58 protein-coding genes (1 of these 58 running past the window's edge) are annotated in these 55,922 nt (G+C 70.9%); 20 read left to right on the top strand and 38 right to left on the bottom strand.

What is annotated here, in order from left to right:
- From VMR86_07385 to VMR86_07320, 14 genes are all read right to left on the bottom strand, one after another.
- Positions 1-613 carry the 5' portion of a class I SAM-dependent methyltransferase gene (locus VMR86_07385; GenBank protein ID HTO06867.1) on the bottom strand. Its footprint begins 437 nt before the window's first position, so only the first 613 of its 1,050 coding nucleotides appear in the window; the start codon lies at positions 611-613; its stop codon lies off the left edge, out of view.
- A 57-nt stretch (positions 614-670) separates the two neighbouring features.
- The gene (locus VMR86_07380) at positions 671-2,059 is read right to left on the bottom strand and encodes an efflux transporter outer membrane subunit (GenBank protein ID HTO06866.1); all 1,389 of its coding nucleotides are present in this window, start codon (positions 2,057-2,059) and stop codon (positions 671-673) included.
- Positions 2,056-3,246: an efflux RND transporter periplasmic adaptor subunit gene (locus VMR86_07375; GenBank protein HTO06865.1), complete on the bottom strand. Its 1,191-nt coding sequence runs from the start codon at positions 3,244-3,246 to the stop codon at positions 2,056-2,058. The genes VMR86_07380 and VMR86_07375 overlap by 4 nt, the downstream gene beginning before the upstream one ends.
- Entirely contained in the window at positions 3,243-6,410 is a 3,168-nt protein-coding gene (locus VMR86_07370; GenBank protein HTO06864.1) for an efflux RND transporter permease subunit, read from the bottom strand. The genes VMR86_07375 and VMR86_07370 overlap by 4 nt, the downstream gene beginning before the upstream one ends.
- A gap of 131 nt (positions 6,411-6,541) precedes the next feature.
- Positions 6,542-7,576 (bottom strand): phosphotransferase, encoded by a 1,035-nt coding sequence (locus tag VMR86_07365; protein ID HTO06863.1) that lies wholly within the window; start codon positions 7,574-7,576, stop codon positions 6,542-6,544.
- Positions 7,576-8,196, bottom strand: a complete 621-nt coding sequence (locus tag VMR86_07360; protein ID HTO06862.1) for an N-methyl-D-aspartate receptor NMDAR2C subunit — start codon at positions 8,194-8,196, stop codon at positions 7,576-7,578. Before VMR86_07360 ends, VMR86_07365 begins: the two co-directional genes overlap by 1 nt.
- On the bottom strand, positions 8,193-8,573 hold the full coding sequence (locus tag VMR86_07355; protein ID HTO06861.1) for a hypothetical protein: 381 nt from the start codon (positions 8,571-8,573) through the stop codon (positions 8,193-8,195). The genes VMR86_07360 and VMR86_07355 overlap by 4 nt, the downstream gene beginning before the upstream one ends.
- Before the next feature lie 28 nt (positions 8,574-8,601).
- Positions 8,602-9,429, bottom strand: coding sequence for an enoyl-CoA hydratase (locus VMR86_07350; protein ID HTO06860.1), 828 nt, complete (start codon positions 9,427-9,429; stop codon positions 8,602-8,604).
- A complete protein-coding gene (locus VMR86_07345; GenBank protein HTO06859.1) occupies positions 9,426-10,355 on the bottom strand; it encodes an aldo/keto reductase in 930 nt (309 codons plus the stop codon). Before VMR86_07345 ends, VMR86_07350 begins: the two co-directional genes overlap by 4 nt.
- 32 nt (positions 10,356-10,387) lie before the next feature.
- The gene (locus tag VMR86_07340; protein ID HTO06858.1) at positions 10,388-11,713 is read right to left on the bottom strand and encodes a cytochrome P450; all 1,326 of its coding nucleotides are present in this window, start codon (positions 11,711-11,713) and stop codon (positions 10,388-10,390) included.
- Between the two features lie 5 nt (positions 11,714-11,718).
- Positions 11,719-13,542 carry a response regulator gene (locus tag VMR86_07335; protein HTO06857.1) on the bottom strand — a complete coding sequence of 608 codons (1,824 nt, stop codon included), beginning with the start codon at positions 13,540-13,542 and terminating at the stop codon, positions 11,719-11,721.
- Positions 13,535-14,971 carry an ATP-binding protein gene (locus VMR86_07330; GenBank protein HTO06856.1) on the bottom strand — a complete coding sequence of 479 codons (1,437 nt, stop codon included), beginning with the start codon at positions 14,969-14,971 and terminating at the stop codon, positions 13,535-13,537. Before VMR86_07330 ends, VMR86_07335 begins: the two co-directional genes overlap by 8 nt.
- The gene (locus VMR86_07325) at positions 14,968-15,585 is read right to left on the bottom strand and encodes a hypothetical protein (protein ID HTO06855.1); all 618 of its coding nucleotides are present in this window, start codon (positions 15,583-15,585) and stop codon (positions 14,968-14,970) included. The genes VMR86_07330 and VMR86_07325 overlap by 4 nt, the downstream gene beginning before the upstream one ends.
- A 125-nt stretch (positions 15,586-15,710) precedes the next feature.
- On the bottom strand, positions 15,711-17,177 hold the full coding sequence (locus VMR86_07320; protein ID HTO06854.1) for a lipase maturation factor family protein: 1,467 nt from the start codon (positions 17,175-17,177) through the stop codon (positions 15,711-15,713).
- A 72-nt stretch (positions 17,178-17,249) separates the two neighbouring features.
- Here VMR86_07320 and VMR86_07315 point away from each other — a divergent pair, with 72 nt between their 5' ends.
- Positions 17,250-18,551 carry a thiolase family protein gene (locus tag VMR86_07315; GenBank protein ID HTO06853.1) on the top strand — a complete coding sequence of 434 codons (1,302 nt, stop codon included), beginning with the start codon at positions 17,250-17,252 and terminating at the stop codon, positions 18,549-18,551.
- 6 nt (positions 18,552-18,557) lie between these two features.
- Here VMR86_07315 and VMR86_07310 read toward each other — a convergent pair whose 3' ends face one another.
- Positions 18,558-19,427, bottom strand: a complete 870-nt coding sequence (locus tag VMR86_07310) for a hypothetical protein (GenBank protein HTO06852.1) — start codon at positions 19,425-19,427, stop codon at positions 18,558-18,560.
- Between the two features lie 207 nt (positions 19,428-19,634).
- Between VMR86_07310 and VMR86_07305 the strand changes: the two genes are divergently transcribed.
- A complete protein-coding gene (locus tag VMR86_07305) occupies positions 19,635-20,090 on the top strand; it encodes a peroxiredoxin (protein ID HTO06851.1) in 456 nt (151 codons plus the stop codon).
- On the opposite strand, the gene VMR86_07300 is transcribed toward VMR86_07305, so the two are convergent.
- Entirely contained in the window at positions 20,039-20,857 is an 819-nt protein-coding gene (locus VMR86_07300) for a GNAT family N-acyltransferase (GenBank protein ID HTO06850.1), read from the bottom strand. The genes VMR86_07305 and VMR86_07300 overlap by 52 nt on opposite strands.
- 249 nt (positions 20,858-21,106) lie before the next feature.
- Between VMR86_07300 and VMR86_07295 the strand changes: the two genes are divergently transcribed.
- Positions 21,107-21,853: a lysophospholipid acyltransferase family protein gene (locus tag VMR86_07295; protein HTO06849.1), complete on the top strand. Its 747-nt coding sequence runs from the start codon at positions 21,107-21,109 to the stop codon at positions 21,851-21,853.
- 17 nt (positions 21,854-21,870) lie between these two features.
- Positions 21,871-23,235 carry an amidase gene (locus tag VMR86_07290; GenBank protein ID HTO06848.1) on the top strand — a complete coding sequence of 455 codons (1,365 nt, stop codon included), beginning with the start codon at positions 21,871-21,873 and terminating at the stop codon, positions 23,233-23,235.
- Here VMR86_07290 and VMR86_07285 read toward each other — a convergent pair.
- Genes VMR86_07285 through VMR86_07275 form a run of 3 tightly spaced genes read right to left on the bottom strand, consistent with a single transcriptional unit; the run spans position 23,232 to position 25,567 of the window.
- Positions 23,232-23,468 carry a hypothetical protein gene (locus VMR86_07285; GenBank protein ID HTO06847.1) on the bottom strand — a complete coding sequence of 79 codons (237 nt, stop codon included), beginning with the start codon at positions 23,466-23,468 and terminating at the stop codon, positions 23,232-23,234. The genes VMR86_07290 and VMR86_07285 overlap by 4 nt on opposite strands.
- Positions 23,469-23,510: 42 nt before the next feature.
- The gene (locus tag VMR86_07280) at positions 23,511-24,338 is read right to left on the bottom strand and encodes an enoyl-CoA hydratase/isomerase family protein (protein HTO06846.1); all 828 of its coding nucleotides are present in this window, start codon (positions 24,336-24,338) and stop codon (positions 23,511-23,513) included.
- Positions 24,335-25,567 (bottom strand): MFS transporter, encoded by a 1,233-nt coding sequence (locus VMR86_07275; GenBank protein HTO06845.1) that lies wholly within the window; start codon positions 25,565-25,567, stop codon positions 24,335-24,337. The genes VMR86_07280 and VMR86_07275 overlap by 4 nt, the downstream gene beginning before the upstream one ends.
- Before the next feature lie 26 nt (positions 25,568-25,593).
- On the opposite strand from VMR86_07275, the gene VMR86_07270 reads away from it, so the two are divergent.
- The 3 genes from VMR86_07270 (at position 25,594) to VMR86_07260 (ending at position 27,158) form a co-directional block, all read left to right on the top strand.
- Positions 25,594-26,094, top strand: coding sequence for a GreA/GreB family elongation factor (locus VMR86_07270; protein HTO06844.1), 501 nt, complete (start codon positions 25,594-25,596; stop codon positions 26,092-26,094).
- A gap of 85 nt (positions 26,095-26,179) precedes the next feature.
- Positions 26,180-26,602 (top strand): YciI family protein, encoded by a 423-nt coding sequence (locus VMR86_07265; GenBank protein HTO06843.1) that lies wholly within the window; start codon positions 26,180-26,182, stop codon positions 26,600-26,602.
- A 10-nt stretch (positions 26,603-26,612) separates the two neighbouring features.
- Positions 26,613-27,158 (top strand): SRPBCC family protein, encoded by a 546-nt coding sequence (locus VMR86_07260; GenBank protein HTO06842.1) that lies wholly within the window; start codon positions 26,613-26,615, stop codon positions 27,156-27,158.
- 10 nt (positions 27,159-27,168) lie between these two features.
- On the opposite strand, the gene VMR86_07255 is transcribed toward VMR86_07260, so the two are convergent.
- Positions 27,169-28,359, bottom strand: coding sequence for a serine hydrolase domain-containing protein (locus VMR86_07255; GenBank protein ID HTO06841.1), 1,191 nt, complete (start codon positions 28,357-28,359; stop codon positions 27,169-27,171).
- 69 nt (positions 28,360-28,428) lie between these two features.
- Here VMR86_07255 and VMR86_07250 point away from each other — a divergent pair, with 69 nt between their 5' ends.
- Positions 28,429-28,932 (top strand): gamma-glutamylcyclotransferase, encoded by a 504-nt coding sequence (locus tag VMR86_07250; protein ID HTO06840.1) that lies wholly within the window; start codon positions 28,429-28,431, stop codon positions 28,930-28,932.
- On the opposite strand, the gene VMR86_07245 is transcribed toward VMR86_07250, so the two are convergent.
- Entirely contained in the window at positions 28,933-29,814 is an 882-nt protein-coding gene (locus tag VMR86_07245; GenBank protein HTO06839.1) for a family 43 glycosylhydrolase, read from the bottom strand.
- A gap of 7 nt (positions 29,815-29,821) precedes the next feature.
- Positions 29,822-30,256, bottom strand: coding sequence for a nitroreductase family deazaflavin-dependent oxidoreductase (locus VMR86_07240; GenBank protein HTO06838.1), 435 nt, complete (start codon positions 30,254-30,256; stop codon positions 29,822-29,824).
- Between the two features lie 90 nt (positions 30,257-30,346).
- On the opposite strand from VMR86_07240, the gene VMR86_07235 reads away from it, so the two are divergent.
- Both VMR86_07235 and VMR86_07230 read left to right on the top strand, forming a co-directional pair.
- Positions 30,347-31,552 (top strand): CoA transferase, encoded by a 1,206-nt coding sequence (locus tag VMR86_07235; protein HTO06837.1) that lies wholly within the window; start codon positions 30,347-30,349, stop codon positions 31,550-31,552.
- Between the two features lie 55 nt (positions 31,553-31,607).
- Complete coding sequence (locus tag VMR86_07230; protein HTO06836.1) at positions 31,608-32,414, top strand: alpha/beta hydrolase; 807 nt, start codon at positions 31,608-31,610, stop codon at positions 32,412-32,414.
- Between the two features lie 139 nt (positions 32,415-32,553).
- Here VMR86_07230 and VMR86_07225 read toward each other — a convergent pair whose 3' ends face one another.
- Positions 32,554-34,572, bottom strand: coding sequence for a hypothetical protein (locus tag VMR86_07225; protein ID HTO06835.1), 2,019 nt, complete (start codon positions 34,570-34,572; stop codon positions 32,554-32,556).
- 127 nt (positions 34,573-34,699) lie between these two features.
- On the opposite strand from VMR86_07225, the gene VMR86_07220 reads away from it, so the two are divergent.
- The gene (locus VMR86_07220) at positions 34,700-35,359 is read left to right on the top strand and encodes a TetR/AcrR family transcriptional regulator (GenBank protein HTO06834.1); all 660 of its coding nucleotides are present in this window, start codon (positions 34,700-34,702) and stop codon (positions 35,357-35,359) included.
- Positions 35,360-35,411: 52 nt separating this feature from the next.
- Complete coding sequence (locus tag VMR86_07215) at positions 35,412-36,032, top strand: hypothetical protein (protein HTO06833.1); 621 nt, start codon at positions 35,412-35,414, stop codon at positions 36,030-36,032.
- Here the strand turns inward: VMR86_07215 and VMR86_07210 are convergent.
- Positions 36,029-36,640 (bottom strand): hypothetical protein, encoded by a 612-nt coding sequence (locus VMR86_07210; GenBank protein ID HTO06832.1) that lies wholly within the window; start codon positions 36,638-36,640, stop codon positions 36,029-36,031. The two genes, VMR86_07215 and VMR86_07210, sit on opposite strands and share 4 nt — an antisense overlap.
- Positions 36,641-36,735: 95 nt before the next feature.
- Between VMR86_07210 and VMR86_07205 the strand changes: the two genes are divergently transcribed.
- Positions 36,736-37,158: a hypothetical protein gene (locus tag VMR86_07205; protein ID HTO06831.1), complete on the top strand. Its 423-nt coding sequence runs from the start codon at positions 36,736-36,738 to the stop codon at positions 37,156-37,158.
- A gap of 1 nt (position 37,159) precedes the next feature.
- Here the strand turns inward: VMR86_07205 and VMR86_07200 are convergent, their stop codons facing one another.
- Together VMR86_07200 and VMR86_07195 are read right to left on the bottom strand one after the other, a co-directional pair.
- Positions 37,160-38,764: a hypothetical protein gene (locus tag VMR86_07200; protein HTO06830.1), complete on the bottom strand. Its 1,605-nt coding sequence runs from the start codon at positions 38,762-38,764 to the stop codon at positions 37,160-37,162.
- 128 nt (positions 38,765-38,892) lie between these two features.
- On the bottom strand, positions 38,893-39,462 hold the full coding sequence (locus tag VMR86_07195; GenBank protein HTO06829.1) for a methyltransferase: 570 nt from the start codon (positions 39,460-39,462) through the stop codon (positions 38,893-38,895).
- Positions 39,463-39,509: 47 nt separating this feature from the next.
- On the opposite strand from VMR86_07195, the gene VMR86_07190 reads away from it, so the two are divergent.
- Entirely contained in the window at positions 39,510-40,145 is a 636-nt protein-coding gene (locus VMR86_07190) for a TetR/AcrR family transcriptional regulator (GenBank protein HTO06828.1), read from the top strand.
- Here the strand turns inward: VMR86_07190 and VMR86_07185 are convergent.
- From VMR86_07185 to VMR86_07175, 3 genes are all read right to left on the bottom strand, one after another.
- A complete protein-coding gene (locus tag VMR86_07185; GenBank protein HTO06827.1) occupies positions 40,029-41,375 on the bottom strand; it encodes an RNA polymerase sigma factor in 1,347 nt (448 codons plus the stop codon). The genes VMR86_07190 and VMR86_07185 overlap by 117 nt on opposite strands.
- Positions 41,372-41,737: a YciI family protein gene (locus VMR86_07180; protein ID HTO06826.1), complete on the bottom strand. Its 366-nt coding sequence runs from the start codon at positions 41,735-41,737 to the stop codon at positions 41,372-41,374. The genes VMR86_07185 and VMR86_07180 overlap by 4 nt, the downstream gene beginning before the upstream one ends.
- Before the next feature lie 66 nt (positions 41,738-41,803).
- Positions 41,804-42,142, bottom strand: coding sequence for a hypothetical protein (locus VMR86_07175; protein ID HTO06825.1), 339 nt, complete (start codon positions 42,140-42,142; stop codon positions 41,804-41,806).
- Between the two features lie 89 nt (positions 42,143-42,231).
- Here VMR86_07175 and VMR86_07170 point away from each other — a divergent pair, with 89 nt between their 5' ends.
- Positions 42,232-43,791 (top strand): glycosyltransferase family 39 protein, encoded by a 1,560-nt coding sequence (locus tag VMR86_07170; protein ID HTO06824.1) that lies wholly within the window; start codon positions 42,232-42,234, stop codon positions 43,789-43,791.
- Between the two features lies 1 nt (position 43,792).
- Here VMR86_07170 and VMR86_07165 read toward each other — a convergent pair whose 3' ends face one another.
- A complete protein-coding gene (locus VMR86_07165) occupies positions 43,793-44,473 on the bottom strand; it encodes a DUF4336 domain-containing protein (GenBank protein HTO06823.1) in 681 nt (226 codons plus the stop codon).
- A 17-nt stretch (positions 44,474-44,490) separates the two neighbouring features.
- On the bottom strand, positions 44,491-45,039 hold the full coding sequence (locus VMR86_07160) for a cupin domain-containing protein (protein HTO06822.1): 549 nt from the start codon (positions 45,037-45,039) through the stop codon (positions 44,491-44,493).
- 54 nt (positions 45,040-45,093) lie between these two features.
- On the opposite strand from VMR86_07160, the gene VMR86_07155 reads away from it, so the two are divergent.
- The gene (locus VMR86_07155) at positions 45,094-45,609 is read left to right on the top strand and encodes a DUF1993 domain-containing protein (protein ID HTO06821.1); all 516 of its coding nucleotides are present in this window, start codon (positions 45,094-45,096) and stop codon (positions 45,607-45,609) included.
- On the opposite strand, the gene VMR86_07150 is transcribed toward VMR86_07155, so the two are convergent.
- Positions 45,585-46,016, bottom strand: a complete 432-nt coding sequence (locus VMR86_07150; GenBank protein HTO06820.1) for a nitroreductase/quinone reductase family protein — start codon at positions 46,014-46,016, stop codon at positions 45,585-45,587. The genes VMR86_07155 and VMR86_07150 overlap by 25 nt on opposite strands.
- A 63-nt stretch (positions 46,017-46,079) precedes the next feature.
- Here VMR86_07150 and VMR86_07145 point away from each other — a divergent pair, with 63 nt between their 5' ends.
- Complete coding sequence (locus VMR86_07145; protein ID HTO06819.1) at positions 46,080-46,733, top strand: DUF4197 domain-containing protein; 654 nt, start codon at positions 46,080-46,082, stop codon at positions 46,731-46,733.
- Here the strand turns inward: VMR86_07145 and VMR86_07140 are convergent.
- Together VMR86_07140 and VMR86_07135 are read right to left on the bottom strand one after the other, a co-directional pair.
- Entirely contained in the window at positions 46,711-47,112 is a 402-nt protein-coding gene (locus VMR86_07140; GenBank protein ID HTO06818.1) for a cupin domain-containing protein, read from the bottom strand. The genes VMR86_07145 and VMR86_07140 overlap by 23 nt on opposite strands.
- A gap of 8 nt (positions 47,113-47,120) precedes the next feature.
- Entirely contained in the window at positions 47,121-47,690 is a 570-nt protein-coding gene (locus tag VMR86_07135) for a DUF308 domain-containing protein (protein HTO06817.1), read from the bottom strand.
- 220 nt (positions 47,691-47,910) lie between these two features.
- On the opposite strand from VMR86_07135, the gene VMR86_07130 reads away from it, so the two are divergent.
- Positions 47,911-51,603, top strand: coding sequence for a hypothetical protein (locus tag VMR86_07130; GenBank protein HTO06816.1), 3,693 nt, complete (start codon positions 47,911-47,913; stop codon positions 51,601-51,603).
- Between the two features lie 4 nt (positions 51,604-51,607).
- Here the strand turns inward: VMR86_07130 and VMR86_07125 are convergent, their stop codons facing one another.
- A complete protein-coding gene (locus VMR86_07125; GenBank protein ID HTO06815.1) occupies positions 51,608-52,510 on the bottom strand; it encodes an oxygenase MpaB family protein in 903 nt (300 codons plus the stop codon).
- 63 nt (positions 52,511-52,573) lie between these two features.
- On the opposite strand from VMR86_07125, the gene VMR86_07120 reads away from it, so the two are divergent.
- Positions 52,574-53,230: a TetR/AcrR family transcriptional regulator gene (locus VMR86_07120; protein ID HTO06814.1), complete on the top strand. Its 657-nt coding sequence runs from the start codon at positions 52,574-52,576 to the stop codon at positions 53,228-53,230.
- Here VMR86_07120 and VMR86_07115 read toward each other — a convergent pair.
- A complete protein-coding gene (locus VMR86_07115; GenBank protein HTO06813.1) occupies positions 53,206-54,060 on the bottom strand; it encodes a pirin family protein in 855 nt (284 codons plus the stop codon). The genes VMR86_07120 and VMR86_07115 overlap by 25 nt on opposite strands.
- Before the next feature lie 43 nt (positions 54,061-54,103).
- On the bottom strand, positions 54,104-54,892 hold the full coding sequence (locus VMR86_07110) for a crotonase/enoyl-CoA hydratase family protein (protein HTO06812.1): 789 nt from the start codon (positions 54,890-54,892) through the stop codon (positions 54,104-54,106).
- A 114-nt stretch (positions 54,893-55,006) separates the two neighbouring features.
- On the opposite strand from VMR86_07110, the gene VMR86_07105 reads away from it, so the two are divergent.
- Positions 55,007-55,366 (top strand): nuclear transport factor 2 family protein, encoded by a 360-nt coding sequence (locus VMR86_07105; GenBank protein ID HTO06811.1) that lies wholly within the window; start codon positions 55,007-55,009, stop codon positions 55,364-55,366.
- Here VMR86_07105 and VMR86_07100 read toward each other — a convergent pair.
- Positions 55,329-55,922, bottom strand: a 594-nt coding sequence (locus tag VMR86_07100; protein HTO06810.1) for a PEP-CTERM sorting domain-containing protein, incomplete at its 5' end; no start/stop codon positions are given. The two genes, VMR86_07105 and VMR86_07100, sit on opposite strands and share 38 nt — an antisense overlap.

The raw sequence follows: 55,922 nt of genomic DNA, 5'->3' as shown, positions 1-55,922 counted from the left end.
GCGTGTGATAGTCGAAGCCCACGAACGTCGAGCGCGGGAATGCGCGCGCGAGCAGGATGGTCGAGGTGCCCCAGCCGCAGCCCACGTCGGCGACGCGCCCGCCTCGTTCCAGCTTCTGCTTCACGCCGTCCAAGGCGGGAATCCAGGACGAGACCAGGTTCACGTTGTAGCCCGGCCGGAAGAAGCGCTCGGTACCGGCGAAGAGATCGGGGTCGTGCTCGTGCCAGCCGACGCCCTTCCCGGTGCGGAATGCCTCGAGCACCTTGGGCGCCGCCCGGGTCGCCGCAGTGAGTCCCTGGAATCCGCCCAGCACGCACGCCGGGCTGTCTTCCTGCGTCAGCGCCACCGCGTGCTCGTCGGAGAGCGAGTAACGGCCGGTCTTCGCGTCGTAGTCGACATAGCCGGCGGCAGCCTGCGCGGCGAGCCACTCGCGCACCGAGCGCTCGTTCGTGTTCGTGCGCCGCGCCAGCTCGTCCGAGCTGATCGGACCTGCTCCAGCCATCGCGCGGTAGAGGCCGAGCTTGTCGCCGATCACCACCAACGACGCGGTCAAGGCCGCGCCGAGATCCCCGAGTGCCTTGTTGACGAATGCCTCGAGCTTGTTCGTGTCCACGGCGGCCTCCTTGGGACTTCCCGAGCGGACATCGTACGCCCCGCCGGGAACGCGCGGCTAGCGCCAGCTGCCGCCGATCGCCTTCACGAGCTGGAGCGACGCGTCGAGTCTCTGCTCGCTGATCTGCGCGGACTGCAGCTCGAGGTTCAGGTGCGTGGCCTCGGCGACCGCGACCTGGAGATAGTCGGCGATGCCCCGGTCGTACTGCGCGCGCGCGACGGCAGCCGCGCGGCCCGAAGCCTCCACCGCGTCGCGCACGGCGGCGTCCTGGTCGGCGCGCAGGCGCACGCCCGCCAGGGCGTCTTCCACGTCGCGGAAGGCGCCGAGCACGGTGCCGCGGTAGAGCTGCACCGACTCGGCCCAGCGCGCCTCGGCGGCGGACAGGTTGGCGCGCAGCCTGCCGCCTTCGAAGATCGGCACGTGGATGCTCGGGCCGATCTCCCAGAGCCGGCTCTCCCAGTTCACCACGTCGCTGAAGCTCGCGCTCTCCCATCCGGCCGCACCGGTGAGTCGCACCTGGGGGAAGAGGAGCGCCTTGGCGACACCGATCTCGGCGTTGGCCGCGGCCAGCCGGTACTCGGCCTCGACCACGTCGGGACGGTGCTGGAGCAGATCCGAAGGCACGCCCGCGGGCACTTCGGGGGCGACCGTGTCGAGCGGGCGCACGGGGACCGCGAAGCTGGGTGCAGGCCGGCCGACCAGCACGGCGAGCGCGTGCTCGGTCTCGGCCCGCAGGCGAGTCACGTCGGCCTGTTGGCCGACGGTCGAGGCGAGCTGAGTTTCCGCCTGTGCCACGTCGAGGTCGCTCACCAGCCCCGCCTTGCGCCGCGCGGAGACCACGCGCACCTGCTCCTCGAATACGTCGCGGCTGCGCTCGAGCACGGCGGCCTGCGCGTCGAGTGACCGGATGGCGAAGTATTCCGCCGCGACCTGGGCCGCGAGCGCGAGCCACACGGCTTCGTAGTCGCGCTCGCTCGCGTAGGCGCTGGCGGTCGCGGATTCGAAGTTGCGACGCACCCGGCCGAACACGTCGATCTCGTAGGAGAGGTCGAAGGGGACGTCGACGTCTTCGAAGTGACCCAGCCGCGGCGCCGGCTGACGGTTCAGCGACACTCGCCCCACCGTGTACGACGGGTCGAGCGTGAGCGTGGGGAAGAAATCCGCACGGGCGATGCGCGCCGTGGCACGCGCCTCGTCGATGCGGGCGATCGCGGCCTGGACCTCGGTGTTCGAGACTCGCGCCTGCTCCTCGAGCGCGACGAGCTCGGGATCACTGAACAGCTTCCACCACTCGGCTTCGAGCGCCGGCGCGCCCGCGGCAGCGGGCTCGTGGTACGCGTCGGGCACGTCGAGCGCGGGGCGCTGGTAGTCGGGGCCGACCGCGCAGCCGCACAGCCAGGCGCCGACCGCGGCAGCAGCCCATATGACTCGCGGAGCTCGTCTCATGACTTGGGCGGCGCCTGTACTGCTTCGACCTTCTGACCTTCGAAGTACGCCGCCGAGGGCGTGGTGACCACCCGCTCGTCGCCCGCGATGCCCGACCCGATCTCGATCTCGTCGCCGAAATCGCGGCCCAGGATCACCGGCCGGAACCGCAGCGTGTTCTCGCCGTCGACCAGCGCCAGGCGCGTGCCGGAGCCATCGAACAGCACGGCGCTCGCGGGCACGCGCCAGCGCGGCCCGACGCGCTCGCCGACCAGCTCGACCTGGAGATACATGCCGGCCTTGAGCGCGTTGTCGTCGTTGGCGATGTCGATCTCGGTCTGCATGGTGCGCGTGACCGGATCGAGCGCGCCCGCGGTGCGCGCCACCGTGCCCGTGAACTCGCGCCCGGCGAGCGTGCGCGAGCGGATCTTCACCGGCTGCCCGACCTTGAGCTCGTCGACGAACGCCTGCGGCACGGCGATGTACACGCGCAGCGTCGAGCTCTGTGCGAGCGTGAACAGCGGCGTGGTGGAAGACGCGCTGCCCGCCGTGATCAACGCCCCCACGTCGACGTTGCGCTCGGTGACCACGCCGTCGAACGGTGCAGTGACTCGCTCGAAGCGCTGCTGCTCGGCCAGCCCGGCCACGGTGGCGCTCTGCGCCTTCACGGTCGCCTCGGCGGTGCTCACCGCGGTGCGGCGCTGGTCGAGGTCCTCTTTGGCGATCGCGCCGTCCTTGTCCGCCTCCTCGAAGCGGCGGTAGGTGCTGCGCGCCAGCTCCAGGTCGGCGCGCGCGCGCACCAGCGCGGCCTCGGCCTGCGCGAGCTGCTGGTCGAGCTCGGGCGCGCTGATCACCGCCAGGAGCTGACCCGCCTTCACCGTGTCGCCGATGTCGACCAGGCGCTGGTCGAGATAGCCGTTCAAGCGCGCGTAGAGGGTGGCCTGCTGGAAGGGCTGCGCGGAGCCGGGCAGCGAGAGCTGTGAGACCGGCGCCTGGCGCGGCGCGGTCACCGCCACGCGCGGCAGCGCGTCTGCGGCCGCCGCCAGGTCGTTGGCGCGCTCCATGCGCGCGCGCACGCGCGGCACGATCCCGGCCACCAACAGGAGCGCGAGCAAGAGCACGCCCGCGGTCAGCGCGGGGTTCGCTCGGGCGCGCGTCGCCGTGCGCCGGAACAGAGAGTCACTCGACGGGGTCAGGGAGTCGCTCACGCATCCTCCAGGGGCTTGGGCGGCTTCTGGCGCAGCAGACTGTAGGCAATGGGCACGAAGAACAGCGTGTAGAGCGTGGCGAGCGTGAGCCCGCCGATCACGGCGCGGCCGAGCGGCGCGTTCTGCTCACCGCCCTCGCCCAGACCGAGCGACATGGGCAGCATGCCGATCACCATGGCCAGCGCGGTCATCAGCACCGGCCGCAGACGCGTGCGTCCCGCGGACAGCGCCGCCGCGCGCGCGTCGAGACCGCGGTGGCGCTCCTGGTTCGCGAAGGTGATGAGCAGGATGCTGTTCGAGGTGGCGACGCCGATCGCCATGATCGCCCCCATGAGAGACGGAACGCTGAGCGTCGTGCCGGTCGCGAACAGCAGCCACAGGATGCCCGCGACCACGCCCGGCAGCGCCATCAAGATGATCGCCGGATCGATCCACGACTGGAAGTTCACGACCATCAGGAAGTAGACCAGCACGATCGCGAACAGGATCCCGAAGCCGAGCCCGGCGAAAGCCTCGTTCATGCTCTGCACCTGGCCGCGCATGGTGATGATGCTGGCCTTGGGGATCTTGCTGCGGAACTCGTCGACCACGCGAGTCACCGCGTCGGCCACCGAGCCCAGGTCCGAGCCCTGCACGTTGGCGAACACGTCGTACACGGGCTGCACGTTGTAGTGATTGAGCGCGACCGGCGTGGTGGTGCGAGACAGCGTGGCCACGCCCGAGAGGATCTGCGGCGTCGACTCACCGCTCGAAGTGACCGGCGTGGCCTGCAGCGCACCGATGCTCGCCATGCGGTGCTGCGGGCTCTGGATCACCACCGGATAGCTCACGCCGTTCTTGGGGTTGAGCCAGAAGTTGGTGCTGGTGCTGCCCGTGCCGGTCAGCGAGATCAACAGGCTGTTGGCCACGTCGCGCACGCTGAGCCCGCTCTCGGCCGCGAGCGAGCGGTCGACGTCGAAGGCCAGGCGCGGGCCGTCGACCACCTGGTGCACGTGCACGTCGACCGCGCCCGGGATCTTGCGCACCTGCTCGGCGATCTCCTGGGCGAACTGGTAGTTGTGCGCCTGCTCCGCGTTGGGGCCGCTGACCTGCACGTCGATCGGCGCGGGCAGGCCGAAGTTCAGGATCTGCCCGACCATGTCCGCGGGCTGCGCGAAGAAGGTGATCTCCGGAAACTCGGAGGGCAGCACCGCGCGCAGCTTCTTCAAGTAGCTCGCGGTCGGCGCGTGGCCCGGCTTGAGTGACACGAGGATCTCGCCCTCGGCGGCGGACACGGTCGCGCTGTCGGTGGTCGCGAGGTTGATGCCGTTGGGCACGCCGATGTTGTCGAGCACCACGCCGAGCTCGTCGGGCGGGATGAGCTGGCGGATCCGGTCCTCGACGCGCTGGAAGTAGCGCTCGGTCTCTTCGAGGCGCGTGCCGGTCGGCCCGCGCAGGTGCAGGCGCAGCGAGCCGGCGTCGACCGTCGGGAAGAAGTCGCGCCCCACGAACGGCACGAGCACGAGCGAGGCGAGCGCGAACGCGCCGAAGCTCAGCGCCACGGTGCGTCGCTCGGTGAGCGCGTGGGTCAGCGCGCGCTCGTAGGTGTGACCGAGCGTCTGGAAGGCGTGGTTCACGCGCTCGTGGGCGCGAGCGGTGAGCTGGTGCACCCGTCCCCCCGGGTCGTGCGCCGCCTCGCGCGCGAGCTCGCCGGGCAGGAGATACAGGACCATGGTGGGGATCAGCGTGCGCGACAGCAGGTACGAGGCCATCATGGCTGCCACCACCGCCAGCGCCAGTGGCGAGAACAGTGACCCGACCACGCCGCCCAGCAGGAACACCGGCACGAACACGATGCAGATCGAGAGCGTCGAGACGAAGGCCGCGGTGGCGATCTGCTGCGCGCCGTCGAGGATCGCCTGCCGCATGGGTTTGTGCTCGGCGAGGTTGCGGTGGATGTTCTCGATCTCGACCGTGGCGTCGTCGACCAGGATGCCCACCGCGAGCGCCATGCCGCCCAGGGTCATGACGTTCAAGGTCTGGTTGAAGGCCTTGAGCACCACGATCGAAGTCAGCACCGACAGCGGGATCGAGGTCGCCACGATCACCGTGCTGCGCGGGCTGCCCAGGAACAGGAGGATCATGAGCGCCGTGAGTCCGGCGGCGATCGCGCCCTCGCGCAGCACATCGCCGATCGCCGCGCGCACGAAGAGTGACTGGTCGAACAACAAGTCGACCTTCAGCGCCGGCGGCATGCCGGCCATGACCCGCGGCATCATGTCCTTCACGCCCTGCACCACCGCCAGCGTCGACGCGCGGCCGCTCTTCTGCACGGACAGCATCACGGCGTGCTTGCCGTCGCGGCGGATCATGTTGGTCTGCGGCGAGAAGCCGTCGTGCACGTGCGCCACGTCGCGCATCTTCACGACCGCGCCGTTCACGGCCTTCACCGGCAGCTCGTCCAGGTCGGCCAGGACCTGGGGGCTGCCGTTCAGCGCCACGTCGTACTCGCGCACCCCCATCTTGGCCGTGCCAGCGGGCAGGATCACGTTCTGCTGGCCGAGCGCGTTCGAGACGTCCTGCGGCGAGAGACCGCGCGCGTACAGCGCGTCCGTGTCCAGGTCGGCCATGATCTGCCGCGACTTGCCGCCGTAGCTGGGCGGGATCGACGCCCCGTTCACCGTGACGAGCTGGGTGCGGATGAAGTTCGAGCCGAGGTCGTTGATCTCCTGGTCCGAGAGCGTGTCACTCGACAGGCTGAGCAACAGCACCGGCACGCTGGCGGCGTTGTACTGCAGGATCAACGGCGGAGTGATTCCCGGCGGGAGCGGCCGGATCAGCGTGTTCGAGATGGCGTTGATCTGCGCCACGCCCGCCTCGGGGCTCGCGCCGGGCTGCAGGAAGACCTTGATCACCGTCACGCCGCGCAGGGTCACTGACTCGATGTGCTGGATGTCGTTGACCGTGGTGGTCGTGGCGCGCTCGACGATCGTGGTGATGCGGTTCTGCATCTCGTCGGGCGCCAGCCCGCCGTAGAACCAGACGGACGACACCACCGGCACGTTGATGCTCGGGAAGATGTCCGTCGGCATGGTGGCGATCGACAGCGTGCCGAGCACCCCGATCAGCATCGCCATGACCACGAACGTGTAGGGCCTGCGGAGCGCGAGACGGACGATCCACATGGTTCAGGAGTCCGACGCTTTCGCTGCGCGCATGTTTCTGGCCCGTTCCGTGCCTCGGAACATGAGAAGGCCCCCATTCTAGAGGCAGACCGGTCCCTGCTGTCATCGGACCCCGGCCCGCCCGAAGCGGTTTACGCGTCCTTCGGGGTCCGGACGCGAACGGACGTCAGTGACTCGAAGCGCTCGCAGATTCCACGCCGGACATCGCCGTCGGCCCAGGGGCTCGGCTTGGACGACCGGCCGCGGCCGGCGAGCTCGGCCGCCTGTTCGCTGCCCTCCTCCATCAGGAAGCGCAGCAGCCGCAGCGCCTCGAACCAACGCATGCGGTCCGGGTCGAGCGGGCGGCGCCGACGGTAGGCCGCGAGGTAGGCGCGGCGCAAGAGCGCCCGCGCGGCGTGCGCCGGAGGGGCGAGCCAGGCCGGCACGCGCAGCGGCCCGTGAGTCAGGAGCGCCCGGGTGGTGGCCACGTCGTACTCCGGCCAGCTGAGGTGCGCACGCGTCCAGTCGATCAGCCCCGTGACCCGGCCGCGCTCGGCCAGCACGTTCAGCGGGTGGAAGTCGCCGTGGCAGATCGCGGGCAGCGCGGGCGGGCCGGGCCGCGCAGCGGCGAGCCACTCGGCGCCGGCGCGCAGGCCCGAGAGAGCGTGTGACTCGATCCGGCCCGTGGTCTCGGCCAGCTCGCCGTCCGCGCTGCGCGCCGCCGGATCGAAGCCGGCGGCGACGAGCGCGCGCTCGAGCGCGCGGGCGTCCAGCGCGTGGAGCCGCGCCTGTGTGTCGGCCAGCCAGCCGGGCACGCGCAGCGCGTCCCGGCTCGCGAGCGCGGAGAGCAGGTTGCCGCCGGCGGCGCGCTCCATGATCAGAAAGGCGCCGCCCAGCGGCTCGGGCTCCTCGACCCAGTGCAGCACGCGCGGCGCGCACGCGCCCAGCGCGGCCACCGTGTTCTGCACCGTGGCCTCGAAGCGCGCGGTGCGGCCCGGTGTCTCGACGCGGAACAGCCGCAGCACGAGCGGGCCGCTCCACTCGTGCGCCGCGCCCGCGAGCCGGAAGGCGTAGATCTGGGTGTCGTAGCCGCCGGAGATCTGGCTCGGTGACTCGACGTAGTCGAGCGCCGGGCTCGCGAGCGCGCGCTGCAGGTGCGACAGGAGCGCGGCGTCGAGCTTCTCCATCAGGCGCCCAGGGCGCGCAGCGAGCGGCGCAGGTTGGCGCGCGCGCGTTGCTCGAGCCGGCCGGCGAACCAGGGCGTGGCGTAGATGGCCGGACGCGCGAGAAAGCTCTCGAGCACCCGTGCCCGCCCGGCGCGGAAGGCGTCTTCGGCGACCCAGTCGTACTCGCGGCGCACCTGGCGTTCGTATTCGTCGAAGCGCGGCTCGTCGGCACCCAGGATCGACAGGTCCACGTCGACCAGGAGCTGCGCGTCCGGACCGGCGGGCAGCGCAGCGTGCCGGGTGGCGAGCACGAGCTCGGCCACGCGCGCGGCGGCCTCGGCCGGCGCACGCGCCGCCTCGAGTGACTCGCGCGCCCAGCGCGCGCTCGCCTCTTCGTTGTCCGAGGCGCGCGTCTCGTACACCGCGTCGTGGAACCACAGGGCGATCCGCACCTCGGCCAGGTGCGGGGCCAGCGACTGGGCTTCGGCCAGGCGCGCGAAGCACTCGTCCAGGTGTTGGAGCGTATGATACGCGCGGTGCGGCTCGCGGTAGCACGCCTCGAGCCGTGCCAAGAGACCCGGCGCGGGAGTCACGCGCAGCGCACGCCACGCGCCGTGCCACGCCTCCAGGGCGCGACTCACGCCACCCTCCGGAGCGCCGACAGACGCACGAACGCGGGGTACGTGAGCGCCGAGCTCACCGCGCACAGCTCGAAGAGCTGCAGGTCCTCGCGCACCACCCGCCCGTGCCGCGCGAACGTCCAGAACACCATCACCACGAGCCCGGCGCACACGAAGACGGCGAGCTCCTGCCAGGCCGGAAGCCGCAGCACCAAGAGCGGCAGTCCGCCCACCAGCACCAGCACGAAGCCGACCGGGTATCCGACCAGGAGCGCGCTCAGCCCCGAGTAGAGATACCCGCCCGCACCGCTCCAGAACGAGATCAGGAACAGCCAGTACACGGCGGCGAAGACCAGCGGCGCGACCACGAACGCGAGCGCGAGCCGGACCGTGCGCATGCCCGGAAGATAGCCGTCGGCCCGGAACCTACCGCCCCTTGAAGGTGGGCGTCCGTTTCTCGACGAACGCCTGTGCGGCCTCGCGGTGGTCTTCGGTGAGTCCCGTGTGCACGTGGTGGGTGGCTTCGAGGTCGAGACACTCCTCGGCGCTCGCGCCTTCCGCCGCGCGGTTCAAGTTCTCCTTCATGTAGCGGAAGGCCACGGTGGCGCCCGAGGCCAGGCGCTGGGCGAGCGCGCGCGTCTCGTCGGCGAGCGCGGCGTCGGGCACGACGCGATTCACCAGGCCCAGTCTCTCGGCGTGCTTGGCGTCGATGCGATCGGAGAGGTAGTAGAGCTCGCGCGCCCGGGCCGAGCCGACCAGGTGGGTCAGGAAGAAGCTGCCGCCGTAGTCGCCGCTGAAGCCGACCTTGGCGAACGCAGTCGTGAGCAGCGCGCTCTCGGCGGCGATCCGGAGGTCGCAGGCCAGCGCCAGCGAGAGACCCGCGCCCGCGGCCGGCCCCGGCAGCGAGGCGATCACCGGCTTGGGCATGCGGTAGAGCCGCCCCGCGGTCTCGCGCTGCGAGAGCCGCTGGCGATGGATGCGCTCGTCGAGCGTGACTCCCGGCCCGCGATTCGCACCTGCGGCCATGCCCTTCACGTCGCCGCCCGAGCAGAACGCGCCGCCTGCACCGGTCAGCACGAGACAGCGCACGTCGCTCGCGGTCTCGGCCTCGCGCAGCGCCGCTGCCATGCCGCGGAACATCTCGTCCGAGAGCGCGTTGCGGCGCTCGGGCCGGTTCATCACGAGGTAGGCCACGCCGTCCTCGACCCGCGCCTGGAGCGTCTCGGTCCCGGTGTCGATCGCGCGCCCGCTCATGCCGCCAGCTCGCTCGCCTTGGCCAGCTCCGCCGGCCCGAGCTTCCACTCGGCGGCGCGCACGTTCTGCTCGATCTGGTCGGGCTTGGTCGCGCCGGCGATCACGCTCGACACGTGCGACTGACTGGCGAGCCAGCCGATCGCGAGCTCGAGCAGCGAGTGACCCGCGTCGGCCGCGAAGGCCGCGAGCTTCTCGACCTTGTCGAAGTTCTTGTCGGACAGCGCCGCCTTGAAGCGCGGCACCGCCAGGCGCGTGCCTTCGGGCGGTGTCTCGTTGCGGCGATACTTGCCCGTCAGCAGCCCGCTGGCCAGCGGGAAGTACGGCAGGATGCCCAGGCCGTAAGCGTTGCAGGCGGGCACGAGCTCGCGCTCCACGTTGCGCTCGATCAGGCTGTACTGGTTCTGCGCGGACACGAACGGTGAGAGACTCGCGTTGCGCGCGATGAACGCCGCTTCCACCACCTGCCAGCCCGCGAAGTTCGAACAGCCCAGATACCGGACCTTGCCCGCGCGCACCAGGTCGTCGAGCGCGCGCAGGGTCTCTTCGATCGGCGTCGCCGCGTCGGGGAAGTGGATCTGGTACAGGTCGATCCAATCCGTGCCCAGCCGCCGCAAGCTGTTCTCGCAGGCCTGCACGATCCAGCGCCGCGAGCCGCCGCGCTTCAGGCCCTCGCCCATCGGCATGCCGAACTTGGTCGCGACGATCACCTCGCCGCGCCGCGCCTCGAGCGCCTTGCCGAGATACTCCTCCGAGACGCCCTGCCCGCCGTACACGTCGGCCGTGTCGAACAGCGTGACTCCCAGATCGAGCGCCTTCGACACCACCGCGCGCGTCTGCGCCAGGTCGCAGCGCATGCCGAAGTTGTTGCAGCCCAGACCGACGACGGACACGCGCAGGCCGGACCGCCCGAGTGTTTTGTGCTCCATGCGCCCATGCTCCGGCCGGGCGCGCCGGGCTGTCAAGCGAGCGGCGTGAAGCGGACCGGCAGACCGTCGCGCGGCTTCGAGATCGGCGCCTGCTGAACCGGCATGCGGTAGCCGTCGGGCACGCTGAAGCGGAAGCGGGTGACCAGGTGGTGCATGACCAGCCGCACCTGTGCCTCGGCGAAGCGCATGCCCAGACACATGTGCGGCCCGCCCCCGAACGGGACCCAGGAGTGAGTATGGCGCTCCTGCTCGGCGCGGCCGGGCGTGAAGCGCGCGGGGTCCCAGGAGAACGGCTCGTTCCACCACTCCACCATGTGGTGGGTATGGATCGGAGACACGACCACCATGCAGCCGGCCGGAATCTCGAAGCCGGCGAACTCGAAGCTCTGGGTGCTGACGCGCGGAATCACGGGCAGCGGCGGGTAGCGGCGCAGCGTCTCGTCCATGGCCCAGCCCAGCGCCTCGAGCCTGCCCAGGTCTTCGAGGCCCGGCTCACCCGTGCCCAGGGCGCGTGACTCCTCGCGCACGCGCTCCTGCCACTCGGGGTGCGTCGCCAGCTCGTACGTGAGCGACGACAGCGTGCTCGTGGTCGTGTCGTGCGCGGCCATCATGAGGAAGATCATGTGGTCGAGCACCTCGGAGTCCTCGAGCGCCTCGCCCTCGGGCGTGCGCGCGCGGCATAGACGGCTGAACATGTCGGGGCCGCCGTCGCCGTGCTTCTTCTCGAGCATGCCGCCCAGGAGCTCGAGCAGATACTTGCGGCCCGCCAGACCGCGCGCGAACTCGCGCCCCAGCCAGGGCAGGCGCACGCGCGACATCGAGGCCGCGACCATGTCCTCGAAGGCGCGGTTCATCGGGCGCGTGGTGGGGCCCAGGTCCATGCCGACGAAGATCGCGGCCGCGATCTCGAGCGTCAGCTGCTTGTAGGCGCGGAACGCGAGCAGCGGCTCGCGCGTGTCGAGTGACTCGAGCCCGCGCTGCACGATCGGGTGCATGCGTTCCACGTACTCGCGCAGCGCGGGACGAGTGAACGCCTCGTGCATGACCTTGCGGTGGTGCTTGTGGTCGGCGCCGTCGCGCAGGAGCAGCCCGTTGGTGAAGATCCGGCCCATGATCTGGTCCCACGGCCGCTTGGCGCTGAAGATCTGGTCGCGGTCCATCAGCACCAGGCGGTTGGCGTCGGGGCCGAACAGGTTCACGAGCTTGAACGGCCCGGAGAGCTGCACCACGACCGGCCCGAATGACTCGTACTGCTCGCGCAGCCCGGACAGCATGTCGACCCGGCCACCGCCGCTCGCCAGCGCGACGCGCAGGCCCTTGAAGAAGCCGAGCTTCGGGATTTCCTGGAACGGTCTCAAAGCACTCACCCCTCGGGCCGCAGTATATCCGGGCACAGCCGCCGAATCCGCTCGATCAGCTCGCGCCGGTCGACGGGCTTGGTCGCGAAGTCGTCGCAGCCTGCCGCCAGGCAGCTCTCGCGCGTGCCCGGCACGGCGTGGGCGGTCAGCGCCACGATCGGCCGCGCGAAGCCGCGCCGCCGCAGCTCGGCGGTGGCGGCGTAGCCGTCCAGCTCGGGCATCTGCATGTCCATCAGCACCACGTCGAAGGGCCGGCCCGTGCGCTCCGCTTCGGCCACGCACGCCAGCGCCGCCCTGCCCTCGGAGGCAGTCACCACGTCGGCGCCGGCGCGCCCCAGGACGTGCGAGATCAGGCGCAGGTTGTCCGGTCCGTCGTCGACCACCAGCACGTGCGCGCGCAGCGAGGCGCGCGAGAACGCCGGTGTCTCGGGCCCGCGCTTGCGCGGGGACCAGGCCGGCGTGTCGGCGGCCGCGATCGGCACGAGCACGCGGAAGGTGCTGCCGTGACCCAGCTCGCTCTCGACCTCGATCCGGCCGCCCAAGAGCTCGGTGAGTCGCTTGCACATCGCGAGCCCCAGGCCCATGCGCTCGCCGGCGTCCGCCTGCGGGCGCCGGCGCAGCCCGGGCTGGAACAGCGAGGCGAGCTTCTCGGGCGGGATGCCGAAGCCCGTGTCGCGCACGCGCAGGTCGAGATACTCACGGCGCTCCTCGCTCGAGACGCCGAGCGAAACGTGGATCCCCCCGCGCGCCGTGAAGGCGAGCGCGTTCTCGAGCAGGTGCAGCGCGATCTGGCGCAGTCGCGCCGGGTCACTCTGCACCGCGCCGGGCACGTGCGGGCGCAGCTCGAGCTCGAGCTCGAGCCCCAGCGCCTGCGCGCGCGGGCGCAGCGGCTCCAGCACGTCGGCGATCAGCTCCGCGGGCGAGAACGCGATGCGCTCGAGCTCGAGCTTGCCCGCCTCGATCTTCGACAGGTCGAGCAGGTCGTTGATCGTCTCCAGGAGCTCGCGCCCGCTGCGCTGGATCGTGGCCAGCGCCTCCACGTGACGCCCAGCGAAGCCGCGCTCGCTCCACTCGTCGCGCAGCACGTCGGCGAAGCCCAGGATCGCGGTCATCGGCGTGCGGATCTCGTGAGTCAGGATGGCCAGGAAGTCACTCTTCGCGCTGCTGGCGCTCTCGGCCTCGTCGCGCGCGCGCTCGAGCTCGGCATTGGCCGACTCGAGCGTGTGCAGCGCCACGTCCTTGGTGCGCTCGTAGACCAGTCCCGCGAACATGATCAGCGTGGAGAGCGTGCCGATGCTGGCGAACCAGTACAGGGCGCGCCACTCCGGCAGCACCCGGTTCTCGAAGTGCAGCCCATGTCTCTCGAGCCACACGATGGTCACCGCCTCGACGAGCACGAGCACCGCCCAGAACGCGGCCCAGCGCCGGCCTGCGAGCGCGATCGCAGACATGGGGATCAACACGTTCCAGAAACTCGGGGGCGAGATCGCGCCGCCCGCGTAGTAGGTCACGATCGCGAACAGCCCGAAGGCGTAGGCCAGCATGGCGTTGCCCGCGATCACCGTCCTGCCGCTCCAGCGCCGCACCAGCGGCACGAGCGCGCACACCGGCCCCGCCGCCAGCACGAGCGGCACGACGTGCAGCGCCACGTCGCGCGGAAACGCGACCCACTCCATGAGCGCGAGAAACGGTACGAACGCCGCGGGCACGAGTGAGAAGCCTGCGACCAGGCCGGCCGAGCGCAGCGCAGCGGGATCGCCGCGCAGGTGCGCCGGCACGAGCGCAAGCTCGAGCCGGTGCAGCCAGGCGTTCAGCCGCGAGTCAAGCACCGCGAGTCACCTCGACGGGCTCGGCCGGGAGCTCGACCCAGAACGTGCTGCCCTCGCCCGGCCGGCTCTGGGCGCCGATCTCGCCCTCGAGCAGCTCTACCAGGTGCTTGCAAATCGAGAGACCCAGCCCGGTGCCTCCGTAGCGCCGCGCGGTCGAGGCGTCGGCCTGCGCGAAGGGCTGGAACAGCCGGGCCATCTGCTCTTCGGAGATGCCGATGCCCGTGTCCGAGATCTCGAAGCGCACGCGCGGGCCCCGGGTCCCCGTGTGACCCGTGACTCGCAGCAGCACGCGCCCGCGGTCGGTGAACTTGAGCGCGTTTCCGATCAGGTTCACGAGCACCTGGCGCAGGCGGCGGGGATCGGTCTCGAACTTCTCGGGCAGCGGCGGCTCGCACTCGACCGCGAGCGACAGGTGTTTGGCCTCGGCGCGGATGCTCATCAGCGCGACCACGTCGGAGACCAGCGCCACCGGGCCGACCGGCACGCGCTCCACGTCGAAGGTGCCGGCGGCGATCTTCGAGAAGTCGAGGATGTCGTTGATGATCTCGAGCAGGTGCTCGCCGTTGCGGCGGATGGTGAGCAGCGTGCCCGCGTAGCCCGCTGGTATGGCGCCCGAGTCACTCTCGCGCAGCAAGAGCTCGGCGTAGCCCAGAATGGCCGTCAGCGGGGTGCGGATCTCGTGGCTCACGTTCGCGAGAAAGTCGCTCTTGCTGCGGTTGGCGGCCTCGGCCGAGTCGCGCGCGCGCTCGAGCGCGGAGTGCGCGCCCAGAAGCGTGCGCAGCGTCTCGTTCTTGGCGCGCTCGTAGATCAGCACGAACACGAGACACAAGAGGCTGATGCTCGAGATGCTGCTCACCCACAGCGGCATGCGCCGGGCGACCGGCAGACGGTTCGGGAACTCGATGCCGTGGAGCTGCAGGCCGAACACCGCCGCGTACTCGAGCAGACACAGCATGAGCCAGGGACCGGCCAGCTTCGGCCCGCCGGTCAGCATGGCCACCAGCGGCAGGATGATCGACCAGTAGATCGAAGACGAGAACGGTCCGCCGAACAACATGGCCAGCGCCGCGAACTCGAGGAACGCGTAGCCGAGCAGGAAGTTCGCGGCCAGCGCCACGTTGCCGGTGCGGCGCAGGGTCAAGAGCGCCGCGCCGGCCGCTGCGTTCGTGCCCAGCACGATCGCCGCCGCCAGGGCGCCGGTCGTGCCCGACAGCGTGCACCAATAGCTCCAGGCGAACGCGAGAGTCATCGGGAACGGGACGAGACACGAGTAGACCGCGGTGCGCGCGCGCCGGTAGATGTCGGGGTCGAGGCGCTGGGCGCGCGGGATGAAGGCGTTCGCCACGCGCAGCCACAGCCGCGCGAGCCGCGGCCCCAGCCGAGACTCACTCGGTATGCGCTCCGCCGCGCTCGCGGGCTCGGGGGTCAAATGTCGCGCGTCATGCGCCACACGATCCGGTCCGGCTCGGGTCGGGTCCAGGTCCACAGGTCGGGAGTCGCGTGCTGGCGGGCCATCTCGTTGATCAGGCCCTCGGTCGACCAGCACAGGACTTCGGGATACTCCTTGGCCTGCAGGGTCTCCATCATCCAGCGCAGCGGGTGCTCCGGGTCCGGCTTCACCTCGATGCGCGAGAAATTCAGGATGCTCGAAGTCAGGGTGATGAGCCGCCGCAGGTCACGGCCGAAGGCCTCGGCGCGGGCCTTCTTGTCGCTCTCACGGCCGAACGAGGTCGACCTGGTGTACTCGAGCTGACTGTACAGCCCGGCTTCGAGCAAGCGCCGCGCGTTCTTCGCGCCGCGCCGCTTGAGATACTCGTTGCTGCCGCCGCCCTCCACGTCGCGCAGCAGCTCGCCCATGCGCGCGTAGCTGCGGATGTCGTACCACTCGAAGGGCTGGATGGGGGACTCGAGGTAGGTCAAATCCTTGGGCTTCAGCCAGCGCGACAGCTCGGACCGCTCGAGCTTGTGCGCCGCGAGGAGCTTGTGGATGTCCTCCACGGCTGCGCAGAACACGGAGCCCTTGATCGAAGGGAGGGTCGGCATGCCGGCGGTTTCCTTCGGTATTTCGATCGGTCACGAGCCGGACAGCCTTGAAGTCTCTCGCCCCCGGAGCTCACCCGGAGTTGCCGGTCCGTGAGCCGGCAACTCTCCCGGCCCGGCCACGGCACTCACTGCGGGAGATCGTCGGGCAGAGCCAGCTTCCCGGCGCTCAGAGTGACTACCGGGCAGTACGGGCCCACGCGCTCGCGTGACCACCAGGCGCCAGAACGGCGCTCTTCGCCCTGTGCCGGCCGGTACTGCCACAGGCTGGTACGGAGATAGCGCGGGGGCCCCTCGGGGAACGGGTCACGTGCGAAGACCGCAGTCACCGGCTGGGAGCCCTCGAGCACGCGCTCGAGGAAGCGGTGGAACCAGGTCTCGTCGGGGCAGCGGCCCAGCGCGGCGAACCACATCTGCCAGTCGACGCGCGGCATGTGCGGGCCGGTGAAGCTCGCTCTGCGCTCCGGGTCGCCGGGCTTCCAGCGGAACTCGTAGTCATGCCAGGTGACGCCGTCGGCGCTGCCCTCGAGCAAAATCTCCGGCCGCTCCGTGGTCATGACCGCGAACAGGCCGTAGGAGTTCACGCTGCGGAACGGCGCCAGCGCCCCCAGCACGGCGCGCAGCGGACCGGGCAGCGACCCGCGCGGCGTGAGTCGCTGCGCGGCCGCGGCGACGGACAGCAGCGCGAGCGCGGCCGCCGCGGCCCGGCGCGCGACGGCGAGCGCGCGGGGTGACTGCCGTGCGGCGCGCGGCGTCCCGAAGCGCCGCAGCGCCCGGTCGTCCAGGAGACATCCGCACAGCGCCAGGGTCAACAGGTTGAAGAAGCCGTAGTTCCCGGTCGCCGCGATCCCGAGCTGCAGCGCGGCGAGCAGCGCCGCGGCGCCGAGCCGCACGCGCCGCGGGCCGAGCATGCCCCAGGGCGCCCCGAGCTCGATCGCGAGCGTGAGTGCGGTCGAGAGCTTCTGGAAGCCCACGGGCAGCGACGCGGCCAGCATGCTGGTGGGCGCGGGCAGAGGCTGGGTCCAGTAGTGATAGGTGAGCGCCGTGAGGTCTCGCCAGGTCGGGTCGCCCGACAGGAGCTTCACCGCGCCCGACAGGAACATCAGCTTGAACAGCAAGAGTCGCGCGAGCCACACGCCCAGCCGCGGCTCGGCCGAAGCCGCGAACAGCGCGACGAAGCCGGCCTCGAGCAGGAGCGCGTCCCACTGGAAGCTCAGGAACGGATCGCCGACCGCCGCGAGCGAGAGATACGCGAGCCAGGCGACGCCGGCAGCCGCGAGCGAGAAACGTCCGGCGACGAGCAAGGCCGCCGCCGCCGCGCCGATCCCACACAGCGCGTGCAGCGCCCAGTCACTCGCGCCGGTCAGCCACAGGAGCGTCGGCAGCTCGAGCGCGGCATGCAGCCCTCCGCCCAGCTCTTCGCGCGCGTAGCCCAGGAGCTCCGACGCGGGCACGATGCCCTGTGAGCCGATCAGCGCGTCGAGCTGAGCGCGCAGCGACAGGAATGCGCTGGCGTAGACGAGCCCCAGCGCGCGCAGGAACAGCGCGGCGACGCGTGCCTCGGCCGCATGACCCGGCGGCTCGGGATCGGGCATCACAACGCCACCAATCTACGCTGCCGTGGTACAAAGGCGCGCGCAGACACCCGAGAAACCGAGGAGACGTTCATGGAGCTTCGCAAGGTGGTCCTGGTCGACGGAGCACGCTCACCCTTCGCGCGCGGAGGCCGCGGAAAGCTGGTCGCGACGCGGCTCGACGAGGCCGGGGCTCAGGTGGTGCGCGCGCTCCTGGCGCGCAACCCCAAGGTGAAGCCGCGCATGATCGAGGACATCGGCCTGGGCAACGTGGCCGGCTCCGGTGAGTTCGTGGGCCTGGGCAGCGTGGCGCGGCTCGCCGGGCTGCCGATGGAAGCTTGCAACTTCGTCACCAACCGGCAGTGCGGCTCGAGCATGGAGACACTCCACCGGGTCGCCACCTCGATCATGGTGGGTGCGACCGACTGCGGGCTGGCGCTGGGCATCGAGCGCATGGGCCGGCAGCTCATGGGCGGCGGACCGCGCGCTACGCCGACCCGGGTCACCAAGCTCAACCCGCGCCTGTTCCAGCTCACTCCCGAGCAGCGCAACATGGCGCCGGACCACGACCAGACCTTCTCGGTGAAGTTCCCCGACTTCATCCTCGATTCGCCGCCGCTGCAGTCCATGACCCAGACCGCGCAGAACGTGGCCGAGTGCTACGGCCTGTCGCGCGCCGAGCTCGACGCCTTCTCGGCCGAGAGTCACCGCAAGTGCGCACGCGCCTACGAGGCCGGTTTCTACAAGGATGAGCTCGTGCCGCTCGAGGTCGAGGAGCCCGTGTTCGACGCCGAGGGCAACTGGGTCGAGGCCGAGACCGGCAAGACCGTGCTGTTCGACAAGGACGAGTGTCTCCGGCCCGACACCACGGCCGAGAAGCTCGCCGGCCTGAACCCGGTGAAGGGCATCGTGAGCTACGGCAAGCAGGAGATCGTGATCACGGCGGGCAACTCCTGCCCCACCAACGACGGCATCTCCGTGGCCCTGCTGATGAGCGAGGACAAGGCGCGCGAGCTGCGGCTCGAGCCACTGGCGCGCATCGTCGGCGTGGGCGTCGCGGGCGTGAAGCCGCAGGTCATGGGCCTCGGGCCGATCCCGTCCACGAAGAGGGCGCTGCGCCACGCGGGCATCGGCGCCGACCAGATCGACCGGGTCGAGTTCAACGAGGCCTTCGCCGCACAAGTGATTCCGTCGCTGCGCGACCTGGGCATCCCCGCCGAGCGCGCGAACGTGAACGGCGGCTCGATCGCCATCGGTCACCCGCTGGGAGCCACCGGCGCACGCCTGGTCACCACGGTCGCGCGCGAGCTGCGCCGCAGCGGCGGCCGCTACGGCCTGGCGACGCAGTGCATCGGCGCGGGCATGGGCATCTCGACCATCATCGAGAGACTCTAGTCCGGCCTAGTTCGTCGACTCACGCACCACGAAGCCGAACAGCGACAGCTGCCGTTTCGCGGGCGTGGTGTCGTCCGCGAACGCGAGGAAGCGGCGGTGGCGGAAGGTCATGTCTCCCGCCGCGTCGGTCGTCTCCTTGCGCTTGTAGACCGGCCACAGGATCGAGAGCCGGCGCGTCACGTCACCGTTGCGGGCAGTCTCGCGCCGGGTCGCGAAGAACGGGTACATGGCCCAGGCGTCCCGGGTCGGTGAGTGCGCGCGCAGGTAGCCCGCGAGCCACAAGCTGGACGAGTCGGCGGTGTGCTGACTCCACAAGAGCGGCGGCACGACCAGCCCGCGCTCGGGCGAGCCACCCCAGGCGAACAGCATGGGGAAGAGCGAGCCCTGCCAGGCGCCGTTGGGGCGCGTGGTCCAGTCACCGATCAAGCCCGCGAAGTAGTGGTTCTGCCGCGCCGTGTCGTGCCAGCCGAACAGCCGCGGGCCGACCACCAGCCAGTCGTCGCTGGCCGACTTCGAGTGCACGAACAGCGGCAGCATGAGCTGCAGCTCGTCGCCCCGGAAGTAGGACGGCGGCACCAGCAAGGCCGTCGACCTCGCGTCGTGGTACGCGAGCGGGAAGATCCAGAACGTATCGGCGTCGGTCGAGAACCAGAACGGCGCCACGCGAGTGATTCGCCCGTCGCGCTCCTTGAAGATCGGCCACAGCACGTGGTGCTCGTGCCCGTCGTCGGTGCGGTAGTACACGGGGAAGACCATCATGAAGTCACCCTCGTGCACGTAGAACGGGTACATGACCGTGGTCGTGCGGTCGGACAGCTCGAGCAGCGGCCACCAATCGACGTCGGCACGGGCGGGCGAGGCGAAAGACAGGGTCACGAGCGCGAAAGCGAAGGCGCACACACTGCGGCGAACGTGGGTCAGGAGTGACACCCCCTCGAACAGTGGATCGTGAGTCGGCGATGAGACGCCGGACGGACCCTGGTCATTCGATCCCGGCCATGTGTCACGTCGTGACTCAACGCGTCGAGCCGCCCCGCGGGCGCGCTTGGCCTCCCGCCCGCCGGGCGTGATAGGGTGCCGGGCATGACTACACCCGAAGTCGGCGATCGCGCACCGGATTTCGAGCTGGCCTCGAATCGCGGGCCCGTGCAGCTCTCGGCCCTCCTGTCCAAGGGCCCCGTGCTGCTGGTCTTCTATCCCGGTGACGACACACCCGTGTGCACGAAACAGCTGTGCGACTACCGCGACAACCTGGGCGTGTTCCAGAAGCTCGGGATCCAGGTCGTGGCGCTGAACCCGCAGAGCGAAGCGTCGCACGGCAAGTTCGCCGAGAAGCACCGCCTGCCCTTCCCCGTGGCCGCGGACGCGGGTGGCGCGGTGACCCGCGCCTACGGCGCGCGCGGTCTGTTCGGCATGACCAAGCGCGCGCTCGTGCTGGTCGGGCGCGACGGGAAGATCGCCTGGCGGAAGACCGACTTCCCGATCTTCTACGAGACCACCGAGGACGTGCGCGCGGCGCTGGAGCGTCTCTCGCTGTAGAGCGCCACGCGGGCCGCGTTCGCGCGCTCGAGGTCGAGCACCATCAGGCCATCGAGTGAGTCGCCGAAGGCGCGGTCGACGTGCCAGGCAGCGAACTTCCCGCCCAGCTCGAGATAGCGCCGCACCAGGACCGGAACGCCCGCACCGTCGGGCTCGAGCTCGGCGACGCGCGCGGAGAGCGCGCGCGGATCCGAGAGACCCGCAGCCGCCGACCAGTCCGCGGCCTCGAGCGCAAACGGCTCGCGCGCGCGCACCAGACCGGCGGTCTCCGCGTGGCGGTGGTGCGCCAGCAGCGCGGCGGCGATCAGGCCGCGCGAGCGGCGCGTGTAGCGCGCGGACACGCTGACGGCGCCGAACAGGCGCCGCGCGCCGTAGAGGTGCAGCGCCCGCGCGATCCCCTGCCAGAGCAGGGCGAGCACACGCGAGCACCGCTGGTATTCGGGAGTCACGAACGCGCGCCCCAGCTCCAGGCTCGGGCCCAGCCGGTCCAGGAACTCGCGCTCGTAGTCGAACAGCGTGTGGGTGTAGAGACCGCGCGGCAGCTCGTGGCCGGCGAAGCCGTCCGGGGCCGCGACGCGGTAGGCGCCCGCCAGAGCCTGGCGCCCGTGGTCCCACACGAACAGGTGCGCGTAGTGACCGTCGAAGCGGTCGAGGTCGAGCTCCGCACCCGTGCCCTCGCCCACGGCCCGAAACGAACGCTCGCGCTGGCGGCCGATCTCGTCCAGGAGCAGCGGGACCTCGCGCGCGGAGGCCAGCGCCACGGCCATGCGCTGTGTCTCTACCAGGAGCGCGCTCGGCGCGAGCTGCGCGACCTCCGCGGCGAGTGCCCTGCTGCGACACGGATCTGCGTCACACCGAAATGCGTCGCTTCTCATCGAGTGGAAACTTCGGCGACCTCCGTGACGAACTCCGGACGGCCATGCGAAGAAACAGCGAGCATCCGGTTCGTGGCTGGTTCGTCACGGACACGTCACACGGAAGGCCGAGTGTCTGGGGCGATGGGAGACACTCGAGAAATGAAGAGAAACTCGGACGTCCGTGCCTATCTGCGCCTGGCGCGCATGGCCGCGATCACCACCCGCGCGCTCGGCGAGCTCAAGCTCGCCCACACCCGCACGGGCGGCTGCCCGCACGAGGCCGCGCGCCACGGCCACGCCTGGGCGCGCCGGCTGATCGGCGCGCTGGGCATCGAGATCAGCGTGCGCGGCGCGCCGCCCCCGGGCCCGCACCTCTTGCTCGGAAACCACCGCTCGTACATCGACATACTCGCCGTGCTGGGCGTGCGGCCCTGCGGCTTCCTGGCCAAGCTCGAGATCGCCAGCTGGCCGATCTTCGGCAGCGCGGCCTCGCTACACCCCACGGTGTTCGTGGCGCGCGACGACCGCGACAGCCGCAAGAAGGCGCGCGAGGGGGCGCTGGCGCTGCTGCAGAAAGGGCTGGCCTTCGCGGCCTTTCCGGAGGGCACCACCTGCCGCGGGCCGGGCGTCCTGCCCTTCTACCCCGGCCTGTTCCAGCTCGCCGAGCAGTACGACTTTCCGGTCGTGCCGTTCGCGATCGAGTACGAAGACCGGCGCGACGCGTGGATCGACGACGACCCGTTCGTGGGTCACTTCCTGCAGACCTTCCGCCGGCCGAAGATCCGGCTCGAGCTCGCCTTCGGACCGACCCTGCGCCGCCGCTCCGCCGAAGAGCTGCGCCGGGGCGCCTCGGAGTGGATCCGCAACGAGGTGCGCGCCGCGGCGCGCTCGATGGCGACCCGCTAGGAGCTAGACTCCACCCGATGGGGTGGAGTCCCGTACTCGAGCTCACCGCGCTGGAGCAGGCGGCGCGCATCCGTGCGGGCGAGCTCTCGTCCGTCGAGCTGGTGCGGCTGTATCTCGAGCGCATCGCGGCGCTGAACCCGAGTCTCTCGGCGTTCGTGCGCGTGCACCGGCGGCGCGCGCTGGCCCAGGCGCGGCGCAAGGACGCCGAGCTGCGACGCGGCCGAGACTCGCTGCCGCCCTTCCACGGCGTGCCCACGGCCATGAAGGACCTGAACTTCGTGCGCGGCTCGGTGTCTCGCTTCGGCTCGCGTGCAGTGTGGATCCCCTCGCCGGTCGACTGTCACTCCACGGCCTCGGTTCGGCTCGGCGGCTTCGTGATCGTGGGCAAGACGGCAACCTCGGAGCTCGGTGCCATGCCGGTCACCGAGCCCGACATCCATCCGCCCACGCGCAACCCCTGGGACCCCGAGCGCACCTCGGGCGGCTCGAGCGGCGGCGCGGGCGCAGCCGTCGCGGCGGCCATGCTGCCCGTCGCGCACGGCTCGGACGGCGCCGGCTCGGTGCGCATCCCCGCCGCGCTGAACCAGCTCTACGGCTTCAAGGCCACGCGCGGCCGCGTGGCGAACGCGTACGGCCTGCGCGACCCCGACATCCTGTACTCGTGCGGGCCGCTAGCGCGCTCGGTCGAGGACGCCGCCGCGCTGCTCGACGTGCTCGCGCGCGCGGACGAGTTCCGCCGCGCGCTCCAGTCACCCGCGCCGCGCGGCCTGCGCATCGGGGTGCTCACCCACTCGCAGCTCGCGCCCACCCACCCCGAGATCGCCGAGGCCGTGAGGCGTGTGGCGAAGCAGCTCGAGTCGTTCGGTCACGTGCTCGAGGAGCTGCGCGCGCCGGAAGGCAGCGTCGACGAGTTCCTGCCCGTGTACCAACGGCAGGTGCGCCTGGCGCCGGCCATGCTGCCCTGGCGCCTGCAGCCGGTGCCGCGCTGGCTGCGCGACGCGGGCAAGGGAGTCACCGGCCCCATGGCGAAGTCGATCCAGCACGGCCTGGCCAAGCGCATTCTCGACAGCATGGCGCCGTTCGACCTGTGTCTCACGCCGACCGTGCCGATCGAGACACCGCGCGTGGGCGAGTTCGCGGGCCTGCCCGCGGCCGAAGCCTTCGCGCGCGCCGCGCTGCTCGGCGTGTACACGGCCACCAGCAACATCAGCGGCGCGCCCTCCGCGAGCATCCCCATGGGCCGGATGGCCGGGCGCTGGCCGATGGGTGCGCACCTGATCGGGCGGGTCGGCGACGACGCGCTCGTGCTGCGCGTGTCTCGCCAGCTCGAGGAAGCCTTGCCCTGGCGCGCCGAGTGGGCGCCGGCCGCCCGCGCCGCCTAGTCGCAGCCGCAGGTCGGGCTCTGCACTCCGTCGCAGCACAGCGCGTGGCCGTTCTTGCAGCCGCACACGCCCTGGTGGTGCGAGCAGCAGCCGCTGCGCCCGGCGTCGGCCTCGAGCCAAGCGTCGCCGCAGCGGCCGGCGAGCGCGGGCCTTGCCCCTCCCGGCGAGACACTCCCGGGAGCCTGGCCGCCGCCCAGCAGACACAAGAGACCCACGAGACACAGCTTGCGCATGCCCGTGATTCGACCGGATGGGCCCGGGACTGAAGCCGCCTGCTAGCGCGGCCGCGGGTGGGCGAGCGCGCCGCGGCGCTCGAGCCAGTCGCGCCGCTTCTCGAGCGGCAGCGCGACATACTCGCGCATGGTGGCCAGACCCTCGGCCGAGAACATCGTGGCCATGAACGACTCGCTCTCCAGCGTGAGCCCCGCGTCGAGCGGCGCGTCCGAGCCGCGGTACACCGCGCGCTTGATCTCGGCGATCGCGACCGGCGAGAGCTGCGCCAGGTCGGCCGCCAGCGCGCGGGCCCGCGCCAGCGCGTCGGGCGCGACCTCGTGCACGAGCCCGAGCGCCAGCGCCTCCTCGGGCCGGCAGATGCGCCCGCGCAGGATGAAGTCGATCGCGCGGCTCGCACCCAAGAGGCGCGACAGCCGCTGCGTGCCACTGCCGCCGGGCAGGATCCCCAACGTGACTTCCGGCAGGCCGATCCGGTGGTCACCCGCCGACGCGATCCGGATGTCGCACGAGAGCGAGAGCTCGAAGCCGCCGCCCATGGTGTCTCCGTTCATCGCCACCAGGATCGGCTTGGGCAGGTCGCGCAGCGAGCGCAAGAGCTCGTGGTAGCCGTGGTTCAGGCCCAGGCCGAGCGCCTTCATGGTGGCGTGGTCGGCCGCCAGCGCCGCGAGCTCCTCGACGCTGTAGTGAGTGATGAACTTCCCGCTCATGCCGCCCGTGAGCACCACCGCGCGCACGGCCGGGTCCGCCCAGGTCTGGATCAGCGCGCCGAGCTCCTGCGTGCCCTGCGCGCAGAAGTAGTTCATCGGGGGGTTCGTGTACGTCGCGACCACCACGCCTAGCGAGTCGCGCTCGACCTTCCAGAGACTCATGCCTTGGCTCCTCTCTCCAGCGCAGCCGCCACGCGCGCTCGTGGACCCGTCTCGGGCAGCAGCGCGAAACACAGCGCCGACGCCCCGTAACAGGCCGCCCAGAACAGGAAGGCCGCGCTCGGGCTCCGCTCCGCGAGCCACGCGCCGAGCTTCGGTGAGACGAAGCCGCCGAAGAAGCCCGCCATCAGCGTGGCGCCGATCGCCGAGCCCGCGAGCGCCGGGCCCACCCGAGACAGCTCGAGTGGCACCGCGAACACGAGCGCGATCGCCCCCGCGGCGAAGCCCCAGATCACGGCGACCGCGACCAGCGGCATACCCGCGACCGCGCTCGAGGCCCAGACCATCGCGCCCGCGATCAGGATCCCCGGCACGTAGACGGCGCGGCGCAGCCCGATCCTGTCCGAGAGACCCGGGAGGATCAGGCTGCCGACCACGTACGACACCAGCACGATCGTGAGCACCGCGCCCGCCTCGGAAGCCGAGAGTCCGCGCGCCGACACGAGATACCCCGGCAGGAACGACACCACGCCGAGATACCCGGCCAGGAAGAAGAAGTAGCTGGTCGCCACGAGCCACACCTCGCGGATGCGCAGGACCTGGCCCAGCCCGGCCAGCAGGCCCGCCGAGTCACTCGGCGCGCCCGCTGCGCCGCGGTCGCGCACCGTCACGCCCCACAAGAGCGCGAGCACGGTCACCGCCCCGGCGACCCACCAGGTCAGCCCACGCCAGCCGCCGAACGAGCCGAGCGCGAGCGGCGCGGCCCAGGTCGCGAGCCCCTGCCCGCCGCCGTTCCCGCACAGCGCGATGCCGTTCGCCAGACCCAGCCGCTCGGCCGGGAACCACATGCCCAGGGCCTTGGGCAGATTCGCGCTCACGATCGACAGCGTGACACCGTAGAGCACCATCGCGGCGAGCACACTCGCGAAGCCCGCGCCCGACGCGCGTAGCGCGAGCGTTGCCGCCATGGCCAGCGCGCCCGCGCTGACCACGCCGCGCACGCCGAAGCGGTCGCCGAGCGCGCCCGCGGGCAAGGCGCCGAGCAGCGCGCCCGCCGAGAGACCCGACCACAACGTGCTCCAGTCGCCGGGCGCCAGCCCGAGGTCGCGCAGGATCGGCTCGACCAGCACCACCACGTAGATCCAGGCCAGGCCGGTGACGAAGAAGTTCATGGCCACCACGTTGGCCAGCACCCCCCAGCGACCGTCCCCGTTCGTGTCTTCCCCCGGCATGCGAGCGCGAGTCTATCCTCTTCCGGTTGAGCAAGGCGTTCACCGACGAAGAGGCCTGCGACGAGGCGCCGATCGTGCGCCCGCGTCCGCCACTGCCGGCCGGCGTGCCCAACTACGTGACTCGCGCGGGGCTGGCGGCGCTGCGCGCGGAGCTCGAGTCGCTGCAGACGGAGCGCTCGCGTCTCTCGGCGCTGCCCAACGAGAAGGAGCGCGGGCGGGCGCTGGGTGCGCTGGCCGCGCGCCGCGCCGCGCTCGAGGACCGGATCGCGACCGCCGAGCTCGCGCCGCCGCCCGAGTCACCGAACGAGATCCGCTTCGGCGCCACGGTCCGCGTCTCGGGGCCGGACGGCGAGCGGCGCTACGAGATCGTGGGCGTGGACGAGGCGGACCCCGCGCGCGGGAAGATCGCGTTCACCTCGCCCCTGGCGCGCTCGCTCTTGGGGCGCAGCGCCGGTGACAGCGTGAAGCTCGCCACGCCGCGCGGCCGCGACGAGGTCGAGATCGTGGCCGTGTCCTACCGGGAGTGAGCGATCGGGGAGTGAGCGATTGTCGGGCCGGGCGGGGCTCGTTCGTCCTGGGAGCGAACCCGAACCGAGCCAAGGAGAGAACGCCATGCGATTCATGCTGATGGTGAAGTCCACACCCAACACCGAAGCCGGCGTCCAGCCGTCGAACGAGCTGCTCGCCGAGATGGGCGCGTTCAACGAACAGCTCGTGCGCTCCGGCATCCTGCTCGCCGGCGAAGGTCTGCAGCCGAGCGCGAAGGGCGCGCGCGTGCGCATGAACAAGGGCGGCAAGCGCACCGTGGTCGACGGGCCGTTCGCCGAGACCAAGGAGCTGATCGGCGGCTTCTGGATCGTGAACGTGAAGTCGCGCCAGGACGCCATCGACCTGGCGCTGCGCTGCCCGCACCCGAACCCCGGGGAAGACGCCGAGATCGAGATACGCCAGGTCTTCGAGCCCGAGGACTTCACCCATGCCTCGCCCGAGCTGATCCAGAAGGAGCGCGAGCTCCGCAAGCTCGCCGAGAAGTGAGGAGGGAGTCATGCTGAAGTACGTCGCGCTGGGAGTGCTGGCGCTGGTCGTGGTGCTGGCGCTCGTGGTCGCGCTGCAGCCGTCGGCCTTCGTGATCGAGCGCAGCGCGACCATCCAGGCGCCGGCCTCGGCGCTGTATCCGCACATCGTGAGTCCGCGCGCGATGAACGCCTGGTCGCCGTTCGCGCAGGGCGATCCGCAGATGACGATCGTGTACAGCGGACCCGAGTCCGGCGTGGGCGCGAAGTCCGCCTGGGAGAGCGCCCGGATGGGCGCGGGCAGCATGACCGTGACCGAGGCCGCGCAAGACACCGAGATCGGCCTGCGCCTCGACTTCCTGCGCCCGATGCAGGCCACGAACAGCGCGCGCTTCACGCTCGAGCCCGCCGGCTCGGGAACCACGCGAGTCACCTGGCGCATGGAGGGTCACAACGGCTTCCTGGGCAAGGCCTTCGCGCTCGCCATGAACATGGACGAGGTCGTGGGCGGCGAGTTCGAGAAGGGCCTGGCCGCGCTGAAGACGCTGGCCGAGGCCGAAGCGCGCCCGGGCAGCTGAGCGCCGGCGGCTAGTCGTCGAGCGCCCGATAGGTCGACGTCCAGAAGTCGGTGAACGTGCGCGGCGCCAGGGGTGACTCCATGTGGCGCTGGGTGAGCAGCACGTCGGCGAGCCCCTCGGCCGGGTCCGCGTGGCCGGTGGTGCCGCGCCCGCCGTCCCAGCCGAAGCGGCCGGGGCTGGCCCAGACGTCGCTGCGCTCCATGAACACGCGCATGCCGAAGCCCCAGCCCGCGCCCTCGCCGAAGAAGAACGGCGCGGCGGCGCGCTGCGCCGGAGACAGGTGGTTGCGCGTCATGAGCTCGACCGAGGCGCGAGACAGGATGCGCCGCCCGTTGCCGCTGCCGTGCGCGAGCATCATGCGCAGGAACGCCAGATAGTCGTCGACCGTCGAGACGAGCCCGCCGCCGCCTGACTCGAAGCGCGGCGGCGCGGCGTAGCGGCTCGCGCGCGCGTCGTCGGCCGGCTCGAGTGAGTTGGCGCGCGCGCCGCTGGTGTAGGAGCTCGTGAGTCGCCCGAACTTCTGGGCCGGCACCCAGAAGCCCGTATCGGTCATGCCCAGCGGCTCGAAGATGCGCTCGGCCAGGAACGCGCCGAACGACTGACCCGAGGCCCGCGCCACCAGCACACCGAGCACCTCGGAGCCGGTGTGGTACAGCCAGCGCTCACCGGGCTGCGCCACGAGCGGCAGACTGCCGATGCGCTTCATGAACTCGTCGGGAGTCATCGGCAGCGAGTCCGGTCCGGGCGAGAGCCCGGCGCTCTCGATCGCGCCCTGGATCGGGTAGGTGCCCCGCGGCGCCATCAACAGGCCGTGACCGCTGCGGAAGGTGAGCAGGTCGCGCAGCGTGATCGGGCGCCGCGCGGGCACGGTGTCGTCGACGGGGGACTCGAGCGCCCGCAGCACGCGCCGGCTCGCGAGCTCGGGCAGGAGCCCGTCGACCGGGTCGTCGAGCCGCAGCACGCAGTCCTCGACCAGGATCATGACCGCGGCAGCCGCGATCGGCTTGGTCATCGAGGCGATGCGGAAGATCGAGTCGCGGCGCATCGGCGGGCCGCCCAGCGACTGCGCGTCCAGCACGAGGACGTGCGTCTCGCCGCGCCGACTCACTCCCGCGACCAGACCGGGCACCGCCCCGCTCGCCACGTGATTCGCCAGTGCCTCGTGCAGGCGCGCGAGGCCGCCGCTCGAGAGCTGGGGCATGGGCAGGCTCCTCCCTACGGTAGACGAATCGCCGGGGCGCCGGCCGACATCGGACTCTCGATGGCGGACATGGACGAGACCCTCTGGTACTTCGCGTACGGAAGCAATCTCGACCCCGGCACTTTTCTCGGCCGCCGGCGCATGCAGCCGCTCGAGACACGCGTGGGGCGGCTCGAGGGCTTCGCGCTGCGCTTCGACCTGCCGGTGGGGCCGGGCGAGCGCGGCGTGGCCAACGTGGTCCCGCTCGCGGGCTCGGGCGTCTGGGGCGTGGTGTACCGGCTCACCTCCGAAGACGCCGACCGGCTGGACCGCAGCGAGGGCGTCCAGCACGGCGCGTACGTGCGGCTCGGAGTCGAGGTGCGCGACCTCGCGGGCGGGGCGGTGAACGCCTTCACCTACCATTCGCAGCGCGGCCGCGAGGACCGCAAGCCGTCGCGCCGCTATCTCGGTCTCTTGCTCGCGGGCGCGCGCCACCACGGCCTGCCCGACGAGTGGGTCACGCTGCTGCGCGCGCTGCCGCTCGCGGTCGACGAGCGCGAGAGCCAGCTCCCGCTCGGGCTCGATCCGCCCTGATCACTCCAGCCAGTCGAGCTCGCGGATCGCCACGGCGCCCGGAATGACGGTGCCGAAGCGCTCACCCACCCAGCCGGCGCTCGTGACCCACCAGCGGCCGTCGCCGTCGACCAGATACTCGGGCGCGTGCGCCTCGAGCCGGCCCGCGAGCTGGGCCGGGTCGCCGCTCCAGGTCCCGAAGTCGAAGGGATCGTTCGAGCGGAACAGCACCGTCTCGTGGTACTCGGCCGGGTCGCGCGCGGTCGCGGTGTAGGTGATCGAGAGCCAGTACGCGCCGTCGTGCCGGAACACGAACGGTGACTCGGTCGCGGCCCAGGGCGGCTGCTTGGGCGCCTCGGGCGCGGTGCGCAGCGCGAAGCGCACGAAGCGCCAGTCGAGCAGGTTCTCCGAGACACACACCGAGACCGCGCTCTCGTGCCCGCGCTTGCCCGTGGCGTAGAGCAGCCAGCTGTCGCCGTCGAGCCGGAAGATCATGCCGTCGCGCAGCACCGCGCCCAGCGGGGCACCGCGGAGCGAGCAGGGCGCCTCATGCCAGCTCGACAGCCGGGGGTCGTCGCAGATCGCCGCGCGCAGCAGGTCGGGGCCGTACAGCATGATCCAGCGCTGGCCGTCGAAGGCCACCGCGGGCGCCCAGGCGCGCGGCCCGAAGTCGCACACGCGCGCGTGCTCGCGGAAGCCGCCCGCGGCCAGTGACTCGCCCGAGCCGTGGCAGAACCAGCGCTCGCGCTGCGGGTCCACCTCGGGTGTCTCCTTCGTGATGCCGAACACGTGCCAGCGCCCGTCGTGCGCGCGGACCACGCAGTGGTCGTTCACGTAGCAGCCGGTCTTCGCGGGCGCGAACAGCGTCCGCCAGCCGGCGCCGCCGAGCGCCGGACGGGTCACGCGCGAGTCACTTCGCGCGCTCCAGCACCACGACCGGGATCTCGCGCTGGGTCTTGGTCTGGTACTCGTCGTAGGCGGGCCAGAGCTTGGTCATGACCTGCCACAGGCGCTTGCGGTCGGCGCCCTTGGCGGTCGAGGCGCGCGCCTGGAACCTGTCGGCCGCGACCTGCAGACCGACCGTCGGAGTCGCGACCAGATTCTTGTACCAGTCCGGGTGATCCGGCGCGCCGCCGCGCGAGGCGACGATCACGTAGCGCTCGCCGTCGCGGCCGTAGATCAGCGGCAGCGTGCGCGCTTCGCCGCTCTTGCGGCCCTTCGTGGTGAGCAACAGAGTGGGCACGCCGTTCCAGATGTGGCCGTCGGCGCCGTTCGTGGCCTGGTAGCGCTTCAAGTGGTCGGCGATCCAGCCAGGCAACGCGGGGGGGAGCGCGGGCTCTGCCATTGGGGAGGCTCCTTCGATTTTTCGATGCCGGTCGGTGCATGCTACCGCCGGGCGCGCGTGCGTGCCGGAGCGTGGCCAGGGAGGACGCCGATGTCGATGCTTTCCGGGATCCGGGTCGTGGACTTCACGCAGTATCTCGCGGGGCCGACCGTCACACGGCTCATGGCCGAGATGGGCGCCGACGTGGTCAAGGTCGAGCAGGCGCCCGGCGGCGATCCGTCGCGCCTGCTGCCGCTGCGCAAGGGCGAGCGCAGCCTGTACTTCGTGCAGCAGAACCGGGGCAAGAAGAGCCTGTGTGTCGACTTCTCGAAGCCCGAGGGCGCGGAGCTCCTGGTCGAGCTCGCGGCGGGCGCCGACGTGGTGGTCGAGAACTACGGCCCCGGTGTGCTCGAGAAGCGCGGCATCTCGTACGAGTCACTCTGCAAACGCAACCCGAGGCTGGTCATGGCCTCGATCTCGGCCTTCGGCCGCACCGGTCCGCTCGCGCACAAGGTGGGCTTCGACCTGATCGCACAGGCGTTCTCGGGGCTCATGTCCATGACCGGCGACCCGGCCGGCCCGCCCATGTGGGTCGGGCTCGCGATCGCCGACGTGCAGAGCGGCGTGCACGCGTTCGGCGCGATCGGCTACGCGCTGTTCCACCGCGAGCGCACGGGCCAGGGGCAATACATCGACGTGTCGATGGTCGACGCGCTCTACCACTGTCACGAGGGCAACGTGCAGTTCTACGCCAACAGCGACGGCTCACTCGAGCCCACGCGCCACGGCGGGCAGCACGGAATGGCGGGGCCGATGGGTGTGTACGAGACGCCGCAGGGCTGGATCGTGTTGCTCGTGCTCGACCGCCAGTGGGAGAGCTTCTGCCGCGCGATCGAGCGGCCCGAGCTCGTGAACGACCCGCGTTTCGCGACCGGCGCCGCGCGCGGCGCGAACAAGCTCGAGCTCACCGCGATCATCGAGCGCTGGCTCGCGGCCCAGGGCACGACGGATGCCGCGCTGGCGGTGTTCGAGAAGCACCGCGTCGCGGCGGCGCCGGTCCTGACCGTGAAGGAGACGGTGACTCACCCGTACTTCACCGCGCGCGAGATGGTGCGGCGCGTGCCCGATCCGGTGGCGGGCCCGGTCACGATCCCGGGCTTCCCCTTCAAGTTCGGCGCGATGCCGCGGCTCCCGGATCTGCGCGCGCCGCTGCTGGGCGAGCACAACGCGCAGGTCCTGCGCGAGAGACTCGGGCTCGATGCGCGGCGGATCTCGGCGCTCGAATCCCAGGGCGTGCTGATCTCGGGCAACAGCTAGCGCGCCTGTCGGATCGGGGCCGGCTGATCCGTCCTCTGGCCGAGGAGGACTGGCCATGGACACCGTGATCTCCGCGGACGGAACCCGGATCGCCTTCGAGCGCCAGGGCAACGGCCCCCCGCTCGTCCTCTGCGACGGCGCGCTGTGCCGGCGCAGCTTCGGCCCGATGGCGAAGCTCGCCGCGCTGCTCGCCCCGCACTTCACGGTGCTGCACTACGACCGCCGCGGGCGCGGCGACAGCAGAGACACCGCGCCCTACTCCGTGGGCCGCGAGGTCGAGGACCTGGCCGCGCTGATCGATGCGCTCGGCGGCTCCGCGCACGTGTACGGCGCTTCGTCGGGCGCAGCGCTGGCCATGCGCGCGGCCGCCGCCGGCGCCGGCGTGCGCAGGCTCGTGATGTTCGAGCCGCCGTACGTGCTCGAGGAGGCCGGCTTCGACGTCGAGCTGCTCGACTCCTATCGCTCGCGCATCGACGCGCTGCTGGCACGAGGCCAGCGAGGCGCCGCGGTCGCGCTGTTCATGAAGGTGGTCGGCGTGCCGGCCTTCGGAATCTTCGCGATGCGGCTGCTCCCGAACGTGTGGCCGAAGCTCAAGGCCGTCGCGCACACCCTGCCCTACGACTTCGCGCAGCTCGGCGACCGTCCGGGCCGGCCGCTGCCGCGCGAGCTCGTCTCGGTGATGAGCTCGGTGCGCGTGCCCACGTTGCTCGGCGTGGGCGGGAAGAGTCCCGCCTGGATGCATCGCGCGGTCGAGACCGTGGCGAACACGATCCCGGGCGCAAAGCTGCGCGAGCTCCCGGGACAGACTCACAACGCCGCCGCGGAGGGGGTCGCGCCCCTGATCCACGAGTTCTGTGTCTGAGAGGCGACCGCTTCCTTCCGGGCGCGCCGCCCTCCGCGACGGCGCGCCCCGACCAATTCACTTCGTTCGCCTCCGGCTCACTGCGCGGGGCTCCGCCCCTTGCGGGTCTCGCTCAGGGCGGCCTTCGCTCGACCTCCTCCTACAAGGTCTTCAGATACTCGATCAGCGCCTGCCGTTCGGCGTCGGTGAGCACCGACGTGAAGGTGTGGCCGCTGTTGCCCTGGCCGTACATGTACACGTTGTAGATCTTGCGGTCCTCGATCTGCTGGTTGGTGATCGTCGGCGGGAAGAGCACGTTCCAGGCCAGGGCGACGTTGCTGTAGAGCGAGAACAGGATCTGGTTGTACCAGGCGGTGATCGGATCGTCCTGCGGGTCACATGCGAGATACTGCGACGGGAACGGATTCAAGAGCGTTGGCTTCTGGCAGGTGATGGTGTCGTACTTCCAGCCGAGCTTGGCCGTGTCGTACGCGCTCATGGCCGTGTCGTAGCCCATGATCACGCGGCCGGTCTGATCGATGCGCGGTGACTTCGAGCGCCGGCGCCAGAGGGGCTTGCGGTCGCTGGGCTTCAGCACCTCCCAGACGTTGGGCACGGAGCCGTTGTGGAGATACGGCGCCGAGGCCCACACGCCGTAGAGCGGCTGCGCGAGATAGCCGAGCTCGCGGCTGCCGCGCAGGTCGGCGCGGTTCTGCGGGCCGCAGTCGTTCGGCGTGCCCGACGTGGTCGGATAGCCGAAGAAGTTGCTCGCGCCCGCGACCTGCACGGCCTGGTTGTTGGTCTGCATGCGCACCGGATCGGTCTGGATGATGCGCTGCGGGGTGATGTACGACGCCATGCCCTCGAGCGCGGGCGTCTTGAGATACGCCGGGTCGTTCACGTAGCGCGGCGCGTAGGCCCCGTGACAGCTGGCGCAGGAGCCGTTGCCCGTGGCCGGTCGCGCCACCGGGTTGTTGCGCGCGGGCGCCCACAGGTCGAGCGTGTGGAAGAGCACCGCGCCCTGCTCGGCCAGCGCCGTGTTGATCGTGCCGGGATACGCCGGCGCCTTGAGTGTCTCGATCCAGGTGTTCAGATCGGGACCATGGCCGCGCATCCAGTCCTGCCCCGCCTCGGAGATCGGGCCGCCGAGCGACCCGAACAGGCCGAAGAACGGCGTGTAGAACACCATGTCGACGCGCGGCGCGTCCATCGGAAACACGCCGTCTTGGAACTTCACCGCGCGGTGACCCATGTTCCACCAGGCCGGCGTGTCGATGTCGGCCGTCGAGCCCGAAGACAGCACGCCCAGCACGGTGTCGAGCGAGAGCGTTCCCTGGTCGGGGAACAGGAACGCGAGGTTGATGTCACTGGCGTTGTTCGTGCCGCGCGTGCGGTCCAGGTTCGCCAGCGCCGCGAGCCCCGGCAGGTAGCCGAGCGGCAGCCCGTCGCGCAGGATCAGATGGAGGTCGGCGAGGCTCGAGCCCCCGCCGTAAGCGACCGAGCCGTTCACCACGCCGCTGTGACAAGCGTGGCAGGTGATTCCGATGCGACCGCTCCACTTCCCGTCGGGGTTGCGCAGCTGGGTGAACATCTCGGGCAGCCGGCCGCTGCCGCCGTTGCTCTTGTTCGGATCCTCGCCGGGCTTCGGGTAGGGGTTGGGGTTGGGCCCGAAGCCCGAGCCGTAGCGCTCGGCCACGAGCTGATCGAAGTTGTCGGGGCGCAGCAGAAAGCCGCCCCACGACAGCCACAGCGCGTTGTATTGCGCCGCGGTCATCGTCGAGCTGCCGAACAGCGATTCGACCGTGGTCGGATCGTTGCCCGTGAACAGCGCGCCGACGCCGGGGCCGCCGGTGTGCAGCAGCGCCTCGCCGCGGTAGAAGCGCGCGCGCAGCTCCCCGCAGGTGGTCGGGTGACCTTCCTCCTGCACGGCGACCGGATCGACGTGACAGTCCTTCCAGAACGCGTTGAACGAGACGGCGCGGTTGTCGCTGACTCCCGGCTGCACGAGCGTGCGCGGGTCGACGGGCAGCGCCGTAGAATCGGCCTTGCCGTAGCAGTAGCTCCACTGGGCCGAGCCCCCATGGCTCGAGTAGATGAGGTCCGTCGCGGAGCGCGCGGGGCTCGCGAGCACGAGAGCGAACGCCAGCGCGGTCAGAATACGAAGCGAGTCGTTCGACACGATGATTGGCCTCCCTCTTCCGACCCGGAGGGGTCGGACCGGAGGCATTGTGTGGATGAGATCCAGAGTAACGCAAGAGTTTTTTTGTTACTCAGTAGAAATTCCGTGAGATGATCAAGGGGGAGACATGGCCCGACGCACGCCCAAGAGGTCCGCCGCACGCCCCGCCCGCGCGCCCGATCCGGACGACGCCGCGCGCGTGCGCGAGCGCATCCTGGTGGCCTTCTCGGCCAAGGCCAAACGCTCGGGCATCCGCGGGGTGGTGATGGGGGAACTCGCTTCCGAGCTGCGGATGAGCGCGATGACCCTCTACAAACACTTCGCCTCGAAAGACGAGCTGGTCGCGGCCGTGGTCGAGGCCTGGGCGCTCGAGCTCGCGGCGATCGACTCGCTCGACCTGGTGAGGGTCGACGACTGCGAGGCCGCGCTCGAGCGGCTGCTCGCCTGGGCCGACGCCTGGACCGCCAGCCTGGCCCACGTCTCCCCCGCCTTCTTCCAGGACCTGCACCGCGACCACCCGGAGAGCTGGGCGCGCTTCAACGCCGAGATCGAGGCGCGCAAGCGCGCGGCGGCGCCCATCCTCGGCCCGTTCCTGCGCCCGGAGCTGAACCCGAACGTCGCCCTCCTCATGCTCGACCACCTGGTGACCGAGGCCGCCGATCCGCGCTTCGCCGAACGGCTGGGCGTGTCACGCCGCGAGGCCGTCCGCACCGCGGTGACCATCTGGGGCAGCGGCGCCCTGCTCGACCCGCCCGTATTGCGCCTGGCGAGTCACTCGCCGAAGTGAGCGTCAAGGCGGCGGCCGGCCCCGCCGATGGGAGAGATCCGGGAGGTGCCGTGTGCCGACGGTTCCGTCGATCAAGGGCTCGGTCTTCGTCAGCCTGGTCGAAGACGTGCAGAAGCTGCTCGCCTCGGGGCGGCTGAAGCGCGACGAGCTCTCCCGCTGGCTCAAGCCGCCGGACCTCGAGCTGCTCGGGACGCCCGTGCTCGCGCACGAGTGGTACGACGTGCGGGCCTACGCGCGCCTGGCCGAGCTGCTGCGCGACGTCGAGGGCGGCGGCAAGAACGAGTACCACGTGAAGCGCGGCGCTCGCTCTGCGCGCCGGCTGCTCGACGGTGGTCTCTACGGCCAGCTCGAGTACATGCAGTCGGCGAGCTTCGGCCGCAAGAGTGACCCGAAGGAGCGGCACGAGGCGTTCGGGCGCGACTTGGCGCGCACCACCACGCTGTCGTCCGCCATCCTGAACTTCGGGCGCTGGAGCGCGAAGCCCGACCCGGAGCACCCGCGGCGCTGGCTGATGGAGATCGCGGGCGCGAGAGACTATCCCGACGCGCTCGCGTGGGCGTCACTCGGCTTCACGAACGAGCTGGCGCGCGTGAAGGACCGCAGCGAGGACTTCTGGGTCTGGGAACGCCCGGAGCGCGACCGGATCCTGTTCCGGATGAAGTTCGACCCCTAGCGCTTCGAGGTCTTGGTCTGCTTCGCCGCCTTCTTGTGCTGGCGCGGCCCGTCACCGAGCCCGGCCACCAGGAAGCCCGTGGTCTTGTCCACGACCTCCTGCAGGGCGGCCGCGGCCGCGCGCTGCACGCACTCCTCGCGCGTGCCGGAGTTGCCGTCGACGAGCGCGTTGCCCGCGACGACGTTGCGGCTCTGCAGGCGCAGGTCGCGGCTGTATTTCTCGACCACCACCTCGACGCCGTAGGCGACGCGCCGGGAGCCGTCGGGCTGTGACTCGAAGTCGAGCGAGCTGCGCGCCAGGTCGTACTTGATCACGCGCGCGTACTGGCCCTTGTAGGGCTCGACCGAGCTCTCGGCGCTGCGGTAGGCGCCGCGCGTGGCCTCGACCAGCCCCCTGCAGAGTGACTGGCCCAGCGGGAGCTCGTAGGCCACGAGCCACGAGCGGCCGTGCGCCGTGTGCGAGAGCAGCGCCGGGCTGCACACCACGCCCACGGCTTCGACCGACTTGTCGGGAATGGCGTTCTTCGGCTGGAGCTCGCCGTTCACGGCTACGGTCTGCACGCAGCCGGAAAGCGCGAGCGCGGCGAGAGCGAGAGTGGAGTTGCGCATGTGTTTCCCATCGGCAGACCGGCCGCCGCGCCCTGTGGCAGGGATCACCGGATGTGAGAGGATGGCGCCCCACTCACTTCTGCGAGGGACGGGGCATGTCGGTCCGGATCGGGTGCGTTCTGGGGGTGATCACGGCGCTGCTGTGCGCAGGTGCGGCATCGGCGGCAACGATCTCGACCGGTATGGTCCGCTGGAGCAAGGTCTTCCCCACTGAGACCAGCGGAGCCGTGGAGTGCTCGGTGAGCAACGTGACCACGAAGCCGGTCATGGTCACGTCGGTCGAGTTCATCGACGAGAACGGCGAAGTCTTCGCTGGGTCCCCGGAGAACGGCTGCGCCTTCCCGAACCCGATCGTGGGCGGCCTGGCCTGCATCGAGCTGCCTAGCAACTTCGGCTCGGGCAAGTTCATGCGCTGCCAGGTCGTGACCAAGGGCAGCGCCAAGTCGCTGCGCGTACAGATCCGCAGCATGGGCATCAGCGACAACGGGGCCGCGGTCGAGACCAGCTCCGGACAGTGAGTCAGTTGCTGGCCGACAGGTAGGCGCCGCGCTGCGCCACGGTGGCGGGCAGCTCGCTCGAGAATTCACGCAGGTGCGCGGCCAGCGCGGGGGCCTCGCCTGGAATCACAGCGAAGAAGGTCACGGTCGGCCCGCCGCAGATGCGGTTGTCGGCGATCGTCCACTGACCCACGCGCACCCAGCCCGGCGGCAGGCCGCCCGAGCCGTCGAACCAATCGGCGTAGATCACCGCGACCTCGGTGCCGTGGACCCGCGCCAGCTCCTCGATCTCACCGGCGCCGTACTGCTTCGCGCGCCGCGCGCGCATCACGTCGCTGTTCGCCAGGCCCCACAGATCGAGCAGACGCAGCTCGGCGAGATAGTCCACCGCACCGATGTCGTTCACCGCGACCCCGCGCTCCGGGTAGTAGCGGGCCAGGAAGCGCCCCATCTGGTATTGCTGCTCGTAGATGTTGCGCGTGGCGACCGGCGCGTTGATCGTGGCCTGCACGAAGCGCACGGCCAGCGGAACCCCGAACAGCGCGAGCCCGCACGCCAGCAGCGCCACGTCGGAGCCGCGGCGCATGCGCGCGCCCAGTGACTCCACCAGCGCCGGCAGCGCGGCCGCGATCGCGAGCAGCCAGAGCGCCACGAGATAGGCCTCGTAGCGGTAGAACGAGCCGAAGCCCCCGAACTGCAGCTGGAACAGCGTGGTGGCGAGACACAGGAAGAGCAGCGTCCGCACGACCGGCCCTCTGCCCTGCTTCTGCCCGCGCACGGCCCCGACCGCGAACAGGCCGCCCACCATCAGCACGAGCATGTGCGGGTTCATGGAGAGCTGAACGCAGGCCGTGTAGCCCAGCAGGTGGATCAGACCCGAGAGGCCTGCATGCGGCAGGTTGCCCTTGAGCAGGAGTGAGTTCGGGATCGGCGTCTCGCCGTGCGCGAGCGCGAGCGCCGCGTAGGCCGCGGGGGCCGCCAGCGCCGCGACGCTCAGGAGCAGCGCGTCGACCCTGCGCCGGCGGAACGCCAGCACGGCCGCGCCCGCGAGCGCGAGCGCCAAGTCCTCGTAGCGCAGCGCCGCGAGCGCGAAGCCGAGCGCGAGCAGCACGGCCGTGCCGCTGCGCGTGGGGCGCCGGGCCTGCCGCACGATCTGCCAGGCGAAGCCGAGCGCGAGGGCGGTCTGCAGCAAGTGCTCCATGGCGACCAGCGCGAGCGGGGCCATGGGCAGGAACACGACCAGCGCGAGCAGCGCTGCGGCGGCCTGTCCGCGCGAGACCGCGAAGTCGCGCAGCGCGAAGTGACCCAGCGCCAAGAGCCCGAGCCCCGAGACCAGGTTGAGCAGCAGCGGAGCCAGCCCAACGCCGCCGAAGCCGCGCTCGATCGCCGCCAGGATCACCACCCACAAGGGCGACGACGACGACGAGCTGAACCCGAACGGAGTGACGCCCCAGACTCCGTGGTGGGCGAGGTTCTTCGCCATGGCCATGTGGATGTAGGCGTCGTCGAGCGCGTAGACGAGGTGCCCGTCCGTGAGCCGCCGGGACAGCCAGAGCAGGACCGCGGTCTGGAGCGCGAAGGCGAGCGCGGCGAGATACAGCGGCCAGTGACTTCGGGCGCGACTCACCTGGGGGGCTCCTCGGGGGCCCCCAAGGTAGCACGGCCCCCAGGGCACGAGGCGCGAGCGCAGCAGGACCGTCCGGTAGGGATCCCAGGCTCGCCGTTTGCAGGCGGCCTACGCGAGCCGAGGCGCGGCTAGCGCCGCAGCCGGCCGACGAACGGCGCGAAGCGCCCGGCCTGCGCCGCCCACTCCGCGAAGCGCGCGCCGTGAGTCGCCGCGAGATAGGGCTCCTCGACCCCGCGCACCTGGAGCTCGACGCCGAGCGCCAGCGCGGCCAGGGCGGCGCCGGCCCACGCGCCTGGAGTCAGGAGCGCCTGGCCCGCGACGAACAGCAGCATGCCGCTGTAGATCGGGTTGCGGATGCTCCGGTAGAGGCCGCGCCTCACCAGTTCCGTGCGCTCGGCCGGGTCGACGCCGATCCGCCAGGCGGCCCCCATGTTCCACTGCGCGGCGAGCGCGAGGCCGAGCCCCGCGAGCATGAGCCCGAGACCGAGCGGCGAGTGAGTCGGTCCGTCGCGCCAGAGCGCCGCCAGCAGGAGCGGCGCCGAGGCGAGCATGAGCGCGCGTGCCAGCCCTTCCGCGCCGGAGTGCGGACGCCCGAGTCGCCAGCCGCTGTCGCCCGTCCGGCGCCAGTGCAGGAGCGTCCGCAGCCCGAAGGCGGCGACGGCGAAGAGGGCGTCGAGTACGAGCAGCGTCCGAAGCACCGGAGTACAATGCGAGCAATCCCTCACATTTGGCTACTCGCTTTCCGATGGCGAAGAACGCGCTCGAAATGCGGCTCCGGCCGAGGAAAAGTCCGCGCCAGGCACGCTCGCTGGCGACGCAGGCTCGCGTTCTCGAGGCCGCGCGCCGCACCTTCGCGCGACACGGCTACGCGGGCGGCACCACCAACCGCATCGCCGCGCAGGCCGGAATCTCGGTCGGCTCGCTGTACCAGTACTACCCCAACAAGGACGCGATCCTGGCCGCGCTGGTGCGGGCGCACATCGAGGACGGCACGCGCGCGCTGCTCGCCGCCCTGGCCGGCGCGGGATCCGAGCTCGAGTCACTGGTGCGCCGCGCGGTGACCGCGCTGGTGGAGGTGCACGCGGCCGACCGGCGCCTCCACCAGGTGCTGTTCGAGGAGTCGCCCCGCGCCGCGTCGCTGCGCGGCGAGCTGGCGCGCCTCGAGGAGTCGGCGGTCGGGCTCGCCGCGGCCCGGCTGGCCGATCGCTATGCGCGCCCGGCCGACGCCGAGCTGGCCGCGCGCATCGTGGTCACGACCATCGAGTCACTCGTGCACCGGCTCGTCGCGGGCGCCCGCCCGCTCGACTCCGCGCGCTTCATCGCCGAGACGACCCGGCTCGTCACGGGCTACCTGGAGAGCAGCGCCGCCAGCGGCCGCTAGCTCCGCCAGGCGCCGCGCGAGAAAGCGCTGCTCCGCGGGCTGACCCGTGAGCGCGAGCGCGCGCCGGTACGACTCACCCGCCTCGGCCGTCCGGCCCAGCCGCCGCAGCATCTCCGCGCGCGCGGCGTGCGCGTAGCCGTAGCGCTCGAGCCCGCCCTGCCCCAGCGCTGCGTCGATCGCCGCGAGCCCGGCCGCGGGCCCGTCGCGCAGGCCGATGGCCGCGGCGCGGTTCAGCGCCACCACCGGCGTCGGGGCGACGCGCAGCAGCACATCGTACAGCGCCACGATCTCCGCCCAGTCCGTGTCTCGCGCGCTCGGGGCCTCGGCGTGCACGGCGGCGATCGCCGCCTGCAGCAGGTAGGGACCGACGCGCCGGGCGGCGAGCGCGCGGTCGACGAGCGCGCGCGCCTCGGCGATCGCGCTGCGGTCCCAGCGCGTGCGGTCCTGCTGCTCGAGCAGCAAGAGCTCCCCCGACGGGTCGACGCGCGTGGCGCGCCGCGCCTCGTGCAGGCGCATCAGCGCGAGCAGGCCCAGCGCTTCGGGATCGTCGAGCAGCTCGACCAGGAGCCCGCCCAGCCGGATCGCCTCGGCGCACAGGTCCGCGCGTGTCAGCGAGTCTCCGCCCGTCGCGGCGTAGCCCTCGTTGAAGATCAGGTAGATCACGGCCAGCACGCTCTCGAGCCGCGCCGGGAGATCCGCCGGACCCGGCACCTCGTAGGGCAGTGACTCGTCGCGGATCCTGGCCTTCGCGCGCACGATGCGCTGCGCGATCGTGGGCGCCGGCACGAGATAGGCGCGCGCGATCTCCTCGGTCGTGAGTCCGCCGACTTCGCGCAAGGTGAGCGCGATGCGCGCGTCGGGCGGCAGCGCGGGGTGAGCGCAGGTGAAGATCAGCCGCAGCTCGTCGTCGGCGATCGGCGCGAGCTCCACCGGCTCGGTCACCGGCTCCGCGTGCGGCGCGAGCTCGCGCAGCACGCCGGCGAGCCGCGCCTGCCGGCGCCAGCGGTCGATCGTCTTGAAGCGGCCCGCGGAGACCAGCCACGCGCCGGGCTTGGCCGGCACGCCCTCGCGCGGCCAGCACTCGGCGGCGGCGGCGAAGGCCTCGTGCAGCGCCTCCTCCGCGGCGTCGAAGTCGCCGAGCAGCCGCACGAGCGTGGCCAGCACGCGCCGTGACTCGCGGCGGTAGGCCGCCTCGAGCGCGTCGCGCGCGCTGGCCGCGCCGGCAGTCACAGCCGCGGCCGGGGCTTGGAGAAGTCCACGAGCGGCCGCACCTCGATCGCGCCGAGCCGCGCGAACGGGTTCTGCGCCGCGATGCGCACGGCCTCGTTCAGGTCGCGCGCCTCGAGCAGCACGAGCCCGCCCAGCACCTCCTTGGTCTCGATGAAGGGGCCGTCGGTCGCGGACATCTTGCCGTCGCGCACCCGCACGGTCATGGCCTCCTTCGGGAGCTGGAGCGGCAGCCCCATCACGAGCTGGCCGGTGCCCTTCAGCCGCTCGTCGAACGGGCCGGCCTCGGCCAGCACGGCGTTGGACTCCGGGCTCTGGTCGAACACGACCTTCGGGTCGAAATAGATCAGACAGGCGTAGCGCATGCGTCGGCTCCTCTCGGTTTTGGGGGACGCACCTGGTCGTTCGGCGCCGCCGGATTTCGACATCGCTCAGCGGCCCGGGAGCGGATCGTCGCACGTGCCGCGCCACATCTCGACCACGCGGCTCACCGAGAACGAGCGCGGCGAGCCGTCGGAGATCTCGCCTTCGAGCGCGACGATCACCTGCGCGTCGCTCGCGCCGTCGCGCCGGGCCGCGAGGGCCGCAGCGCGCTGCCACTGACCGCTCGTGAGGGTCCGGAGCGCGAACACCTCGCCGGTCATGCAGTCCCGGACCGACCCGCTCCCGTCGCGCGTGCTCTGCTCGAGCTCACCGGTCAGCACGCGCGGGGCGGGGGTTGCGCACGCCCCGAGGAACGCCGCGGCCATGAGCAACGCCTCCGTCCTCACGCACGCAAGATACACCCGGCCCGGGGCCGCCTGAGTTACCCTGGACGCGCTTGTTGCGCAGGGTTGCCGCTCCGGCCGCGCTGCTCGCAGTGTGTGCCGGTCTCACACTCTACGGGCTGGGCCGGCCCCTGCTCTGGGTCGACGAAGCGGAGACTGCGCTGCTCGCGCGCAGCATCCTGGTGCACGGCATTCCGGAGGCGCGGGTCGGCAAGGACCTGATCTCGCAGGAGATCGGGCGTGAGTTCGGGACAGACCTGGTCTGGCGCTGGACCCCCTGGCTCGACAAGTACGTGGCCGCCGGCGCGTTCGCGCTCTTGGGCGAAGGGACGGCCTCCGCGCGCCTGCCCTTCGCGCTGTTCGGGCTGGCGTGTGTCGGGTCGATCTATTTTCTCGGGCGGAGTCTCTTCGACGACCGGCGGATCGCGCTCCTGGCCATGGCCTTTCTCGGCACCTCGGTGCCGTTCCTGCTGCACGTGCGCCAGTGCCGCTACTACGCGCTCGCGATCCTCGGGACGATCTGGGCCGTGCATTTCGCCGCGGCGACCGTGCGCAGGCCGGGCTGGCGGGCGCCGGCCGGCCTGGCGCTCGCCATGACGGGGGTCTTCCACGCGAACTACCTCACCTTCGCGGCGCTGTCCCTCGCGCTCGCCGTGGCGCTCTGGGCGCTCGGCATCGGCCGCGCGGCCTTCGCGCGGCTGTGTCTCGCGGCCGCAGCGATCGCGCTCGTGAACGGTCCGTGGGTGGTGTTCTTCGACATCTTCGGCAAGTCGGAGCGCTCCGGGGGCTTCAACGACATCTTCGCCATGGAGTATCTGGGGCTCACGCTGCGCTACAGCTTCCCGGCCGTCGCCGTGCCCGTGTTCGCGGCGCTGGCCCTCGCGACCCGGCGCCGGGAGATCCTGGCGGAGTGGCGCGTGACTCTGTTTCTCGCGGTCATCCCGGTGGTGTATCTCGCGGTGCTCTGCTTCGGCCTGTTCCGCTTCTACCGCTACAGCGTGAACCTCCTGCCGGTCTTCGCACTGCTCCTGGCGTGGATGTCCGTGCGCGCGTGGCAGATGCAGCGGGTCGCCGGCGGGATCTTCGCGGTGCTCCTGCTCGTGACCGGCGTGTTCTACCAGATCTCGGCGCTGCCGACCCGCTATGCGGGCTCGCTTCCGGAGGTCTCGTTCCACGAGCTCGACTGGGGCTTCCCGCTCGGCAACTTCCTGTACGAGCTCGCCTATCCCTTCGAAGGCGCGATGGGCACGGCGACCGTATACCTGGGGCAGCACGCGCGCCCGGGAGATCGCGTGTACGTGTCGTACGGCGATCTCACGGCCCGTTTCTATCTCACGGGCCTCGAGATCCGCGGCGGACAGACCGGCGAGTCACTCGAGGGCTGGGGCCCTCCCGAGTGGCTGGTGGTGCGCCGCTTCTTCCGCTTCATCGGGCGCACGGTTCCGGGCTCCGACGCCCAGGCCACGCTGGACTGGCTGAACGCCATGCCGTGGGACCGGTACGAGGGCATCGACCTGGGCGTGCCCGACCTCGCCTGGGAGTCGATTCCCGAGCCGGAGTGGCACTGGTTCCGCCGTCCGCCGCTCGGCCACGCCGTGGGTCCGGCCATCATCTCGCACCAGGTGAGCCAGGGTCCGGTGCACGGGCGCTGAGTCAGGAGCCCGGCCAGGCGGCGCGCAGCGCGGCCGGCCCGCCGCGCTCGATCACGTCGCCGTGTCCCGGAATCACTCGCTCGAAGTCCCAGCGCAGCACGCGCTCGAGCGAGCGCCGCAGCGCGGCGCGGTCCGAGACCGCGAGCGCGCGGATGATCCGGCTCGGAGCGAAACGCTGCCACATCCCGTTCGCGCGGAAGAACAGGCCGGAGAGCCGCGTCGTCGCGCGCTGGATGTGGAAGCACAGATCGGTGAGCACGAGCGTCCGCGAGGGCCGGTGGAAGAGCACCACTTCCTGGAGCCGGAAGCCCTCCAGCAGGTGAGTCTCGATGTCCGGCCCCCAAGCCTCGGGCGGCCGGTCGGCCAGCACGCCGCGGAACGGGAGTGACTTCCGGGCCGAGGGCGGCGCGGGTGCCGCGAGCAGCTGCGCCGCGGGATAGCGCCGGGCAGCGGCCTCGGCGAACTTCCCGTGCGCCCAGGGCACCACGATGAAGCCCACCGGACCGAGCGCCTCGAGCTCCTTGCAGAGCTCCGCCCCGATCGGGACCGGCGAGTGCAACACCAGCGTACCGGTCGCGAGCCGGATCACCGTCATGCGCACGGGGATCTCGATCCACCCGCCCTGCCAGCCGAACAGGTGCTCGACGCTCCACAGGTTCGCGTCGTGCGCGACCAGCGCCACGCGAGTGACTCGCGGCGTCAGCTCTTGGGGAACTTCGCGTGGCGCGCGCCCGTGATGAACACGGCCAGGCGCGCCGGCTTCGTGCCGCGGTTGTGCCAGGCGTGGCGTGTGCCGTTCTGCACCACGGTGTCTCCGGGCCGCAGGTGCACTTCCTTGCCGCCGTCGAGCTCGAGCCAGACCTCGCCCTCGAGCACGACCTCGAAGTCGATCGTGTCGGTGGTGTGCATGCCCGGCGCGTCGGGCTCCATGTAGCTCGCGAGCCCGGGCAGCTTGGCCTCGAGCTCCGCTGCCGCGGCCGCCATGTCCTTGGGCTGCGGCGCGGCGGCCGAGCTCGCGGGCGGCAGCGAGAACATGCCGAAGCGGAAGCCGCCGATCGGCGGGAAATAGCTGGGCTGCGCGGGCTCGGCGCCATCGTCCGGGAACGACGGCGCGCGATCGCCGCCCCACAGCTTGTGGAACTCGGAGCCAGGCAAGAGCTGGGCGGTGATCGGCTCGACTTCGCGATCGGAGACGAACACGGCCTTGCCCGAACGATCGTGACCCGTGACGACGCGGCGCACTTTCATCGTACCCTCCTTCTCGCTCCCATCATCGCACGTCGTAACCCACCGGAGGACCCGATGCCGATCTCGATCCACGCCGCCAGCGCCCCGATCTTCACGCGCATGCTGACCAACTTGTCGACCTGGCTCGACAAGGCCGAAGCGCACGCCGCCGCGAAGAAGTTCGACAAGGAGAACTACCTGGGGCTGCGACTCACTCCCGACATGCTGCCGTTCGCGCGCCAGATCCAGATCGCGACCGACACGGCCAAGCTGGCCATCGCGCGCCTGGCCGGCGCCGAGGCCCCGAAGTGGCCCGACGACGAGAAGACCTTCGCCGAGCTGCGCGCGCGCGTGAAGAAGGCGCTCGACTACGTGCAGTCCGTCCCGGCCGCGAAGCTCGAGGGCGGCGAGTCACGCGCGATCGACCTGCCGATGGGCCCCGGCCGCACGCTGAAAGTCACGGGCGAGGCCATGCTCGCCGGCTTCTCGCTGCCGAACTTCTTCTTCCACGTGATGATGGTCTACACGCTGCTGCGCCAGGGCGGCGTGGAGCTGGGCAAGATGGACTACCTGGGCGCGCCGCCGTCCTGAGCCGGGTCGGTCGGGTCCAGCCGCATGATCAGCCGCGGCGGGAAGCCGGTCACGAACTTGAAGAGCAGCGGCCGCGGGTGCTGTGAGTCGACGCGTTCGGCCTCTTCGCCGCTGACCGGCACCGCGCGGTAGCCGTGGTGCTCGCCGCCGGAGGCGACCTGCACGGCGGGATTCTCGAGCGCCCGGCGATACCACGAGCGCGGCCAGTGATTCGCCGCGACGTAGAGCTTGCCGTCGCTGTCGAGCCGGGCGACCACGCGCTCGTGCGTGCGGCCGTCCGGGTCGACGGTCGTGATCACGATCGTCGCGCCGCTCGCAGGCTGCACCCAGCCGAGCAGAGACTCGAACCCGACCACCAGAGCGACGTAGGAGACGGCCAGCGCCAGGACGATCTTGAGCGCTCTCATGTTCGAGACCTCCGTGAGACGAGTCTCAGCCTATCACGCAGCTCGTCGGATACACTGGGCGCCATGATTCGATCCGCGCTTCTCGTTGCGGGCGTGCTGGCCTTCGCCTCCCAGCTCTCGGACGCGACTACCGCTTCGGGGCTTTCCGAAGCGCTCAAGGTGGCGACGCAGCGCGCCGTGCAGTCCACCTCGAAGCCCGGCGGCTTCCTCGACAACTCTCGCATCCACATCGGCCTGCCGGGCAAGATGGAGACGATGGCGAACGGGCTGCGCGCGGTGGGCATGGGCGCGCAGGTCGACGAGCTCGAGACCGCGATGAACCACGCGGCCGAGAAAGCCGCAGGCGAGGCGACGCCGGTGTTCGTCGACGCGATCCAGGGCATGAGCTTCTCGGACGCGGCCGGGATCCTGAAGGGCAGCGACACCGCCGCCACCGAGTACTTCAAGAAAAAGACCACCGCCCCGCTCACGGCCAAGTTCCGGCCGATCGTGGACGACGCCATGAAGAGCGTCGGAGTCACGAAGCTGTACGAGTCACTGGTGGGTCAGTACACCAGCACGCCGTTCATGCAGGCGCCCAAGCTCGACCTGAACTCCTACGTGACCGACAAGGCGCTCTCCGGCCTGTTCACGATCGTGGGCGACGAGGAGAAGAAGATCCGCAAGGACCCGGTGGCGCGCTCGACGGACCTGCTCAAGCAGGTGTTCGGTCACTGAGCCACTTCCCCGGCACCGGGACGGCCTCGCCGTCGCCAGGCCACGGCGGCATGGTGACTCCCAGCGCGCGCAGCGGCTCGGTCCCCAGCGCACGGAACTGGAAGTGCGTGCCGAGCGGGATCGTGAGACACACGCCCGCCTCGACGGGCACCACTTCTTCGCGGCCGCTCTGCTTGCGCCACATCTCGCCCCGCCCCGACAGGAACCACCAGATCTCCTCCACGCTGCGGTGAGTCACCGCGCGCGAGGTCGCGCCCGCCGCCAGCTCGAAGTGCGCCATGCCGCCGCCGGCCAGTCCGAGCAGCACGCGCACGTCGGAGCCGTCGGGAGCGACCGCCGTGCGCTCGCGCGGCAGGCGCTGGGTCGCGAACTCCGTCACCGGCCGGCTCACTCGTGCAGGACGCGCTGGAAGCTGCGCGCGCGGAACGCGAGCACCACGACCAGCACGCCGAATACGAGCGCGTAGGTGCCGATCAGCCACAAGAGGGCGAGTGCGCCCGCGCCGGGCTGCACGATCAAGAGCACGCCGAACGCGACGGACGCGACTCCCGCCAGGATGAGCAGCCACTCGCCGCGGATCTCCTTGCGCAGCCGGATCGCTGCCGCGATCTCCAGCACGCCCGTGCCGATCGCCCAGATCGCGATGTAGAACAGGACGATCAGCGCCGTGATTCCCGGCTCGAGGAAGGTCAGGACGCCGATGCCCACGCCCAGCAGGCCCTCGAGCAGCAGCATCCACCACGACTCGTGGTGCGCGCGTCCGGCGACGGCGGTCCAGACGCAGAGAAGCCCGTCCGCGAGCGAGTAGAAACCGAACAACAGCACCAACACCGCGAGCGAGATGCCGGGCTGCGACAGGGTCAGCAGCCCGAACACGATCGCCGCGAGCCCGCGCAGCAAGAGCAGCCACCAGCCACGCGCCAGGATCGAGGCCAGACGTTCGTCGAGGGGAGTCATCGGGTGCCCCTTTTTTGTGATTTGCGCCACTTCCCTGAGTATCGCCCTGCCGGCTCGCAATGGGGCAAGCGGTGATCTGCAGGGCGTGTCATGATCGGCCTCCCGGCACGTGGACGCGGGCTTCCGCGGTCCGTAGGCAGGCGCGCCGAGTCTCACAGGACCTCGCCACTCCCGTGCATTTCGGCCCCGAAGCTCGCTTCGTAGATAGGAAATCCCCCCGATGAGCTGCTTTCCCCGCAGGTTGGCTCTGTCTGCGCTCGCATGCCTTTGGGCCGCCTTCGCCGCCGCGCCCGCTTTCGCGCAGACCGAGACCGTCGTCGCTTCCGACGACTTCAACCGCGCCGACGAGACGCCCTTCTCCACCGCCGGCAACTGGGGCCGCACGATCGCGGGCAACTACGACGGCTTTTCCAATCTCACTGGAAATCACGTGACCGGCGGCTCGCAGGAGGGGATCTACTACTGGAAGGGCGCCGGCAGCTTCAGCAACACGAGTCAGTTCGCGCGCGCGACGGTCGTGGACAGCACGGGCGAGCCGGGGCTGATCCTGCTCGCGGGCGCCGATCACTCGATCAACATGACCTGGGGTCCGCCGGGCCCGGGCGCGAACAAGTCGGTGTTCATCTACTGGTACGCCAACAGCCAGGACCAGGGCGTGCTGACGTCTCAGGTGGCTCCGCTCGCGGACGGCGACGTGATCGAGGCGGTGCTCGACGGCGGCGTTCTGCGCGCGAAGGTGAACGGCGTGGTGGTCGCGAGCGTCGCGAACACCACCACGATCGCCTCGGGCACGCCCGGCTTCATCACCTATCTGAATCCGTCGCTGCCCACGCTGGTTGCGGGCATGGACGACTGGCTGGCGGGCACGCCCGTCTCGTTCTCGCTGGGTGGCACGATCACCGAGGGCGGCGTCGGGCTCGCGGGCGTGCAGGTCACTGCGACGGGCGGCTTCACGGGAACCGCCACGACCGATCCGAACGGCGTGTGGTCGATGGCAGGCGTGCCCGGCAACGCGACCTCGATCGTGATCACGCCGGCCCTGGCCGGTCACCACATGACTCCGCTCACGCAGACCGTCGCGGGACCGGTGACTGGCAACGTCGGCGGACTCGACTTCACGAGCACCGCGATCACGACCGCCGTCCTGACCGTCAACGCGACTCACGGCAGCGTGACGCGAAACCCCGATCTCTCGCCCTACCCGCTCGGTACCGTGGTCACGCTGACCCCGGTGCCCGACCCCGACTATGCGTTCGCCGGCTGGAGCGGCGACGTCCCGCCCGGCCACAGCGGCGACAACCCGCTGCAAGTCACCATGGACCAGGACCGGACCATCACGGCGGCGTTCGGCTCCGCGAGCGTGACCGCGTCCGACGACTTCAACCGCCCGAACGAGACACCGCTGGTGCTGGGCAGCAACTGGGCGCAGGCGTTCGCCGGCGCATCGGCAAACCTGGTCAGCCAGCACGTAGTCGGCGCAACGAACGACGCGATCTACTACTGGATCGGCGCCGGACTGTTCAACAACACCCAGCAGTTCGCGCGCGCCCGCGTGGTCGACGCGAGCGGCCAGGTGGGCGTCGTGCTGCTCGGCGCGAGCGGCCAGGGCCTGATCGCTTCGTGGCACCAGGGCACGCTCTTCCTCTACTGGTACTCGGCCGGCGCGTACCGCGGGAATCTCGCGACTCTGCCCTCGAACCTGAGCAACGGCGATGTGATCGAGGCGGAGCTCTCGAACGGGACGGTCGCGGCGAAGGTCAACGGCATCGTCGTTCTGTCGGTGCTGAACACCACGACGCTCACCGCTGGCAACCCGGGCTTCGAGACCTTCCAATCCGGTGGCATCCTCGACGACTGGCAGGCCGGCACGCCCTTCTCGTTCGCGATCAGCGGCACGATCCTCGAGAGCGGCGCGGGGTTGGGCGGTGCGTTCGTGAGCGCGAGCGGCGGCTTCATCGGCACCGCGGTCACTGCCCCGAACGGCGGCTACTCACTCACCGGGATCCCCCTGAACTCGACCTCGATCGTGCTCACGCCGTCGGCATCGGGGCACAACATCACCCCGGCCTCGCGCAGCGTGGACGGGCCTGTGACCGCGAACGTGACGGGCCAGGACTTCACGAGCACTCCGGCGAACGCGACGCTCACCACCTTCGCGACTCATGGCAGCGTGCAGCGCTCTCCGGACTCGCCGGTCTACCCCGTCGGAACGCCGGTCAGCCTGACCGCTGTGCCCGACGACGGCTACGCGTTCGCAGGCTGGAGCGGCGACGTTCCTGTGGGTCACGAGACGGATAACCCGCTGCAAGTCACGATGGACCAGAACCGCAAGATCAACGCCATCTTCGTGCGCCCAGGAGTGACTGCCGCTGACTACTTCAACCGGCCCAACGAGATCCCGCTGGTGGTGGGCGGCAACTGGGTGCAGCCGTTCACGGGCGGCCGGTCGAACCTTGCGGGCCAGCAGGTCGCAGGCGGTATCGACGAGGCGCTCTACTACTGGCAGGGCCTCGGTGCATTCAATGATGGCGCGCAGTTCGCGCGCGCCCGTGTGGTGGACCCGAGCGGCCAGCTCGGTCTCGTGCTGCTCGGCGGCGCGGGACAGGCTCTCGTCGTCTCGTGGCACCAGGGCACGCTGTTCATCTACTGGTACTCGAGCGGGACCTACCGCGGGAACCTGATCACGTCGCCCTCGACGATTTCTCCGGGCGACATCGTCGAAGCCGAGCTCTCGAACGGCACGGTCGCGGCGAAGATCAACGGCACCGTGGTGCTGTCGGTTCCGAACTCCACGACGCTCACTTCGGGCCGGCCTGGCTTCGAAACGTTCCAGTCTGGCGGCATCCTCGACGACTGGGAGGCTGGGACTCCTACCTCGTTCGTGATCAGCGGCACGATCCTCGAGAACGGCTCCGGACTGGGCGGTGTGGTCGTGACTGCGACCGGCGGCTACACGGGCAGCGCGGTGACTCTGACCAACGGCGTGTATTCGCTCACCGGCGTGCCGCCGAACGCCACCGCGATCATCCTCACTCCGAGCGCGTCGGGCCACTTGATGAGTCCTGCGTCGCGCAGCGTCGATGGCCCGGTGACGGCCAACATTGGCGGCCAGGACTTCACGAGCTCGCCTGCGAACTTGGCGCTCACTACCTCCGCGAGTCATGGCGCTGTGCAGCGCGCCCCCGACCTGCCGTTGTACCCGGTAGGCTCCACGGTCACACTGACCCCGGTGCCCGACTTCGGCTACCTGTTCTCCGGCTGGAGCGGCGCCGTGCCTGCGGGTCATGAGACGGACAACCCGCTGCAAGTCATGATGGACCAGCCGCGCGCGATCCAGGCGCTGTTCCTGCGCCCCTCAGTGACTGCCGCGGAGTACTTCGATCGGCCCAACGAAATTCCGCTCGTGACGGGCGGCAGCTGGGCCGCGCCTTTCGCGAACGGTGCCGCCTACCTGACGAACGGTCATATCGGCGGCGGGTTCGGCGAGGCGGTGTACTACTGGCAAGGCACTGGAACCTTCAGTGACACACAGCAGTACGCGCGGGCGCGCGTGGTGGACCCGAGCGGCCAGCTCGGCCTCGTGCTGCTCGGCGGCCCCGGTCAGGCGATCGTGACTGCCTGGCACAACGGCACGCTGTTCGTCTACTGGTACTCCCAGAGCACCTACCGCGGAAACCTCACCACCGCGCCGTCGACGATCTCGGCGGGAGACATCATCGAGGCCGACCTCTCGAACGGCATCATCTCGGTGATGATCAACGGTCACCCGGTGCTGAGCGTCGCGAACACGACCACCCTCACCTCGGGCAAGCCGGGCTTCGAGACCTTCCAGTCCGGCGGCATCATCGACGACTGGGAGTCGGGCACCACCGGCACCACCCCGATCGGCGTCTTCCCGTATCAGCTGCAGTGAGTCGCTAGGCGGCGCGCGCGGCGTCTCCGGCCGCGCGCGCCCGCGCCAGGCGCACGCACGGAAGCTCGGGAAGCGCCCAGCGCACGAGCCGCGCCTTCCACCGGTCCATGGGCCGCAGCCCCAAGCGCCGCAGCGGCTCGGGCAGGTCGGTGCCCGTGAGCTGGCGCGCCCACTCCGGCATCAGGTCCATGGCGGCGCAGATCGACGCCCAGCGGTAGGCGCGCTCCGCCCGGCTCACGCGCAGCTCGGCGCTCCGGCCCGCCACGAAGTGCAGGAAGCGCACGAGCTGGCCGTTCAGGGCGAGCTTGGGGCGCATGCGCTCCACGTAGTCGTCGAGCTCCGCCACGGTCTCCGGCACCCAGTCCGCGCCGCCCATGCGGCCGATCGGCGCCTGCTCGCGCAGATACTGGTCCTTCTCCGCTCGCGTGAGCGGCCGCGCGTAGCGCTCGTAGGCGCACATGACTCCCCACGGGATCGAGGTGTGCACCCACGCGATCAGCTCGGGATCGAGCGCGCGGTAGCTGACTCCGTCGGGCCGCGCGCCGCCGATGCGCGCGTGGATGCGCTTCACGCCCTCGATCACGCGCGTGGCGGCGGCGGTGTTGCCGAAGGTCGTGCGCAGCACGTAGCCCAGGGTGTTGCGCGCGCGGCGCTCGGGATCCTTCCAGAACGACGAGTGATCGTGCACGCCGGCCATGACCGACGGATGCAAGAGCTCCATGAGCACCGTCGCCGTACCCGCGATGCCCAGCGTGGCGAGGTCGGCGTGGATCTCCCACGAGACACTGCCGGGGCCGCCCGCGAGCCCCGGGTCACCCGGCGGACCCCCGTAGATCTCGGGCTCGTCATGTCTGCCTCCGGCCGCCTCGAGGTCGGCCGCCATGCGCGCGCGCATCCGTTCGAACACGGCTGGAGTATAATCCCAGCAAATGCTTGGTTTACTCGGATTCCGCGGCGCGCGGAGCACGGCGTGAGCGCGCGGCGCAAGCGGCGCGATTTCGCGCCGAAAAAGCGCCCGGCGCAGGAGCGCTCGCGCGCCACGTTCGACGCCCTGGTGCAGGCCTGTACTGGGCTTCTGCCCCGCCTGGGGTACGCGGGCACCACCACGAACCACATCGCCGCGCGCGCGGGCGTGAACATCGCCTCGCTCTACGAGTATTTCCCGGGCAAGGACGCGATCGTGGCCCAGGTCGCCGAGAGACTCGTGGAGCGCGTGCTGTCGCGGCTCGCCGAAGGCGCGCCGCGGGTGCTCGCCGCACGCGGGGCCGATGCGGCGCGGCTGTGGATCGACCTGATCCACGACACGGTCGGGCGCGAGAAGGCGCTGATCGCCGTGTTCCTGGGCCAGGTGCCGTACACGAGTGAGCTCGAGCCCATTCGCGACCTCGGCGCGCGCCTGGTCGCGTTCTCGCTCGACATGCGCCGCCAGGCGGGCGGCCGCGTGCGCGAGGACCTGACTGGCGCGTCGCTCCACCTGCTGATCAACCTGGTGACTTCGACGATCCTGCAGATCGTGAACGACCCACCGGGCGACGTCTCACAGCGCGCGCTGCTCGACGAGCTCGCCCGGCGGGTCGACGCCTGGACGCGGCCGGAGCCGGCTCAGCGGCCGAACCGGCCCTCCTGATAGTCGCGGATCGCCTGCTCGATCTCGGCTTCGGTGTTCATGACGAACGGCCCGTAGCCGGCGATCGGCTCGTCGATCGGCTCGCCGCCCAGGACGAGCGCGTGCAGCTCGCTCTCGGCCTTCACGGTGACTCCCGCGCCGCTGGTCTCGAACAGCGCGAGCCGGCCCGGGTCCAGCGCAGCGCCGTTCTCGAGCGCGGCCTTGCCGTCGAGCGCCAGCAGCGCCGCGGACTGACCCTCTGGCAGGGGCAGCTCGACGCTCTTGCCGGCATGCAACTCGAGGTCCCACAGCGTGACCGGCGTGAATGTGCGCGCCGGTCCGCGCACGCCGTCGAACTCACCCGCGATCGGACGCAGGTTGCCCGCGTCGTCGAGCAGCCGCACGCGCGGGATCTGGCGCGAGAGCAGCGTCTGGTAGCGCGGCGGCGTCAGCTTGGCGCGCGCCGGCAGGTTCACCCACAGCTGCACCATCTCGAACGTGCCGCCTGCGCGCGTGAACTCGCGCGAGTGTTTCTCCTCGTGCAACACGCCGGAGCCGGCAGTCATCCACTGCACGTCGCCCGGACCGATCTTGCCCGAGTTGCCCGCGGAGTCACGGTGCTCGACCTCGCCCTGGTAGGCGATCGTCACCGTCTCGAAGCCGCGGTGCGGGTGGAAGTCGACGCCGCGCGGCCGCTCTGCCGGCGGAAACTTCGCCGGCCCGGCGTGGTCGAGCAGGAGGAACGGGCTCGGCGCACGGCCGTCGTGATACGAGAAGAGCGAGCGCACGGGGAAGCCGTCGCCCACCCAATGCCGCGGAGGCAGGGGAAGCACCGAGAGCAGCTTTTTCATACCTCTTGGATGCGGACAGGTTTCGCGGCCCGGGGCGCCCGGATCAGCGGCCCTGGAACACCGCGGCGCGCCGCTCCACGAACGATTGGATGCCCTCGCGGGCGTCCTCGGTGCCGAACACCGCGGCGCGGATCTCGGGGATCTGCGCGATCGCCGCGCGCTCGGCTGCGGCGAGATATTCGTGCGCGGCACGCTTGGTGATCCGGATGCCGATCGGCGCGTTGGCCGCGATGCGCTCCGCCAGCGCCAGGGCACGCTCGATCTGCTGCCCCAGCGGCACGACCTCCTGCACGAGCCCGATGCGCAGCGCCTCCGCCGCACCGAACTCGTCGCACAGGAGCAGGTGGTACATCGCGTCGCCCCAGCCCATGCGTGACAGGAACCGGAAGTGGGCGCCGCCCAACGGGGCGATGCCGCGCTTCGCCTCCATCTGGCAGAAACGGGCGTTGTCGGCAGTCACTGCGATGTCGCCCGCCAGCAGCATCTCGATCCCGACCGTGAACGTGATCCCCTGCACGGCAGTCACGATCGGCTTGCTGGCGCGGCGGCTCAGCCCGAACGGATCCACGTTCTCGGCCGGCAGCGGCGCGGCCGTCGCGCCGGGGCCGAAGAACTTCGGCATGTCGAGACCGGCCGTGAAGTGATCGCCCTCGGCGCACAGCACGCCGACCCAGAGCGCGTCGTTGCGCTCGAGCTCGGTCAGCGCGTCGGAGAGCTCGCGCATCATCTCCGGCGTGAACGCGTTGCGGCGCTCCGCGTTGTCGATCGTGATGCGCAGGATCCGGCCCCGCGCCTCGCTGCGTACGCGCCCCGGCTTCTTCGTGTCGGCCATGCGCGGACGCTACGCGCTGTGGTTGCTTTAAGCAACCTACTCCATCGAGCCTGAAACGGAGGCACGGCGCATGCTCTTGTGCACAGCGCATCGACACAAAAGGAGGTTCCCCCGATGAGCCTGCAGTCCGTCGCCACGAAATTCGTAGACCTGTGCAATCAGGGCAAGAACTTCGACGTCATGCGCGCGATGTACGCCCCCGGCATCGTGTCCGTCGAAGGCGACGGCCAGGAGACGGCCGGCCAGGGCCCCGTGATCCACAAGTCAGAGCTCTGGCAAGGCAACAACGAGATCCACTCCGAGCGCGTGCGCGGCCCGTACTACAACGGCCGCAACCAGTTCGCGGTCCACTACACCTTCGAAATCACTCGCAAGGAGACCGGCAAGCGGGTCACCCTCGAGGAGGTCGGCGTGTACACCGTCGAGAACGACAAGATCACGCGCGAGGTGTTCTACTACGACGGAGACCACTGACTCCGCGCTCACCGAGGTGGGTGCTCCGTCGCCCTATGGCAGGCTGTCGGAAGGCGCGGATTGCCAGCGCGGCCAGCCCGAAGAGCGCCAGGCCCGCGGGCTCCGGGACGAGGTGGAACGGGCCCACGCTGGCCACGGCGATCGGGCTGCTCACGCCTGGGACGCTCACGGTGAGATAGGTGGCCCCCAGATAGAACCCGCTGTCGTAGCCGTTTCGCGTGGCGCCGTTCAGGAGGCCGAGGTCGGGGTCGGGCGAGAAGCTCGGGAACGTTCCCACGGTGTAGGCCACGCGCAGGATGACGCTCGCGACCGGCGAGCTCGCCGACACGACGTAGTCGTCGTAGTTCGTCTGACGCGCGATCTGCAGGTAGCCCTGGTCGCTTCCGAACACGTACTCGGTGCCCGCGAGCTGGACGCGGACTTCGGGCAGCAGATAGACGGCCTGGTTGGGCAAGCCCGCCTGCTCGGCCGCGGAGGTGTCGATGGTGAAACGGCCGGTGACGAGCGAGCCCGGCGCGATGCCCGAGCTGCCCATCTCGACCTGCGCGTCGAAGCC

The organism is Myxococcota bacterium (assembly GCA_035498015.1).
Taxonomy (GTDB): Bacteria; Myxococcota_A; UBA9160; order SZUA-336; family SZUA-336; genus VGRW01.
Note: the sequence above shows the minus strand (reverse complement) of the source record. Positions and strands in the feature narration are given on the sequence as shown.

Coding starts and splice junctions, on each gene's coding strand:
- VMR86_07380 (HTO06866.1), bottom strand. CDS start 2,059: ATGAGACGAGCTCCGCGAGTCATATGGGCTGCTGCCGCGGTCGGCGCC.
- VMR86_07370 (HTO06864.1), bottom strand. CDS start 6,410: ATGTGGATCGTCCGTCTCGCGCTCCGCAGGCCCTACACGTTCGTGGTC.
- VMR86_07365 (HTO06863.1), bottom strand. CDS start 7,576: ATGGAGAAGCTCGACGCCGCGCTCCTGTCGCACCTGCAGCGCGCGCTC.
- VMR86_07355 (HTO06861.1), bottom strand. CDS start 8,573: ATGCGCACGGTCCGGCTCGCGCTCGCGTTCGTGGTCGCGCCGCTGGTC.
- VMR86_07350 (HTO06860.1), bottom strand. CDS start 9,429: ATGAGCGGGCGCGCGATCGACACCGGGACCGAGACGCTCCAGGCGCGG.
- VMR86_07345 (HTO06859.1), bottom strand. CDS start 10,355: ATGGAGCACAAAACACTCGGGCGGTCCGGCCTGCGCGTGTCCGTCGTC.
- VMR86_07325 (HTO06855.1), bottom strand. CDS start 15,585: ATGCCGACCCTCCCTTCGATCAAGGGCTCCGTGTTCTGCGCAGCCGTG.
- VMR86_07320 (HTO06854.1), bottom strand. CDS start 17,177: ATGCCCGATCCCGAGCCGCCGGGTCATGCGGCCGAGGCACGCGTCGCC.
- VMR86_07315 (HTO06853.1), top strand. CDS start 17,250: ATGGAGCTTCGCAAGGTGGTCCTGGTCGACGGAGCACGCTCACCCTTC.
- VMR86_07305 (HTO06851.1), top strand. CDS start 19,635: ATGACTACACCCGAAGTCGGCGATCGCGCACCGGATTTCGAGCTGGCC.
- VMR86_07300 (HTO06850.1), bottom strand. CDS start 20,857: ATGGCCGTGGCGCTGGCCTCCGCGCGCGAGGTCCCGCTGCTCCTGGAC.
- VMR86_07295 (HTO06849.1), top strand. CDS start 21,107: ATGAAGAGAAACTCGGACGTCCGTGCCTATCTGCGCCTGGCGCGCATG.
- VMR86_07290 (HTO06848.1), top strand. CDS start 21,871: ATGGGGTGGAGTCCCGTACTCGAGCTCACCGCGCTGGAGCAGGCGGCG.
- VMR86_07285 (HTO06847.1), bottom strand. CDS start 23,468: ATGCGCAAGCTGTGTCTCGTGGGTCTCTTGTGTCTGCTGGGCGGCGGC.
- VMR86_07280 (HTO06846.1), bottom strand. CDS start 24,338: ATGAGTCTCTGGAAGGTCGAGCGCGACTCGCTAGGCGTGGTGGTCGCG.
- VMR86_07275 (HTO06845.1), bottom strand. CDS start 25,567: ATGCCGGGGGAAGACACGAACGGGGACGGTCGCTGGGGGGTGCTGGCC.
- VMR86_07265 (HTO06843.1), top strand. CDS start 26,180: ATGCGATTCATGCTGATGGTGAAGTCCACACCCAACACCGAAGCCGGC.
- VMR86_07260 (HTO06842.1), top strand. CDS start 26,613: ATGCTGAAGTACGTCGCGCTGGGAGTGCTGGCGCTGGTCGTGGTGCTG.
- VMR86_07255 (HTO06841.1), bottom strand. CDS start 28,359: ATGCCCCAGCTCTCGAGCGGCGGCCTCGCGCGCCTGCACGAGGCACTG.
- VMR86_07250 (HTO06840.1), top strand. CDS start 28,429: ATGGACGAGACCCTCTGGTACTTCGCGTACGGAAGCAATCTCGACCCC.
- VMR86_07240 (HTO06838.1), bottom strand. CDS start 30,256: ATGGCAGAGCCCGCGCTCCCCCCCGCGTTGCCTGGCTGGATCGCCGAC.
- VMR86_07235 (HTO06837.1), top strand. CDS start 30,347: ATGTCGATGCTTTCCGGGATCCGGGTCGTGGACTTCACGCAGTATCTC.
- VMR86_07230 (HTO06836.1), top strand. CDS start 31,608: ATGGACACCGTGATCTCCGCGGACGGAACCCGGATCGCCTTCGAGCGC.
- VMR86_07220 (HTO06834.1), top strand. CDS start 34,700: ATGGCCCGACGCACGCCCAAGAGGTCCGCCGCACGCCCCGCCCGCGCG.
- VMR86_07210 (HTO06832.1), bottom strand. CDS start 36,640: ATGCGCAACTCCACTCTCGCTCTCGCCGCGCTCGCGCTTTCCGGCTGC.
- VMR86_07205 (HTO06831.1), top strand. CDS start 36,736: ATGTCGGTCCGGATCGGGTGCGTTCTGGGGGTGATCACGGCGCTGCTG.
- VMR86_07190 (HTO06828.1), top strand. CDS start 39,510: ATGGCGAAGAACGCGCTCGAAATGCGGCTCCGGCCGAGGAAAAGTCCG.
- VMR86_07180 (HTO06826.1), bottom strand. CDS start 41,737: ATGCGCTACGCCTGTCTGATCTATTTCGACCCGAAGGTCGTGTTCGAC.
- VMR86_07160 (HTO06822.1), bottom strand. CDS start 45,039: ATGAAAGTGCGCCGCGTCGTCACGGGTCACGATCGTTCGGGCAAGGCC.
- VMR86_07155 (HTO06821.1), top strand. CDS start 45,094: ATGCCGATCTCGATCCACGCCGCCAGCGCCCCGATCTTCACGCGCATG.
- VMR86_07150 (HTO06820.1), bottom strand. CDS start 46,016: ATGAGAGCGCTCAAGATCGTCCTGGCGCTGGCCGTCTCCTACGTCGCT.
- VMR86_07145 (HTO06819.1), top strand. CDS start 46,080: ATGATTCGATCCGCGCTTCTCGTTGCGGGCGTGCTGGCCTTCGCCTCC.
- VMR86_07135 (HTO06817.1), bottom strand. CDS start 47,690: ATGACTCCCCTCGACGAACGTCTGGCCTCGATCCTGGCGCGTGGCTGG.
- VMR86_07130 (HTO06816.1), top strand. CDS start 47,911: ATGAGCTGCTTTCCCCGCAGGTTGGCTCTGTCTGCGCTCGCATGCCTT.
- VMR86_07115 (HTO06813.1), bottom strand. CDS start 54,060: ATGAAAAAGCTGCTCTCGGTGCTTCCCCTGCCTCCGCGGCATTGGGTG.
- VMR86_07110 (HTO06812.1), bottom strand. CDS start 54,892: ATGGCCGACACGAAGAAGCCGGGGCGCGTACGCAGCGAGGCGCGGGGC.
- VMR86_07105 (HTO06811.1), top strand. CDS start 55,007: ATGAGCCTGCAGTCCGTCGCCACGAAATTCGTAGACCTGTGCAATCAG.